50 protein-coding genes and 1 tRNA gene (1 of these 51 cut by a window edge) are annotated in these 56,926 nt (G+C 62.9%); 26 read left to right on the plus strand and 25 right to left on the minus strand.

The window, feature by feature from the left end; translation table 11 throughout:
- Positions 1-119: 119 nt before the first annotated feature.
- Entirely contained in the window at positions 120-1,553 is a 1,434-nt protein-coding gene (locus NKH21_RS26335; RefSeq protein WP_352664045.1) for a glutamine synthetase family protein, read from the minus strand.
- A 167-nt stretch (positions 1,554-1,720) separates the two neighbouring features.
- On the opposite strand from NKH21_RS26335, the gene NKH21_RS26340 reads away from it, so the two are divergent.
- Positions 1,721-2,437 carry an HAD family hydrolase gene (locus NKH21_RS26340; RefSeq protein WP_352664351.1) on the plus strand — a complete coding sequence of 239 codons (717 nt, stop codon included), beginning with the start codon at positions 1,721-1,723 and terminating at the stop codon, positions 2,435-2,437.
- A 32-nt stretch (positions 2,438-2,469) separates the two neighbouring features.
- Here the strand turns inward: NKH21_RS26340 and NKH21_RS26345 are convergent, their stop codons facing one another.
- Complete coding sequence (locus tag NKH21_RS26345; RefSeq protein WP_352664043.1) at positions 2,470-2,859, minus strand: ANTAR domain-containing protein; 390 nt, start codon at positions 2,857-2,859, stop codon at positions 2,470-2,472.
- 430 nt (positions 2,860-3,289) lie between these two features.
- On the opposite strand from NKH21_RS26345, the gene NKH21_RS26350 reads away from it, so the two are divergent.
- A complete protein-coding gene (locus NKH21_RS26350) occupies positions 3,290-3,751 on the plus strand; it encodes a RidA family protein (protein ID WP_352664041.1) in 462 nt (153 codons plus the stop codon).
- A 65-nt stretch (positions 3,752-3,816) separates the two neighbouring features.
- Here NKH21_RS26350 and NKH21_RS26355 read toward each other — a convergent pair whose 3' ends face one another.
- Together NKH21_RS26355 and aceA are read right to left on the minus strand one after the other, a co-directional pair.
- A complete protein-coding gene (locus NKH21_RS26355; protein WP_352664039.1) occupies positions 3,817-4,059 on the minus strand; it encodes an SMc00767 family acetate metabolism repressor in 243 nt (80 codons plus the stop codon).
- Positions 4,060-4,137: 78 nt separating this feature from the next.
- On the minus strand, positions 4,138-5,427 hold the full coding sequence (aceA, locus tag NKH21_RS26360; RefSeq protein WP_352664037.1) for an isocitrate lyase: 1,290 nt from the start codon (positions 5,425-5,427) through the stop codon (positions 4,138-4,140).
- Positions 5,428-5,664: 237 nt separating this feature from the next.
- On the opposite strand from aceA, the gene NKH21_RS26365 reads away from it, so the two are divergent.
- The 7 genes from NKH21_RS26365 to NKH21_RS26395 all read left to right on the plus strand — a co-directional run bounded on the left by NKH21_RS26365 (position 5,665) and on the right by NKH21_RS26395 (position 13,743).
- A complete protein-coding gene (locus NKH21_RS26365) occupies positions 5,665-7,116 on the plus strand; it encodes a helix-turn-helix domain-containing protein (RefSeq protein ID WP_352868510.1) in 1,452 nt (483 codons plus the stop codon).
- Between the two features lie 155 nt (positions 7,117-7,271).
- A complete protein-coding gene (locus NKH21_RS26370) occupies positions 7,272-8,174 on the plus strand; it encodes a DUF2167 domain-containing protein (RefSeq protein WP_352664033.1) in 903 nt (300 codons plus the stop codon).
- Between the two features lie 165 nt (positions 8,175-8,339).
- Positions 8,340-9,287, plus strand: a complete 948-nt coding sequence (locus NKH21_RS26375; RefSeq protein WP_352664031.1) for a DMT family transporter — start codon at positions 8,340-8,342, stop codon at positions 9,285-9,287.
- A gap of 352 nt (positions 9,288-9,639) precedes the next feature.
- Complete coding sequence (locus NKH21_RS26380; RefSeq protein WP_352664029.1) at positions 9,640-10,737, plus strand: polyamine ABC transporter substrate-binding protein; 1,098 nt, start codon at positions 9,640-9,642, stop codon at positions 10,735-10,737.
- Positions 10,738-10,810: 73 nt separating this feature from the next.
- On the plus strand, positions 10,811-11,950 hold the full coding sequence (locus NKH21_RS26385) for an ABC transporter ATP-binding protein (RefSeq protein WP_352664027.1): 1,140 nt from the start codon (positions 10,811-10,813) through the stop codon (positions 11,948-11,950).
- Positions 11,951-11,959: 9 nt separating this feature from the next.
- On the plus strand, positions 11,960-12,928 hold the full coding sequence (locus NKH21_RS26390; protein ID WP_352664025.1) for an ABC transporter permease subunit: 969 nt from the start codon (positions 11,960-11,962) through the stop codon (positions 12,926-12,928).
- Positions 12,925-13,743: an ABC transporter permease gene (locus tag NKH21_RS26395; protein WP_352464986.1), complete on the plus strand. Its 819-nt coding sequence runs from the start codon at positions 12,925-12,927 to the stop codon at positions 13,741-13,743. Before NKH21_RS26390 ends, NKH21_RS26395 begins: the two co-directional genes overlap by 4 nt.
- 7 nt (positions 13,744-13,750) lie before the next feature.
- Here the strand turns inward: NKH21_RS26395 and NKH21_RS26400 are convergent, their stop codons facing one another.
- On the minus strand, positions 13,751-15,601 hold the full coding sequence (locus tag NKH21_RS26400) for an AsmA family protein (protein WP_352664023.1): 1,851 nt from the start codon (positions 15,599-15,601) through the stop codon (positions 13,751-13,753).
- 182 nt (positions 15,602-15,783) lie between these two features.
- Here NKH21_RS26400 and NKH21_RS26405 point away from each other — a divergent pair, with 182 nt between their 5' ends.
- Positions 15,784-17,742, plus strand: coding sequence for an acetoacetate--CoA ligase (locus tag NKH21_RS26405; protein ID WP_352664021.1), 1,959 nt, complete (start codon positions 15,784-15,786; stop codon positions 17,740-17,742).
- Between the two features lie 282 nt (positions 17,743-18,024).
- Here the strand turns inward: NKH21_RS26405 and NKH21_RS26410 are convergent, their stop codons facing one another.
- Positions 18,025-21,768: a PAS domain S-box protein gene (locus NKH21_RS26410; protein WP_352868514.1), complete on the minus strand. Its 3,744-nt coding sequence runs from the start codon at positions 21,766-21,768 to the stop codon at positions 18,025-18,027.
- Between the two features lie 252 nt (positions 21,769-22,020).
- On the opposite strand from NKH21_RS26410, the gene NKH21_RS26415 reads away from it, so the two are divergent.
- Both NKH21_RS26415 and NKH21_RS26420 read left to right on the plus strand, forming a co-directional pair.
- Positions 22,021-22,476: a phasin gene (locus tag NKH21_RS26415; protein ID WP_352664017.1), complete on the plus strand. Its 456-nt coding sequence runs from the start codon at positions 22,021-22,023 to the stop codon at positions 22,474-22,476.
- A gap of 345 nt (positions 22,477-22,821) precedes the next feature.
- Positions 22,822-22,898, plus strand: a tRNA-His gene (locus NKH21_RS26420).
- Positions 22,899-22,943: 45 nt separating this feature from the next.
- Here the strand turns inward: NKH21_RS26420 and NKH21_RS26425 are convergent.
- A complete protein-coding gene (locus NKH21_RS26425) occupies positions 22,944-23,867 on the minus strand; it encodes a LysR family transcriptional regulator (protein WP_352664015.1) in 924 nt (307 codons plus the stop codon).
- 137 nt (positions 23,868-24,004) lie between these two features.
- On the opposite strand from NKH21_RS26425, the gene NKH21_RS26430 reads away from it, so the two are divergent.
- The 4 genes from NKH21_RS26430 to NKH21_RS26445 all read left to right on the plus strand — a co-directional run bounded on the left by NKH21_RS26430 (position 24,005) and on the right by NKH21_RS26445 (position 26,683).
- The gene (locus tag NKH21_RS26430; protein WP_352664013.1) at positions 24,005-24,757 is read left to right on the plus strand and encodes an SDR family NAD(P)-dependent oxidoreductase; all 753 of its coding nucleotides are present in this window, start codon (positions 24,005-24,007) and stop codon (positions 24,755-24,757) included.
- A 96-nt stretch (positions 24,758-24,853) separates the two neighbouring features.
- Positions 24,854-25,576, plus strand: coding sequence for an SDR family oxidoreductase (locus tag NKH21_RS26435; RefSeq protein WP_352664011.1), 723 nt, complete (start codon positions 24,854-24,856; stop codon positions 25,574-25,576).
- Positions 25,576-25,920, plus strand: a complete 345-nt coding sequence (locus NKH21_RS26440) for an Atu4866 domain-containing protein (RefSeq protein ID WP_352664009.1) — start codon at positions 25,576-25,578, stop codon at positions 25,918-25,920. Before NKH21_RS26435 ends, NKH21_RS26440 begins: the two co-directional genes overlap by 1 nt.
- A gap of 508 nt (positions 25,921-26,428) precedes the next feature.
- A complete protein-coding gene (locus tag NKH21_RS26445; protein WP_352465001.1) occupies positions 26,429-26,683 on the plus strand; it encodes a hypothetical protein in 255 nt (84 codons plus the stop codon).
- Between the two features lie 50 nt (positions 26,684-26,733).
- On the opposite strand, the gene NKH21_RS26450 is transcribed toward NKH21_RS26445, so the two are convergent.
- The 3 genes from NKH21_RS26450 to NKH21_RS26460 all read right to left on the minus strand — a co-directional run bounded on the left by NKH21_RS26450 (position 26,734) and on the right by NKH21_RS26460 (position 30,463).
- The gene (locus tag NKH21_RS26450) at positions 26,734-27,861 is read right to left on the minus strand and encodes a DmpA family aminopeptidase (protein ID WP_352868519.1); all 1,128 of its coding nucleotides are present in this window, start codon (positions 27,859-27,861) and stop codon (positions 26,734-26,736) included.
- 7 nt (positions 27,862-27,868) lie between these two features.
- Positions 27,869-29,434, minus strand: coding sequence for an exodeoxyribonuclease VII large subunit (gene xseA, locus NKH21_RS26455; RefSeq protein WP_352664005.1), 1,566 nt, complete (start codon positions 29,432-29,434; stop codon positions 27,869-27,871).
- A gap of 72 nt (positions 29,435-29,506) precedes the next feature.
- Positions 29,507-30,463, minus strand: a complete 957-nt coding sequence (locus NKH21_RS26460) for a LysR substrate-binding domain-containing protein (RefSeq protein ID WP_023716458.1) — start codon at positions 30,461-30,463, stop codon at positions 29,507-29,509.
- 178 nt (positions 30,464-30,641) lie between these two features.
- Here NKH21_RS26460 and NKH21_RS26465 point away from each other — a divergent pair, with 178 nt between their 5' ends.
- On the plus strand, positions 30,642-30,932 hold the full coding sequence (locus NKH21_RS26465; RefSeq protein ID WP_254819306.1) for a DUF1127 domain-containing protein: 291 nt from the start codon (positions 30,642-30,644) through the stop codon (positions 30,930-30,932).
- A gap of 191 nt (positions 30,933-31,123) precedes the next feature.
- On the opposite strand, the gene NKH21_RS26470 is transcribed toward NKH21_RS26465, so the two are convergent.
- From NKH21_RS26470 to NKH21_RS26485, 4 genes are all read right to left on the minus strand, one after another.
- On the minus strand, positions 31,124-32,179 hold the full coding sequence (locus NKH21_RS26470; protein ID WP_352664003.1) for a DUF937 domain-containing protein: 1,056 nt from the start codon (positions 32,177-32,179) through the stop codon (positions 31,124-31,126).
- A gap of 102 nt (positions 32,180-32,281) precedes the next feature.
- Positions 32,282-33,655 carry a glutamate--cysteine ligase gene (locus NKH21_RS26475; protein ID WP_352664001.1) on the minus strand — a complete coding sequence of 458 codons (1,374 nt, stop codon included), beginning with the start codon at positions 33,653-33,655 and terminating at the stop codon, positions 32,282-32,284.
- Positions 33,656-33,840: 185 nt separating this feature from the next.
- Complete coding sequence (locus NKH21_RS26480; RefSeq protein ID WP_352664349.1) at positions 33,841-34,575, minus strand: 16S rRNA (uracil(1498)-N(3))-methyltransferase; 735 nt, start codon at positions 34,573-34,575, stop codon at positions 33,841-33,843.
- A 32-nt stretch (positions 34,576-34,607) separates the two neighbouring features.
- Complete coding sequence (locus tag NKH21_RS26485) at positions 34,608-35,270, minus strand: hypothetical protein (protein ID WP_352663999.1); 663 nt, start codon at positions 35,268-35,270, stop codon at positions 34,608-34,610.
- Between the two features lie 74 nt (positions 35,271-35,344).
- Here NKH21_RS26485 and NKH21_RS26490 point away from each other — a divergent pair, with 74 nt between their 5' ends.
- Positions 35,345-36,043 (plus strand): type 1 glutamine amidotransferase, encoded by a 699-nt coding sequence (locus NKH21_RS26490; protein ID WP_352663997.1) that lies wholly within the window; start codon positions 35,345-35,347, stop codon positions 36,041-36,043.
- Between the two features lie 287 nt (positions 36,044-36,330).
- Positions 36,331-36,471 (plus strand): hypothetical protein, encoded by a 141-nt coding sequence (locus NKH21_RS26495; RefSeq protein ID WP_292664785.1) that lies wholly within the window; start codon positions 36,331-36,333, stop codon positions 36,469-36,471.
- Between the two features lie 143 nt (positions 36,472-36,614).
- Here the strand turns inward: NKH21_RS26495 and NKH21_RS26500 are convergent, their stop codons facing one another.
- From NKH21_RS26500 to NKH21_RS26520, 5 genes are all read right to left on the minus strand, one after another.
- Positions 36,615-37,718, minus strand: coding sequence for an ABC transporter ATP-binding protein (locus NKH21_RS26500; RefSeq protein ID WP_502903373.1), 1,104 nt, complete (start codon positions 37,716-37,718; stop codon positions 36,615-36,617).
- Positions 37,718-40,330 carry a GH116 family glycosyl-hydrolase gene (locus NKH21_RS26505; protein WP_352663993.1) on the minus strand — a complete coding sequence of 871 codons (2,613 nt, stop codon included), beginning with the start codon at positions 40,328-40,330 and terminating at the stop codon, positions 37,718-37,720. Before NKH21_RS26505 ends, NKH21_RS26500 begins: the two co-directional genes overlap by 1 nt.
- 28 nt (positions 40,331-40,358) lie before the next feature.
- Positions 40,359-41,216, minus strand: a complete 858-nt coding sequence (locus NKH21_RS26510) for a carbohydrate ABC transporter permease (protein ID WP_352868525.1) — start codon at positions 41,214-41,216, stop codon at positions 40,359-40,361.
- Positions 41,213-42,112 carry a carbohydrate ABC transporter permease gene (locus NKH21_RS26515; RefSeq protein ID WP_352663989.1) on the minus strand — a complete coding sequence of 300 codons (900 nt, stop codon included), beginning with the start codon at positions 42,110-42,112 and terminating at the stop codon, positions 41,213-41,215. The genes NKH21_RS26510 and NKH21_RS26515 overlap by 4 nt, the downstream gene beginning before the upstream one ends.
- A gap of 117 nt (positions 42,113-42,229) precedes the next feature.
- Positions 42,230-43,495: an ABC transporter substrate-binding protein gene (locus NKH21_RS26520; RefSeq protein WP_352663987.1), complete on the minus strand. Its 1,266-nt coding sequence runs from the start codon at positions 43,493-43,495 to the stop codon at positions 42,230-42,232.
- A 201-nt stretch (positions 43,496-43,696) separates the two neighbouring features.
- On the opposite strand from NKH21_RS26520, the gene NKH21_RS26525 reads away from it, so the two are divergent.
- On the plus strand, positions 43,697-44,704 hold the full coding sequence (locus NKH21_RS26525; protein ID WP_352663985.1) for a LacI family DNA-binding transcriptional regulator: 1,008 nt from the start codon (positions 43,697-43,699) through the stop codon (positions 44,702-44,704).
- A 24-nt stretch (positions 44,705-44,728) separates the two neighbouring features.
- On the opposite strand, the gene NKH21_RS26530 is transcribed toward NKH21_RS26525, so the two are convergent.
- From NKH21_RS26530 to NKH21_RS26540, 3 genes are read right to left on the minus strand one after another with little or no spacing between them, the layout of a single operon-like run.
- Complete coding sequence (locus tag NKH21_RS26530; protein WP_352664347.1) at positions 44,729-45,499, minus strand: metallophosphoesterase family protein; 771 nt, start codon at positions 45,497-45,499, stop codon at positions 44,729-44,731.
- Between the two features lie 38 nt (positions 45,500-45,537).
- Positions 45,538-46,674: an alpha-hydroxy acid oxidase gene (locus tag NKH21_RS26535; RefSeq protein WP_352663983.1), complete on the minus strand. Its 1,137-nt coding sequence runs from the start codon at positions 46,672-46,674 to the stop codon at positions 45,538-45,540.
- Positions 46,675-46,728: 54 nt separating this feature from the next.
- A complete protein-coding gene (locus NKH21_RS26540) occupies positions 46,729-47,532 on the minus strand; it encodes a FadR/GntR family transcriptional regulator (RefSeq protein WP_352663981.1) in 804 nt (267 codons plus the stop codon).
- A 311-nt stretch (positions 47,533-47,843) separates the two neighbouring features.
- Here NKH21_RS26540 and NKH21_RS26545 point away from each other — a divergent pair, with 311 nt between their 5' ends.
- The 5 genes from NKH21_RS26545 to glcF all read left to right on the plus strand — a co-directional run bounded on the left by NKH21_RS26545 (position 47,844) and on the right by glcF (position 54,068).
- Positions 47,844-49,178, plus strand: coding sequence for a DUF3422 family protein (locus NKH21_RS26545; protein WP_352868530.1), 1,335 nt, complete (start codon positions 47,844-47,846; stop codon positions 49,176-49,178).
- A gap of 138 nt (positions 49,179-49,316) precedes the next feature.
- Positions 49,317-50,813 (plus strand): FAD-linked oxidase C-terminal domain-containing protein, encoded by a 1,497-nt coding sequence (locus NKH21_RS26550; RefSeq protein ID WP_352663977.1) that lies wholly within the window; start codon positions 49,317-49,319, stop codon positions 50,811-50,813.
- A gap of 218 nt (positions 50,814-51,031) precedes the next feature.
- Positions 51,032-52,288 (plus strand): FAD-binding protein, encoded by a 1,257-nt coding sequence (locus NKH21_RS26555; RefSeq protein WP_352663975.1) that lies wholly within the window; start codon positions 51,032-51,034, stop codon positions 52,286-52,288.
- Positions 52,285-52,668 (plus strand): DUF4870 family protein, encoded by a 384-nt coding sequence (locus NKH21_RS26560; protein ID WP_352663973.1) that lies wholly within the window; start codon positions 52,285-52,287, stop codon positions 52,666-52,668. Before NKH21_RS26555 ends, NKH21_RS26560 begins: the two co-directional genes overlap by 4 nt.
- Positions 52,669-52,736: 68 nt before the next feature.
- A complete protein-coding gene (gene glcF / locus NKH21_RS26565) occupies positions 52,737-54,068 on the plus strand; it encodes a glycolate oxidase subunit GlcF (RefSeq protein WP_352663971.1) in 1,332 nt (443 codons plus the stop codon).
- Positions 54,069-54,079: 11 nt separating this feature from the next.
- Here glcF and NKH21_RS26570 read toward each other — a convergent pair whose 3' ends face one another.
- Both NKH21_RS26570 and NKH21_RS26575 read right to left on the minus strand, forming a co-directional pair.
- Entirely contained in the window at positions 54,080-55,000 is a 921-nt protein-coding gene (locus tag NKH21_RS26570; RefSeq protein ID WP_292664484.1) for a bifunctional 5,10-methylenetetrahydrofolate dehydrogenase/5,10-methenyltetrahydrofolate cyclohydrolase, read from the minus strand.
- Positions 55,001-55,281: 281 nt separating this feature from the next.
- Positions 55,282-56,016: a L,D-transpeptidase gene (locus NKH21_RS26575; protein WP_352663969.1), complete on the minus strand. Its 735-nt coding sequence runs from the start codon at positions 56,014-56,016 to the stop codon at positions 55,282-55,284.
- A gap of 222 nt (positions 56,017-56,238) precedes the next feature.
- Between NKH21_RS26575 and NKH21_RS26580 the strand changes: the two genes are divergently transcribed.
- Complete coding sequence (locus tag NKH21_RS26580; protein ID WP_352663967.1) at positions 56,239-56,874, plus strand: DNA-3-methyladenine glycosylase I; 636 nt, start codon at positions 56,239-56,241, stop codon at positions 56,872-56,874.
- 4 nt (positions 56,875-56,878) lie between these two features.
- Here the strand turns inward: NKH21_RS26580 and NKH21_RS26585 are convergent, their stop codons facing one another.
- Positions 56,879-56,926 carry the 3' portion of a hypothetical protein gene (locus NKH21_RS26585; RefSeq protein ID WP_352663965.1) on the minus strand. It continues 207 nt past the right edge of the window, so only the last 48 of its 255 coding nucleotides appear in the window; its start codon lies off the right edge, out of view; the stop codon is at positions 56,879-56,881.

Here is a 56,926-nt window from a genome sequence, read left to right on the forward strand (position 1 = left end):
ACTACCACAGGTGAACACGTCTCTATGTCCATACTTTAACACGTTAATACTACTACTCTCTCACTGGAAATCATCCTTTCTCCCCTACTCCCCTACTCCCCTACTCCCCTACTCCCCTACTACACATTCAGCAGCAAATACTCCCTCTCCCACGGGCTGATCACTTCCATGAAGGTCTCGAATTCCGCTCGCTTGATCGCCGCATAGGTGGCGGCAAATGACTTGCCGAGCAGCGCGCAGAGTTCCTCGTCTGCCTCGAACAGGTCGACGGCTTCGAGCAGGCTGCGCGGCAGGTCGATCTGGTCCTCGTTGGCGGTGGTCAGAACAGGCGGCTCGGCCTTGATCTTGTTGGTCATGCCGATCAGCCCGCAGGCGAGCGATGCCGCCATCGCCAGATAGGGATTGGCGTCCGAGGAGGGGATGCGGTTTTCGACGCGCCGCGCTGCCGGGTCGGAGCGGGGCACGCGGAAGGCCGTGGTGCGGTTGTCGTAGCCCCATTTGTTGTTGACCGGCGCCGAGGCCGACTGCGTCAGCCGCCGGTAGGAATTGACGTAGGGCGCAAACATCACCAGCGCGTTCGGCACATGTTTCTGCATGCCACCGATGAAATGGAAGAAGGCCTCGGTCTCCGAGCCGTCCTCCGCCGAAAAGACGTTCTTGCCGGTCTTCTTGTCGATGATCGACTGATGGATATGCATGGCCGAACCGGGCTGCCCCTGGATCGGCTTGGCCATGAACGTGGCGTAGATTTCGTGCTTGAGCGCCGCTTCGCGGATGGTGCGCTTGAACATGAACACCTGGTCGGCGAGTTCGATCGGATCGCCGTGACGCAGATTGATTTCGAGCTGGCCGGCGCCCTCCTCGTGGATCAGCGTGTCGATCTCCAGGCCCTGGCTTTCGGAGAAATGGTAGATGTCGTCGATCAGTTCGTCGAATTCGTTGACCCCGGCGATCGAATAGCCGGCGCCGCCGCCGATCGGCCGTCCCGATCGACCTACTGGCGGGGTCAGCGGATAGTCCGGATCGGGGTTCTTGCGCACCAGGTAGAACTCGATCTCGGGCGCCACGACCGGTCTCAGCCCACGCTTGTCATAGGCGGCAAGCACGCGCTTCAGCACATTGCGGGGCGTGAACTCGACCGAGCGCCCGTCCTGGTGGACGAGGTCGCAGATCACTGCCGCCGTCGGGTCCTCCTCCCACGGCACCACGGTCAGCGTCGAGAGGTCGGGCATCAGCTTGAGGTCGCCATCGTCCTCCGGATAGTGGAAGCCATTGCCGTCCTCCGGATAACCGCCCGAGATCGTCGTCATGAACACCGCCGAAGGCAGCGCCAGCGAGGTGTTGGAGGTGAACTTCTTCGATGGCATCATCTTGCCGCGCGCAACCCCGGCCTGGTCGGGTGTGATGCATTCGATGTCTTCGATGCCGCGCCATTCCAGCCAGGCGCTGACTTCCTTCCAGTTCTTGACGCCACGTTGGTTTTTCACGAAGGCAGGCGTGCGGGCGCGTCCTCCGCGGCTCGACGGACGGACTTCCTTTTTTGCAGGCGGCATCAATCACCAGATTTGTTGCAGATTGTGGAGTATAGCCGTTGCCGACGACGAAAGGGAAGGGGAGCCAGCTGGCGTGCGCCTCGATAACCGGGGGAACACAACGACTTCCGGATAAAAGCCTCCTGGTCTAGGGTCGGCCTCCCGCAACGCTGCAATTAATGGGCCGCATGCAACACAGCCGCAAACTGACGACGATCGGCTTCGACGCCGATGACACACTGTGGCAGAACGAACAGTTCTTCCGCGTGACCGAGAAGCGCTTTGCCGCACTGCTCGCCGACCACGCCGAGGCGGACCGGATCTCGGCAAGATTGCTGGAGGCCGAGAAGCGCAACCTCGCGGTCTACGGCTTCGGCATCAAGGGATTCACGCTGTCGATGATCGAGACGGCGATCGAGGTCACGGAGGGCCAGGTGCCGGCCTCAACCGTTGCCGAAATTCTCGCCGCGGGCCGCGAGATGCTCAGCCATCCGATCGAGCCGCTTCCGCATGCGCGCGAAACCGTGGAAAAGCTGGCCGGCGCCTACCGCCTGGTGCTGATCACCAAGGGCGACCTGTTCGACCAGGAACGCAAGCTGGCGCAATCCGGCCTGGGCGAGCTGTTTGATGCCGTCGAGATCGTCAGCGACAAGAGCGCGGCCACCTATAGCCGCATCTTCAGCCGCCACGGCGACGGCCCGGAAAAGGGCATGATGGTCGGCAACTCGCTCAAATCGGACGTCGTGCCGGCCATCGAAGCCGGCAGTTGGGGCATCCACGTTCCGCACGAGCTGACCTGGGTGCTGGAACATGTTGAGCCGCCGGTCTCGGCGCCACGCTTTCGCCAGATAGCCAATCTCGGCGAACTGCCGGGATTGATCGAGCATATCGGCGAGATTGATTGATCAGGTCTTCAGCCGAGGCATCGCGGTAGGCGTCAATTGCGGCTAATTGCGATCAGCCGGTCGATCACCGGCTGCAGCCGTTCGGTGGTGATCGGCTTGACGACCACTGCATCGATGACGCTGGACAGGCCCAGGCTCTCCGGAGTGCCGGTCTTGACCGAAAGCAGGATCACCGACGGAAGCGATCTGCCTGACGCTCTTCGCAGTGCATCGATACCCGACAGCAAGGCGTCGCAGTCCCCGTTCTCCGCTCCGCCGTCGAGAACGACAGCCCCGGGAATCAGCGCGCGCAAGGCCTTTGCCGCGGTTTCGGGAGTTTCCGAGATCGGTTTGAGGCCGGACCGCTCCACGATCTTTGAAACCACGACGCGGTTGATCGGTGATTTTCCGACCACCAGCACCCGCGAGAAATCCGGGAGCATCCGCGTCTCCATGTCCCGGCTAACGAAAGGCAGCTGTTTTGCAGTCTCGATATCGCGATTCGCTGGGCACATGGCGGGGCAGGCCGTTGTTCAATGTTTCAATGCAGGGTTGAAACTCGAGAGGTAATTGGCGTGAGATCACTGCTCATGTCAAGCTCAAATGGCATATCAGGAGAATATCGCAAGAAACAATAAAATTAAAATTAAGTGCTTTTCTTTACCGCCGCCCGAAGGAGAAGTTGCCACCACAACCGGGCAGGCTTCAGCGAAGCTTGGCTTTGCAGCGCGACACGTCAACTCGCAGCTGTAGCCGGTTTGACGTAAGGTTGAACGAAGGCGAGGCAGGTCTGTCGCGAGCTTGTCGTATCGCCTCGCCGGACTACCCTTCCTCGTTGGCTAGGCACGTCTCTTTTATCGACGGGAGATGACAATGGAACTCGTGACTCACAGGAAATTCAAAAACGGCCGGTTGATGCCATGGGGAAAGGGTACGGTCGTTACCGGCGCAAAGGGATTCGTCTACCTTTCCGGAAACACCGCGACCGCCGAGGACTACGATCCGATCGGCAAAAGCGGCGGCGCCGCCATTGGCGATGCAGCGGCACAGTGGCGCGCAATTCTCACCAACATCAAGTCAGATCTGGAAGAGCTTGGCAGCGCGCTCGAGCATCTCATCAGGCTGACCTTCTTTGTTAAGGGGCCATTTCCCGATGGCGGCGTGCTGAGTTCGCCCAATTTTCGCCTGGACGTCTTGGACGAATTCTTTGCCGAACACTGCCCGAAGCATTGCAGCTACAACAACCCGCCGCCATCGGAAGTTATTGGCGTTGCAGCGCTTGCGCAGCCTGATCTTGTCATTGAAATCGTTGCATTAGCGGCTCTGCCGGACTAGGCAGAGCCGCGGCGTGCGAGGTGCGATGACATGCGCTCAAAATAGGCGCGGTGCGGTAGAATTCATCAGTCGTGGTTCCGTTGCGTGACGATGACCGGGATCAGCAGATCGCCCCAGTTGCCGTCGCCGCCATGGTGCCGTGCCGAGCGCACCAGCTCGACCGAGACGCCGGCCTCGACCGCCTTCATCACCGACTGATTGAGCCTGTGCAGATCGTTTGCCAGCATTCGGATGGTCGCCTGCTGGTCGACATTCATGCTGGTGGCCTGCTCTTCGGCCCGTTCCTTGACGCGGCTTATCGACGCCATTGGTCTTCTCCCTGTGTTGCCCTGTCTGTTGTGTTGCCATGCCCGTTTGGGCGTTCCCTCTGTTTGTCTGCTATTCCGCTATTCCGCCGCCGGCCTGAATTGGGCGTGCTCGGTCGATCCATGCATGGCCGTGGTCGAAGACTGGCCACCGGTGATCGCCATCGAGACGGCGTCGAAATAGCCGGTGCCGACCTCGCGTTGATGCTTGGTGGCGGTGTAGCCATTGGCTTCCGCGGCGAATTCCGCCTCCTGCAGTTCCGAATAGGCGGCCATCTGCCGCTCCTTGTAGCCGCGGGCGAGCTCGAACATGCCGAAGTTGAGCTGGTGGAAACCGGCCAGCGTAATGAACTGGAACTTGTAGCCCATCGCGCCGAGTTCCTTCTGGAACTTCGCAATCGTCGCGTCGTCGAGATTCTTCTTCCAGTTGAAAGACGGCGAGCAATTATAGGCAAGCAGCTTGCCTGGATGATGCTTGCGCACACCCTCGGCAAACGTCCTGGCCTGCCCCAGATCGGGCTTGGAGGTCTCGCACCAGATCAGGTCCGCATAGGGCGCGTAGGCGACGGCGCGGGCAATGCAGGGCTCGATGCCGTTGCTGACATGGTAGAAGCCCTCCGCAGTGCGGCCGGCGCCATAATCGACGAAGGGCCGGTCGCGTTCGTCGATGTCGGAGGTCAGGAGCTTTGCCGCTTCCGCGTCGGTGCGCGCCACGACCAGCGTCGGCGTACCCATGACGTCGGCGGCAAGGCGCGCCGCGTTGAGGTTGCGGATGTGTGCGGCGGTCGGGATCAGCACCTTGCCGCCGAGATGGCCGCATTTCTTCTCCGAAGCCAGCTGGTCCTCGTAATGGACGCCGGCCGCACCCGCCTCGATGAACGCCTTCATGATCTCGAAAGCGTTGAGCGGCCCGCCGAAGCCGGCTTCCGCGTCGGCGACAACAGGCGCGAACCAGGTGTCGACCGACAGCCCCTTCCCTTCCGAAGTCTCGATCTGGTCGGCGCGCTGCAGGGTGCGGTTGATGCGCTTGACCAGTTCGGGCGCCGCATTGGCGGGATAGAGCGACTGGTCCGGGTACATCGCGGAAGCGGTGTTGGCATCGGCGGCGACCTGCCATCCCGACAGATAGATCGCCTTCAGCCCGGCCCGCACCTGCTGCATCGCCTGGTTGCCCGACATTGCACCCAGCGCGTTGACGAAATCCTCCTCGTGGATGAGCTGCCACAGCCGGTTTGCGCCCATTTCGGCGAGGCTCTGCCGGATCTGCACCGAGCCGCGCAGCCGCTTCACGTCGTCCGGCGAATAGGGCCTTTCGATGCCATCAAAGCGGCCTTGCGGCGCCGACGGGACAAGGTTGTAAAAGTCGGTCATTGGTCACTCCAGGCGGTTTTGATGCCGGTTTCGGAAGGCGCCGCGGGGGAAAATATGTGCGCCATATGTGTGACATCATTTACATGCCGGCTCGACGCGAGCGAGCTAAACCTCCAGATTAGCCAAAAAATAAGAGAAAACCTGTGTTGTGTTTGACTGATGAGAGTTGTAAATCTGTCATGATTGTAAAGACCGCCATGCCATTGGCGGATGTAAATTTCTGTCAAGGGCAGTCGATTGGCCGACCACAAAATCTTTGCCGGGCCGCGCATTCGTCGCATCCGCAACGCCAAAGGGCTGACCCAGACGGCGATGGCCGAAGGGCTCGGCATCTCGCCGTCCTATCTCAATCTCATCGAGCGCAACCAGCGGCCGCTGACGGTGCAACTGATCCTGAGGCTGGCATCCGTCTACAAGGTCGACCCGCATGAATTGCAGGGCGAGGCGAGGGGGTCGGTTGCCGACTTGAAGGAAGTGTTTTCAGATCCGTTGCTCGCCGGCGAACTGCCGGGCGACCAGGAACTCATCGAGCTTGCCGAGGCGGCGCCGAACGCTTCCGCCGCTGTCATAAAGCTGTTTCGCGCCTATCGCGAGCAGGCCGAGCGATTGTCGGATATCAACGAGCTGCTCGCGCGTGAGGGCAAGGCCACCGCCCTCTCGGGTGCCAGGCTGCCGATCGACGAGGTGCATGAGATTTTCGAACGCCGGCCGAACCATTTTGCTGCGCTCGAAGAAGAAGCCGAGGCATTCACGTCGGTGCTCGATCCAGGCGACGATCTGTTCAGTGCGTTGAAGGCCTGGCTGCGGCGTGAATTCGGCATCGTCGTCAAGGTACTGCCGGTCGCCACCATGCCCAACTGGCGCCGTCGCTATGACCGTCACTCGCAGCGCCTGTTTCTGTCCGAGCGCCTGTCGCCATTCGATCAGCTGCGTGAGGTGGCTATGGAGGCCTGCCTGATCCGCATGAGCGTCGCTGTCGCCGCCGAGATCCAGGCGCTGAAGCTGGCCACGGACGAAGCCCGCCGGCTGGCGCGTTTCGAGCTCGGTCGCTATGCCGCGCACGCTCTGATGATGCCCTATCAGCCTTTTCACGCCGCCGCGGTCCGTGCCCGCTATGACATCGACATGTTGCGGTCGCGTTTCGGCGTCTCCTTCGAGCAGGCGGCGAACCGGCTGACCACGCTGCAGCGGCCGGGTGCGTCGGGCGTGCCGTTCTTCATGCTCGAGGTCGACAGTGCCGGCAATCGGTTCCGCAAGGCGGGCAGCCACGGCTTTCCGCAAAGCCGCTTCGGCGGCGGCTGTCCGAAGCTGCCGGTCCATGCCGCCTTCGCCCAGCCCGGCCAGATCCTGGTCGATGCAGTGGAAATGCCCGACGGCGCAGCGTTTCTCTGCATGGCCCGCACGCTCGAGGGGCCGCAGGGCTCGTTTGCCGAGCGACCGCGGCGCACGGCGCTGCTGCTCGGCTGCGACATCGGCTTTCGCGACGAGGTCGTCTATGGAGCGGCATTGCCGGGGCCAGCCGCCATCGGCAAGACCGGACAGAGCGCCGCCGCGCCGGCGGCGCCGATAGGCCCTGCCTGTCGGCTGTGCGAACGCATCGGCTGCCTCGCCCGCGCCGAGCCACCCGTGACACGTCCGCTCGGCCTCGACGAGATGGTGACTGGGCTGTCGGCTTTCGATTTCCAGTGACGGCCGTGGCAGATTGCTGGCCAGAGAAGATCATACGCGGTTTCACGGCAGGAAAATAACAAGCTGTCCCTTGGGACATTGATCGTCGAAGTATTGATTCAGCATCGGCCGTGAGATATCAAAAGACGAATTGGGCGACGATCGGGGGATCAGGGATGGGCAGGACGTTTTTTTTTTGGCTTGGCTTGGTGCTTGCCTTTTCGATCTGCCCCGCATTTGCGGAAAAGTCCGCGGACTTCTTCAAATCCTATCAAAAGTATAATGACGCCGGCAAAGCGTTCCTGGACAAGATCGATCCGAAGACTGGCGCGATAGACCTAGCCGAAGGCGTGCACCTGGACCTCAAGGACAAATTCTATTTTCTGAACAAGAAAGATACTGCCTCCGTCCTGACGGAAGCCTGGGGCAATCCACCCGACGCCGCTTCCGAATCGCTCGGCATGATCTTTCCAGTCAGCAATGACCCCATTGCCGAGAACAATTGGGGAATAGAGCTGAGATGGGAGAAGATAGGTTACGTCGACGACAGCGAGGCGGGATCCATCGACTACAATGAACTGCTGCGCAACATGCGGGCGGATACCTTGTCGGGCAACGATCAAAGGGTAAAGGACGGCTATTCGCCCATCACTCTGATCGGCTGGGCATCACCGCCCGTGTACGACGCAGTCAACAAGCGCCTGCACTGGGCCAAGGAACTGCAGTTCGGAAACGATGCAGTCCACACGCTTAACTACGACGTTCGCTTTCTCGGCAGGGAGGGCGTTTTCGTGATGAGCTACATCGCAACTGTGGACCAGTTGCCGGAAATCAAGCAGAGTCTCGATGAAGTGCTTGATCTTGCTGTCTTCAAGCCCGGCAAGACATATTTGGACTTCAGACCGGGCGTCGATACGGTTGCGGCGATTGGCATCGGTGGCCTCATTGCCGGCAAACTGGCGGCAAAGGCAGGATTTCTGGTGGTAGCGCTCATCGCGCTGAAAAAATTCGGTCTTATCCTGCTGATTCCCTTGGCAGGTCTCTGGCGCTTCATTCGCGGCAACAAGACAACCTCCTAGATCGATTTCATCGGCTCAACTCTCAGGCCTGCTGATTGCTGGGTGCCCCAAACGGAACACGATGCTGGATCACCCCCGATCCCCGCCTTTGCGTTACGCGATTAAGGCACGTTTCTGTCGTCCGCTGTGCATCGTGCTGCCCCGAAATCGCCGACAGTCGTAGTCATGACCGACATATCATCACCGCAGATCGCCGTTTCGCCTCCGCGAAATGAGGAGCGTATCGGTTTCCTGCTGGTGTTCCTGTCGGCGCTGATGTGGAGCCTCGGCGGTACCATCGCCCGTTTCATCGATGCCGGCGACAGCTGGACGGTGGTGTTCTGGCGCTCGGTCTGGGCCGCCGCCTTCCTGCTCTGCTTCATGGTCTGGCGCGACGGCTGGCGTGGCACGCTGAAGCTGTTTCGCGGCATGGGCCTGGCCGGTCTTGCGGTGGCGTTCTGCTTCGCCACGGCCTCGACCTCTTTCGTCGTGGCGCTTGCTTATACCACCGTCGCCAACATCCTCCTGATGCAGGCCGGCGTGCCGCTTCTGGCAGCGCTGTTTGCCTGGGCGCTGTTTCGCGAACGGGTGGCCGTGGCGACCTGGGTGGCGATTGCTGCCGTCATTGCCGGCGTCGCCATCATGGTGTCGGAATCGCTCGATGGCGCGGTGTCGCCGATCGGCGACGGGCTGGCACTCCTTATCGCTGTCATGTTCTCGATCGCCACCGTCATCACGCGCCGCTTTGCCCATGTGCGCATGACCCCGGCGACCTGCCTCGGCACGATGCTGGCGGCCGCCTTTGCGGCATCGCAGGCGTCGACGCTGGGCGTTTCCAGCCACGATATGGGCTTCCTCTTTGCCTTTGGCGTGATCAATCTGGGACTCGGCCTCGCCTTCTTCGCCACCGGAGCCCGGCTTGTGCCGGCCGCCGTCGCGGCGCTACTCGGCACGTTCGAACCGATCCTTGGCCCGATCTGGGTCTGGCTCATCCATTCCGAGGTGCCGTCGGCGCGCACCATCGTCGGCGGTGCGGTCGTCGTCACCGCGCTGCTCGTCCACATCGGGCTCGAGTTCAAGCGTCAGACGCGGCCCGCGCGAGCGGGCGTCACCGGTGTGCCGTCGCCTAATTGATGCAGCGCACGCGTCAAAGCGAGATGAACCATTGACAATGTCGCAGCCGCGCGGGCAGGCTGCGATCACGGCAACAACAAGACAGGCTTATCTTGCCAAGTCTCCATGCCGGCCGCATCGAGGCCGGACAACATCGTCGTCTTCCTGCCCGCGCCGTAGCGAAAGCTTCCGACGGCGCCGGAACACCACCAACGCCACGCCAAGTTTTCACTGTCGGCTCGTCGACGGACTATAATGGCGCCGGCAATTCCCGCTTGTCGCCTGCCTGCAAGCCCAATACCCTTAAGCAAATGCCCAGCCGCGCGAACGCCGCGACGAGCTGGCGACGGAACACTCATCAAAGGAGAATAGCATGATCCGCAAAGCGCTCTGGCTTTCGGCGACTTCGGCGTTTTTGGCAGCTTTTACCTTGGGCGCACATGCCGAGGATCGCGTCGTCAACGTCTTCAACTGGTCGGATTATATCGACAGTTCGATCATCGACGACTTCACCAAGGAAACCGGCATCAAGGTCGTCTACGACACTTTCGATTCCAACGAGATCCTGGAAACGAAACTGCTCGCCGGCGGCAGCGGCTACGATGTCGTCGTGCCCAGCGGCAATTTCCTTGCACGCCAGATCCAGGCGGGCGTGTTCCAGAAGCTCGACAAGTCGAAACTGCCGAACATTTCAAATATGTGGGACACGGTCATGGAACGGACCGCCAAATATGATCCCGGCAACGAATATTCGATCAACTACATGTGGGGTACGGTTGGCATCGGCTACAACATCAAGAAGGTGCAGGCAGCACTCGGCACCGACAAGATCGACAGCTGGGACGTGTTCTTCAATCCCGAAAGCCTGGCCAAATTGAAAGACTGCGGCGTCTATGTGCTGGATTCGCCGGCCGACATCATACCGGCGGCACTGAAATATCTAGGCCTCGATCCAAACAGCACGTCGCCCGATGAGATTGCCAAGGCCGAAGAAACCTTGCTGAAGGTCCGGCCCTATATCCGCAAGTTCCACTCTTCCGAATACATCAACGCCCTGGCCAATGGCGACATCTGCCTGGCTGTCGGCTGGTCGGGTGACGTCTTCCAGGCCCGCAACCGCGCCGACGAAGCCAAGCAGGGCGTCGAGATCGGCTATTCCGTGCCGAAGGAAGGTGCCCAGATGTGGTTTGACCAGATGGCGATCCCGGCCGATGCGCCGCATGTCGCCGAAGCGCATGAGTTCCTGAACTACATGATGAAGCCCGAAGTGATCGCCAAATCGTCGAACTATGTGCTTTACGCGAACGGCAACAAGGCTTCGCAGCAGTTCATCGACAAGGCGATCCTGGAAGATCCGGCGATCTATCCGGACGCCGCCACCTTGCAGAAACTCTACACCGTCTCGCCCTACGATCCCAAGACCCAGCGCATCATCACCCGCACCTGGACCAAGATCGTCACCGGCCAATAACAATCTGACCATGCCCCGGCAGCTGGCTGCCGGGGCGCTTTCTCATGGGGCAAGCAGCAGGACGGAGTGGGACATGAAATCGCTTGGCAGCATCCGCAGGGATTTCGCGCCATGGAACGATCCGAACGCCAAGCCATACATCCAGTTCGACAACGTCACCAAGAAATTCGGTGAGTTCACAGCGGTCAACAATCTGTCGCTGACCATTTTCGAACGCGAATTCTTTGCCTTGCTCGGGGCCTCAGGCTGCGGGAAATCGACGCTGCTCAGGATGCTCGCCGGCTTCGAGGAGCCGACCGCCGGCCGCATCTTGCTCGATGGCCAGGATCTGCGCGGCATTCCGCCTTACCGGCGGCCGGTCAACATGATGTTCCAGTCCTACGCCTTGTTTCCGCATATGACGGTCGAGAACAACATCGCCTTCGGCCTCAAGCAGGAAGGCATGGCCAAGGCCGACATCGACAAGCGCGTCGCCGAGATGCTGAAGCTGGTCAAGCTCGAGCAGTTCGCCAAGCGCAAACCGCACCAATTGTCGGGTGGCCAGCGCCAGCGCGTCGCGCTCGCCCGCTCCGCCGCCAAGCGGCCGAAAGTCCTGCTGCTCGACGAGCCGCTTGGTGCGCTGGACAAGAAGTTGCGCGAGGAAACCCAGTTCGAGCTGATGGACCTGCAGCAGAACCTCGGCCTCACCTTCGTCGTCGTCACTCATGATCAGGAAGAGGCGATGACGATGGCTGACCGCATCGCTATCATCGACAAGGGCGAGGTGATGCAGGTGGCGACGCCGGCCGAGGTCTACGAGGCGCCGGGTTCCCGCTTCGTCGCCGGCTTCGTCGGCAATGTGAATATGTTCGACGGCAAGATCGCGGCTGGCGAGGCCGGCAGTGCGAGCATCGATGCCGGCAACGGCATCACCATCCGCACCGAAAATGCCGGCAGTGCGGCCGCCGGAACATCCGTCACCTTCGCCATCAGGCCGGAGAAGATCAAGGTGTCCTCCACGAAACCGGCCGGTGCCGTCAACGCCATCGAGGGCGAGGTCTACGACATAGCCTATCTCGGCGACATGACCGTCTATCACGTCAGGCTGGATGACGGTCAGGTCGTGCGGGCGAGCACCATGAATGCGGCACGCCTCACCGAGGACCCGCTGACCTGGAACGACCGCGCCTGGGTTTCTTTCCGCCCCGACGCCGGCGTCGTCCTGACACGGTAGGGACTGATCATGTCCGCTGTCACCGCCGCAACAAGCTTTCCGGCAAGCGCTGCCGGCAAATCCGCCTTGGTCAGGCTGGGAGCAGCCTTCGTTAGCCGGCTCGTCATCATCGTCCCCTATCTCTGGCTGCTGTTCTTCTTTCTCGTCCCTTTCATCATCGTCTTCAAGATTTCGCTGTCGCAGACGGCGATCGCCATGCCGCCCTACACGCCGGTGCTTGATTTCCGCAGCGGCATTTCCGGGTTTATTTCGGAATTCGGCGCACTCAATTTCGACAACTATACCTGGCTGACGCAGGACGCGCTGTATTTCAATGCCTATGTGACGAGCGTCATCGTCGCCGCCATCTCGACCGTCCTGACATTGCTGATCGGCTATCCCATCGCCTATGGCATGGCACGCGCTCCGGCGACGATCCGCCCGACCTTGCTGATGCTGGTGATCCTGCCGTTCTGGACCTCGTTCCTGATCCGTGTCTACGCCTGGATTGGCATCCTCAAGCCCGAGGGCCTGCTCAACCAGCTGCTGCTCGCAACCGGCATCATCAGCCAGCCGCTGATCATCCTCAACACCTATACGGCGATCTTCATCGGCATCGTTTACTCCTATCTGCCGTTCATGGTGCTGCCGCTCTATTCGTCCTTGGAGAAGATGGACTATTCACTGATCGAAGCGGCCAAGGATCTCGGCTGCCCGCCGACCAGCGCCTTCTGGAAGATCACCTTTCCGCTGTCGCTGCCCGGCGTCGTCGCCGGCTGCCTTCTGGTGTTCATTCCCGCCGTTGGCGAGTTCGTCATTCCCGACCTGCTCGGCGGCTCGCAGACGCTGATGATCGGCAGGACGCTGTGGAACGAGTTCTTCGCCAACCGCGACTGGCCGGTGTCGTCCGCCGTCGCCGTCATCTTGCTGCTGCTGCTGATCGTGCCGATCATGCTCTTCCAGCGAGCCCAGGCGCGTGCCCAGGAGCAGGACCAATGAACGCGACCTGGAGCCGCTTCAACATCACATCGATCGTGCTCGGCTTTGCCTTTCTTTACCTGCCGATCGTCCTGCTCGTCGTGTTCTCTTTCAACGAGTCGAAGCTGGTCACCGTCTGGGGCGGCTTCTCGACGAAATGGTACGTGTCGCTGTTCCACAACCGGGGTCTGATGGACGCGACCTGGGTGACGGCCCGCGTCGGCGTCATCTCGGCGACGGTGGCAACTGTGCTCGGCACGCTGGCGGCGCTCACCTTGACACGCTACACGCGCTTTCGCGGCCGGCTGCTGTTTTCCGGCATGGTGTTTGCGCCGCTGGTCATGCCGGAAGTCATCACCGGCCTGTCGCTGCTGCTGCTCTTCGTCGCCGTCGGCCTCGACCGCGGCTTTCTCACGGTGACGCTTGCCCACACCACGCTAACCATGTGCTTCGTCGCGGTGGTGGTTCAGTCGCGCCTGATCACTTTCGACCGTTCGCTGGAAGAGGCCGCAATGGACCTCGGCGCGCCACCGGTGAAGACCTTCTTCCAGATCACGCTGCCGGTAATCATGCCGGCTATCGTCTCCGGCTGGATGCTGGCTTTCACGCTGTCGCTCGACGATTTGGTTATTGCCAGCTTCACCTCGGGGCCTGGCGCCACGACGCTGCCGATGAAGATCTACAGCCAGGTTCGCCTTGGCGTGACGCCGGAAATCAATGCGGCCTGCACCATCTTGATCGCGGTCGTCGCAGTTGGCGTGATCATCGCTTCACTCGCAAACAAACGCCGCGAGGTGCAGCGCCAGCGCGACGAGCGGGCCGCGCAGCGAGGTTGAAGGCTCGCTACTCTCCCGAGACGCCGCGGCTTATCGGCGAGATGAACGGCGTGCTCCACGTGCCGCCGACGAAGAACGACGACTGCTTGGGCGCCTGGCCGTTCGTCTGCGTGGCAGCCTGGCTCGGCTGGGCAATGCCGCCGGACAGTGCCAGCCCGCGTCCGGCATAGGATGCGATGCCGGAAAGCCAGATCTTGTATTGCGCGGAATTCACCTCGGCCTTGTCGATGCGCGCCACGCCGTTCGAAATGCTCGCCTTGAGCTCGGCCCCGTCGATCGGCAGCGTTCCGTCCGAGACGTCGTCCAGCGCGAAGAATCCGCCCTGTTCGGTGTGCTTGAGGAACGCCGGCAGGTTAAGCCGGCTCAGCGCACCCGCGCCGAACGTCGCGGACAGCGAGCCATTGGCGTTTTCGAAAATCGAATCCCAGGTTCTGCCAGGCCCCTTGAGGATGACCGAAACGGTTCCAGTGCCGATCGGTACCAGCCGCGTCATTCCGGCCGCGGTGCCGAAAGCGCCGCCGTCGATATCGGAAGCAAGCAGCCGGATCTCGACTTCCGTGCCGGCGGGCTTGCGGTCGAAACGGACGCTGCTCTGGACGTTGCCGCCAAAGGCGGATGCATCCGAGATGTCGAAGACGGCAAGGCCATTTTTGACCTGGGCGGTGGCAGCGACGTCGGCAAGCTGGATGGCGCCGGCCGTGGCATGCGCCGCCGACAGCCTGAGATCGAGATTGATCCGGTCGGCGAAGCTTGTGTCGATCTCGCCCGGACCGGTGCCGCCGGCGGATGGCACCGGCGTAAAGGCGGAGAGAAACGATCTGAGGTCGAGCGTATCGAAGGCAAGTGTGCCGGAGATCACCGGCAGTGCCTCACCATAGGTGAAGTCCAGCGCACCCATTCCCGGGTTGTTGTCGAGGGTCAGGGCCGTGTTTTCGAATTTGACCCGCCCGGCTGTCGCCGTGATCTTGCTTGAAACCGAGATCGAGCCGATTGCGGCACCGGGCGCGATGCCGGCCTGCGACCATTCGAGCACGCGTCGGAGCGAAGGTGCGGCGAATTTTGCCTGGCCGTCGAAATAGCCGTTCTCCGACATGCTGGCGCGGCCGTCGAACGAAAAACTGGCCGGTGCCGCCTTGAAGGAAAATGTGGCCGGTGCCGTGCCGCCGCCAAACAGCACGAGCGGGTTCGGCGATGCGGCGTCGATGGCAACGCTTTCGCCGCGCCATATCCCGGTCGCCGACAGCGTCGCATTGCTGTTCATCGCGGCCCAGTTCGCCTGGCCGCTCAGGCTGCTCAATATCTCCTGGTCCTTGCCGCCGATGGCAGTCACCACGCGGCCGTCCCTGAACTCGACTGTGCCGAACGGATCTGTCGGCAGCTTGCCGAGATCCGGCTTGGCGGGATTTGTGTTGATCACCGCGCGGGCAGCATCGATCGAACGCGTAATGCGCCCGCCGCTGGGAATCGCAGGCAGGAAAAACCCGCTCGCGGTACGCTGAACCCGGATCGTCGGTCGCACCAGCCGCGCCGTCGAAAACACGACATCGCCACGCAGCGCCGCCATGGCCGAGAGGTCGACCTCGACTCGTTCGGCCTCGACCACGGGCGGCGCATCCGTCTCCGTCCATTGCGACAGCGTCACGTCGCTCAGGATCGCCCGGAAATTCGGCCAGACCTCGATGCGCGGCGCGCCGTCGATGGTTACCCGAAAACCGCTCCAGGCGCTCATTTCCCACGCGATACGGTCGCGTACGATGCGGGTCGAGGCGATCAACGGCAAGGCTGCGACGACCAGCGCGATGACGATGACGGCCGCGCCGATCGCCCATATTCCGCGTCGGATCAAAGGTGATGGCATATCGCCCCGTATGCTTCCATTCCGACAAAATCGCCCGACGGGTGTAACCGACGGCTGACGCATTTCAAGTCTTTATGGCCCGGCGATGGCATTTGCGCACACCCTGACCGGCGCGGTCCAACAAAATCTTGCTCTGCTGCATCGCGATATGCATAAGCGATGCAGCCTGCGGAGAAACAATGATGGCTGACGACGCACCGCTCTGGATCCCGACGCAAGAGCAGATCGACGCGGCGCCGATGACTGCCTTCATGAACGCCGCGGCGAGCGTGGCCGGCAAGGCTTTCTCCTCCTATACCGACCTGCATCGCTGGTCGATCGATGACCGCGAGACCTTCTGGAGCCTGGTCTGGGACTTTTGTGGCATCGTCGGCGACAAGGGCGAACGCGTGCTGGTCGATGGCGACAAGATGCCCGGCGCGACCTTCTTCCCTGATGCGAAGCTGAACTTCGCCGAGAATCTCCTCAAGAAAACCGGCCTTGGCGACGCAATCGTCTTTCGCGGCGAGGACAAGGTCGAGCGGCGGCTGTCCTGGAACGAGCTGCAAGCGCTGACCTCGCGCTTGCAGCAGCTTTTCCTGTCGCTCAAGGTGAAGAAGGGCGACCGCATCGCAGCTATGATGCCCAACATGCCGGAGACTGTTGCTGCGATGCTGGCGGCCGCCTCGATCGGCGCGGTCTGGTCGTCCTGCTCTCCAGATTTCGGCGAGCAGGGGGTTCTCGACCGGTTCGGCCAGATCGAGCCGGTCATATTCATCGCGCCGGACGGCTACTGGTACAATGGCAAGGCGATCGAAGTCGCCGACAAGATCGCGGCCGTGGCGGGCAAGCTCGCCACCGTCCGCAAAGTCCTCATTGTCGACTATCTCGGCACCTCGACCGACGTCGCGGCGACCATCGGCAAGGCGGCTGCGCTGGAAGAGGCGCTGTCACCCTTTGCCGCCAGGCCTATCAGCTACGAGAGGCTGCCGTTTTCGCATCCGCTGTACATCCTGTTTTCATCGGGCACGACCGGCATTCCCAAATGCATTGTCCATTCGGCCGGCGGAACGCTGATCCAGCACGTCAAGGAAGAACGGCTGCATGCCGGCCTGCTCGACGGCGACCGCTTCTTCTACTTCACCACCTGCGGCTGGATGATGTGGAACTGGCTGGTGTCGGGCCTGGCATCGGGCGCCACCTTGCTGCTCTACGACGGCTCGCCGTTCTACCCGGACGGCAATGCGCTGTTCGACTTCGCCGATGCCGAAAAGATGACCTATTTCGGCACCTCGGCCAAATTCATCGATTCCGTGCGCAAGGCCGGCCTCAAGCCGATCCGCACGCATGATCTTTCCAGCGTGCGCACCATCTCCTCGACCGGCTCGCCGCTATCGCCGGAAGATTTCCGCTTCGTCTATGAAGGCATCAAGAAGGACGTGCATCTGGCTTCGATTTCCGGCGGCACCGATATCGTCTCCTGCTTCGTGCTCGGCGTGCCGATCGAACCGGTATGGACCGGCGAGATCCAGGGGCCCGGGCTCGGTCTTGCCGTCGATGTCTGGGACGATGACGGCCGGCCGCTCCGCCAGGAGAAGGGCGAGCTCGTCTGCACCAAGGCGTTTCCGGCGATGCCGATCGGATTCTGGAACGACCCTGACGGCAGGAAATACAAAGCCGCCTATTTCGAACGTTTCGACAATGTCTGGTGCCACGGCGATTTCGCCGAATGGACCGCCCACGGCGGCCTGATCATCCATGGCCGTTCCGACGCCACGCTCAATCCGGGCGGTGTCAGGATCGGCACGGCGGAGATCTACAATCAGGTCGAGCAAATGCCGGAAATCCTCGAAGCGCTGTGCATCGGCCAGGATTTCGACAATGACGTTCGCGTCGTGCTGTTCGTGCGGCTGGCGGCCGGCGTCGAGCTCGATGGCGAGCTGGAAAAACGCATCCGCGCGAAAATCCGCACCGGGGCGAGCCCGCGCCACGTGCCGGCCAAGATCATCGCCGTCAGCGATATTCCGCGAACCAAATCCGGCAAGATCACCGAGCTCGCGGTACGCGACATGGTGCATGGCCGCGCCATCAAGAACAAGGAAGCGCTCGCCAATCCCGAAGCGCTCGAGCTGTTCCGCAACCTGCCGCAGCTCGCCGACTGATCCCGGGGTCCAAGGTCGGAGCCGTTTTGAGGTCTCCGGTATCGTTAACAAATTATCTCTTCGGAATTTACCTAGATTTCATGAGTGGTACACATTGGTAAACTTTCCGGCGTGGCGGTAAGGTTTTGTTAAGGCCCGGCATCGATAGTCGTGCGTAACTTGAGGGAGAAATCCCGTTCCTCTTAGCCCCGAGAGGATCTGATTCGCTCAAGCCCCGTTGTGACAGCAATTCTATCATTCAAGGCGTCCTGTTGGACGCCTTTTTTCTTTGCACCGCTATAGCTAACCGGCGAGCACGCGGGTCGAGGGAAAGGCGACTTCGACCAGGGTTCCCTCGCCGGGCGTCGAATTGATGGTGAACCGGGCACGGTTCGCTTCGACCATCGCCTTGGTCAACGGCAGCCCGAGACCGGTGCCATCGCCGCGGCCGCGCTTCAGCGCATTGATCTGCTTGAACGGCTTCAGTGCCTGCTCGATCTCGGACTGGCTCATGCCTATGCCGGTATCGCGCACGCGCATGACGACATCGCCGGAGATCTCGTAGGCCGTCGACACGATCACCTGGCCGCCGGCCTGCGTGTAGCGGACGGCGTTCGACAGGATGTTGAGCGCGATCTGCCGCACACTGCGCAGATCGGCCACCACTTCCGGCAGCCGCGAGGCGAAGCTGGAGCGGATGATGACGCGCTCCCGGTTGGCTTGCGGCTGCATCATCGCCACGGTCTCGGCCAGTGTGTCGTTGAGCGACACCGCCTCATAGGCCATCTCCTGCTGGCCGGCCTCGATTTTCGAAATGTCGAGCAGGTCGTTGACCAGATCGAGCACGTGGTTGCCCGAACGGTTGATGTCGCGCAGATAATCGCGATAGCGGTCATTGGCCACCGGCCCGAATTTCTCGTCGACCATCAGCTCGGAAAAGCCGATGATGGCGTTGAGCGGCGTGCGGATCTCGTGGCTGATGCGGGCCAGAAAATCGGTCTTCTGCGACGAGGCGCGCTCGGCGACCGCGCGCGCCTGGGTCAGGTCCTCTTCGGCCCGCTTCCACTGGGTGATGTCCCGCACCACCGCGCAGAAGCCGCTGTCGTTGGGCAGCCTGCCGATGGTCATGAACAGCGGAATGAAGCGCCCCTGCGCCTCGCGTCCGATCACCTCGCGGCCATCGTTCATCACACTCGCAACGCCGGGCTCCGACAACCCCTCGAGATAGTCACGCGCCGCGCGCTGGCTTTCGATCGCAAACAGCGAGACGAACTGTTTGCCGGTCACCTCGTCGCTGTCGAAGCCGAACAGCGCCTCCGCCGGACGGCTAATTGAACGGATCGTTCCGTTACGGCCGATCAGCACGACGCCGTCGGTGGCGGTGTCGATGATGGTGCGCATCTCGGCAATGCGTGCCTTGAGCTCGGAAACATCCGGCTGCGTTTGGTCGTCGGCGGCGCCACGTGGAATGGCTGCTGCCTCGTCGTCGCCGGAACGGCGTACGACCAGCATCAGTGCCTTGCCGTTTCCCCAGGGGACGGAGCGTAAAATCGCGTCGATCGGAAACTCCTGACCGTCGCGCGTCTTCAGCCGTAATGAGCGGTCGCCGCCGTCCGAACTGCCGTCGTCGGCATAAGGGTCGGCAAACAGCGCGCCGAGCCCGCCGGCCTCGTCCAGGGCATTGAGCGTCGCATAGCCGGTCAAGCCGAGGAATTCGTCGTTCGCGTAATGCAGCTGGTCGCCGGAATGGATAAGCACCGGCACTGGCAGCTTGCCGAGGATCGAGGTATCCGGCCCCTTGTTGTCCTCTCCGGCAAACGCCGACGGCACGAAGCCGTCGAGTTTGAGCGGTGGTGCCTGCGGCCGCTCGCTGGGCGGCACCTGGCCGGCAACGTCGGCTGCGCTGTCTTCGGACCAATCCTCGCTGTCCTCGGCGTCACGGAAATCTTCGGCTGTCATGCTGTCGTCGTTGCCATCCTGCGGCGCTTCGGCGACGATCGTTCGACGGTTCGTGCTGGGCTCAACGCCTTCCTGCGCTTCATCGCTTGGTTCGCGGTCGGCATAGTCGAGCAGCGATCCGGAAACAGGGCGTGTGACGGGTTCGCTGGCTTGCGCCTCGGCTACCGCCTCATCAGGCTGCTCGCCGTCGAGCCGGGCAAGATCCTTCTGGTCTTCGGCATCGGCCTCGGGCGGTTCGGCGGCAGCCGCCCCGCTTTCCGGACCTTGCGCCGGCATCTCACCCTTGTCCGTCGGGCCGGCTTCTTTCAGCTTTGGCTCGTCGGCCTTGCCGGCTGCCTCGACTTTGGTCGCAACCGGCTTCGGCCTTCCGGCGCTGGGCTGTTCTTCGGCCGGGGTGCTGTCCTTCTTGAGACGCTCGCCAATCTCTCGAAACGCGCTGCGTTCCAGCGTCGACAGGCCCTTGTCGTTGGCCGGCTGCCGGTGCTCGGCCAGCCGGATCACCTTGTCGGCAAAGCGCCGCTCGGGCTTTGGCACGATGGTCAATGCCGGCACTTCGCCCCTGAACGGATCGGCGGGTTTCGGTGTCTCGGGGAGAGGTTCGACGGCTTCCGGCCCGATGGTCTCGGCAGGTATCTCCTCGGCGACAAGGGCCATGCCGGCCGCGTCCGGATCGACCACCGCATCGCCGCTGCGGGCAACGCCGAAACCGCGAAAACCTTCGAAAACGCGGCTGCGGCTGTAAACCGGGAGGGCCGCCAGATCGACGGGTATCTTCCGATCGGTGCCGGCGACCGGCCACAGCACGGAGCGGCCGGACCAGGTGTCGCGCCGTTCGAGCAGGCCGGCAATCTCGCCAGAAGCATCGAGGCCATAGGCGGCCGAAACATCCTCGAAGCGGCGGCCGATGACGTCGGCGGCCGGCTTGCCGACGAGCTCGGCAAATTCCGGCGACAGGGCGCTGAACCGGCCCTCCGCGTCGGTACGCCAGACGAAACGCATGGGTGCCGCCGTGCGATCGATCGCCGAACCGCGGTGTTCGGCCGGGGAGGCGGCTTTGGTGGCTTTTGCGGCGCTTTCCGGCGAACTATCCGCGCCGGCCTGCGAAGCGTCCGGGCTGGTCTCGACTTTGCCGGACGCAGCTGTCCCGGGCAGGCCCTGCGCGTCGTCGCCGGCATTGAAGTACCAATGGTCATGCAGCGTCGGCGCTTCGCCAACCGTGCGGTGATTGTCGGCCGCGTCGACAGGTTCGTGCTCCGCCGATGCGGAGGTGCCTTCGATCGCTGCAGGGTCGATTTCCGCCGCGCCGGTGCTGCCGATTGGCTGCTCGTTGTCCTGATCCGTTGGCTGGGGAAGATCGCCACCGCTCGGTGCCGCTGCTGGCTCGGTTTCCGCGCCGGCACGCTCGCCAGCAGGGGCCTCGCCGTCAAGCCGGTCCTCGTCGATCACCACCAGCAGGTGCCGCTCGTCCGTCAGCCGGGCAAGGCCCGCCGGATAGGAACGGGATCCCCCCGGAACCAGGCGCTTGACGATGCGGTCGCTCTCGTTCGCCACGTCGGCGACAAGCGCGGCCAGCGTCTCGGGCCGGATACCGAGCGCCGAAAAGCCGTCCGAGGCGGCGTCGATATTGCCCTTGGCGTCGACAAAGGCGATGTAGTGGCCGTCTTCGGTAAAGCCACCGATGGCGCGATCGGCGATCTCGGCCGCGCTGCGCGAGCCGGTCTGCGCCGCCGGTAGCGCCAGCACGATGGCTTCCTCGCCATCGGGCATGGTCACCGCGCTGGCCAGGAAGCCGACCGCGCGGCTGGTCAGGCCGGTCGCCAGCCGGACCGTGATGGCACGGTCGAGGCCGATCTGCGGAAAACCGCTGGTCGCCATGATCTGGCGCCTGGCGATCAGCGGCAAACCTGCCGAGGCGCCGATGATCGCGCCGATGTCGGGATAGCCGAATACCGCCGCGCCGGGGCCGTTGGCCCAGATCACCTGCTCGAGATCTGCCGACAAAATGGCGATCGCGTCGCCGGCGGCGAAGCGCAGGCGGACCGCGTCGAGCACGGCGACATCGAGGAAGGAGTAGTTTTCAGCCGGCATGCGCTTGGGGACCCTCACAGAGCGGGCAATTTGCGGTTAACGCTTTGTTAATAAAAGCCGACGGCGCGAAGGTCCACAAGTCATAGCGTGCAACCAATGGAATCTCTAGGCGCGTGGTTAACGCCGCGAGACAAATAATTTATGGTGCGATGCAACAAACATGTTGCAATGCACAAAATTTGCCTTTATGTTGCCATGATAGATGAACGAGACGGCTTTCTGTCAAAGCCGCTGCGCTGAAAAGGATGGAAAATGTCAAGGACCAAGACTGACACGATCGAAAACGTTGAATTCCCGAGCTTCGACGCTTCCAAGGCCACCGACCAGATGCGCGCCTTCGCCGAAAAGGGCGTCGAGCAGTCGAAAGAGGCCTATGCCAAGCTGAAGACCGGCGCCGAGGAGACCCAGAAGGCTCTGGAATCGACCTACGAGACCGCCAAGACCGTGTCCAGCGACCTGTCGCTCAAGACCATTGCCGCCCTGCGCGCCAATGCCGAAGCTGGCTTCTCGCATTTCGAAGCGCTGATCGGCGCCAAGTCGCTGTCGGAAGTCGTTGAGTTGCAGACTGCTTTCCTGCGCAAGCGCGTCGAAATGACCGTCGAGCAGGCCAAGGACTTCCAGGCGGTTGCTGCCAAGGCGGCCGAGGACGTATCCAAGCCGATCAAGACCGCCTTCGAGAAGGCCGTGAAAGAAATTAAGATCGCCTAATATTTGCACACAGTTTGACGATGCATCAAAAGGTCGCATTTCGTCAGACAAATAGGTGTGCGATATAGTGGTTTAAGCGAATACCCGGCGGGTGGAACCTCCTCCCTCTGCTCACCGGGATAACCAGCCAGCACCTCCTCCCGCTGGCTCGTAACAGGAAAAGGCCGGCACCTCCTCCCGCCGGCCTTTTCTTTGTCCGGCGAAAAATGACGCGATGCCGGAGCGATCCTTTGCTTTGCCAAAAGCCTTGAATTAAACTCCGATAGCCCGTATGGACGCATCGCCGAACGACAGAGCGGGTCCCGGAGAATGAACGTTCCGTCTGGATCTCGCTCGGGCAAGCGTGCCGTTGTAGCTCAGATGGTTAGAGCGCCGGATTGTGGATCCGGAGGTCGCTGGTTCGATCCCAGCCAACGGTACCATTCAGCTTTCAGCCAGGGTTTCTGACCAATAGCGCCAAGCGATCTTTACGATCCTGGCGCGGTCACCTGCGATCCCGCCTGACGCGCACCGCGCAGGTGATCCACGAGGGCTCTCAGCTTCGGCGCGATATTCCGTCGGCTGGGAAAATAAAGATAGAAGCCGGCAAACGGCGGAAAATAGCCGTCGAGGATTGGCACGAGCTCGCCGCGGTCGATCCAGGGGCGGAATGTGTCCGCCATGCCAAACGTGATCCCGGCGCCAGCAACGGCCAGCCGGATCATCAGCCACATGTCGTTGGTGGTGATCTCGGGCGCAACCGCCACGTCGAACTCGCGCCCGTCCTCGCCAAACTCCCACCGATAGGGCGAAACTCCCGGCGCCGGCCGCCAGCCGATACAGCGATGAGCCACAAGCTCGCGCGGATGGGCGGGTGCTCCGAACTTTTCGAGATAGCGCGGGGCGCAGACGGCCATCTGTCGCTGATCGCCCGACACCGGCACGGCAATCATATCCTGCTCGATCACTTCGCCGAGCCTTACTCCCGCATCATAGCCTTCGGCAACGATGTCGAATTCCTCGTCGGTGACCACAATATCCAGATGCACCTCGGGAAACTTTTCTGCAAAGGACGCCAGCAACGGTCCTGACAGAAAGGCCTCGGCGATCGACGAAACCGCGATCCGCAGGCGGCCGCGCGGGCGGTCCAGAAACTCCGTGATGGCTTCGACTGCCGCGTTCACATCGGCTATCGCCGGTGCGACGCTCGCCAGCAGGCGCTCGCCCGCTTCGGTCAGGTTAACGCTGCGTGTCGTGCGCTGCAGTAATGCGATGCCAAGGCGCTGTTCAAGCCTGAGGATGCTCTGGCTGACCGCTGAGCGCGTCACGCCCAGCCGGTCTGCCGCAGCGCGAAAATTGCGTTCCTCGGCCACCGCGACGAAGACGGCAATTGCATTGAGATCGATGTCCATTGGTTAGTAAAACTTACCATCGAGGTTAACGGCGGGCGGGTTATCGCGACAATGCCATGGCTCTATCTCTGTCGCAACGGCAAGAAGGCTTGATCCTCCCGATCCAAGCCGAAGCCGGTCGACAAAGGAGATATCCCATGACATCACTCCCTTCTTCTTGGGACCTGGATGGAAAAGTCGCCCTCGTGACGGGCGCGGCACGCGGCATCGGCCGCTGCGCGGCGGAACTGCTGCGGGCGCGGGGCGCCCGGATCGTGGCAAGCGATCTCAGCGACAGCGTACGCGAGTTGGAAGCCGAGGACGTGGCAACCCTGGTCGGCGATGTCGCCGACGAGGATCTGGCCAGACGCTCGGTCGAACTCGCGGCGAAGCGCTTCGGACGACTGGACATCGTCGTGAACAATGCCGGTCGCACGCTCAACAAACGTCTGACGGAGACCTCGGTCGACGACTATGACCGCATTCTGCAGATCAATGCGCGCGGCAGCTTTGTCACCGCCCGGGCCGCAGTGGAATTGATGGTCGCCGGCGGTGGCGGCTCGATCGTCAATGTCTCGTCGATCTCGGCCGTCGCGGCCTTCGAGACGCAGGCGGCCTATGCCTCCTCCAAGGCGGCTGTCGCACAGCTGACCAAGGTGATCGCGATCGAATATGGGCGCATGCGCATTCGCTGCAACGCCGTTGCCCCTGGCGTGATCGAAACCGACATCATGGAAGGCGTGGTGGAAAATGGCCGGGAGATGCTGCGCAGCTTCGGCGATGCGCATCCGATCGGCCGGATCGGCCAGCCGCAAGAAGTTGCCGAGGCCATCGCCTTTCTTGCCTCGCCGGCGTCCAGCTTCATCACCGGGGCCTTGCTTCTGGTCGATGGCGGCTACACCGCCCAGTGAGTCCCAATAGGGTCGGCGCACTGCGGGAGCTCACCCATGCGCCACCCTTCACGTCGTGAAAATAATCACAGAACCAAAAGGATCATCTCGAGGACCATGAACAAAGTTGTTCTGATCACCGGTGCCTCCAGCGGCATCGGCGCTGGCATTGCCCGCGAACTTGGCGTGGCAGGTGCGAAGCTGATGCTCGGCGCACGCCGCACCGACCGCCTTGAAGCGCTTGCGGCCGAAATCGAGGCAGCTGGTGGAACAGTTCGCGTGCGAGCGCTGGACGTCACCAGAAGGGAGGATGTCGCAGCATTCGCCGATGCCGCCCGGGCCGAATGGGGCCAGGTCGATGTCATCGTCAACAATGCGAGCGTCATGCCGCTGTCGGCCATGGCAGCCATGAAGGTCGACGAGTGGGAGCTGATGGTGGACGTCAACATCAAGGGTGTTCTGTACGGCATCGCGGCGGTCCTGCCCGAGATGACGGCACGTGGTTCCGGGCATATCATCAATATCGGTTCCATCGGCGCGCTGGCCGTCTCGCCCACGGCTGCCGTTTATTGCGCAACGAAATACGCTGTCCGCGCGATTTCCGATGGGCTCCGCCAGGAGAGTGACGATATCCGCGTAACCTGCATTCATCCTGGCGTGGTGGAAAGCGAGCTGGCGAAGACGATCTCCGACGAAGCCGCTGCCGCCGCCATGAAAACCTGGCGTGCTATTGCGCTGCAACCCGATGCCATCGCCAGGGCAGTGCGCTACGCAATCGAACAGCCCGACGATGTCGACGTCAACGAGATCGTCGTGCGCCCGACGAAGGCGGCGCATTGATGCGATCCACTTTGGCCGCAGTGCTTACGGGTATTGCCGTCGCAGTAGCTCCAACCGGCCTGACCCTTCCTTCAACTCCAATTCTTGCGGAGCAACCAATGACGCACCAAGATCACCCCTATGTCGGAATGTGGGTCACCGAGGATCGCCATATCAGGCACGAACTCCTGCCGAACGGCCGTCATGACGAAGCGCGCGGTGACCGCGAGAGCGCCTATCGGGGACGCTATGAAGTGCAGGGCAATCACATAGAATACTGGGACGATACGGGCTTCACCGCGGATGGTGAGTTCGTCGAAGGCGTCCTCTATCATGCCGGCATGATCCTTTATCGCCAGCGGTAGAGAGCCGCCCTGAGACAAGCACTTCAGGGTTCCACAAGACGCTGTTGCATGCCTTGCATGAGGCGCTCGGCAGCTTGCACTGCAAGGCCCGTCACACCACATATCTCCCAGCAAGCGCGGCGGAAAGAAGCAGGACCGCGAGCAGAGTCGACATTGCAAATGCTTGTCACTATATAGCGGCGGCTTTGACGGCTCGCCTTTTATGTCGTGCCAGCGAGAGCGCGGTAAATGTGCTAGCTATTGTGACATCTATTGTGATCTAAAACGGCTTGAAAACCGAAAAAAAGCAAATAGAAACAATAGCGCGGGTCGAAAGTTTCCTCGAGAGAATCAGTCCTCAAGAACTAGAACGTGCTCCTTGAACCCTCCATTCCCTTCGGCTCTGTGGACCTCGGACAAGTTCGGCTTGCCGGGCGAAGCCGACTCGGCTCGAATGGCAGCACGCATCTTTTCGAAGATGCCGACGTTTATGATTACCAACCGGCATAGCCGCTAGGGAAACAGCAGTATGAGTGAACACGCGATCGAGTTCTTGCGCGGGTGGATTGGCGAAAAAGTCCACTGCCAGCCCTCGCCAGCCAGAATCGAGAAGCAGGCCGAGACCCTCGCCAGGGAATGTGCGGCCAAGGCCGCCGAAGCCGGCATACCCCTGGAGGATATCCAGGAAGAGGTCGGCGACATTCAGGAGCTCATTGCTTCAAGGCTCGAAGAAGCGGCCGAGGCCGAGCAGGACGAGCGGCATTCGAATAAGCCCGCCGGCTGACGGCAAAACCTGCCGGGCGAACATTGCCTGTCTGATGCAGTTGCGCGGTCTTATCGCCGCGCAGCTTTGACAAATCTCTCTTGGAGCCATGTTTTAGGCAACGCCGGCACGAAATTGCCGTCGCGCCCGGTCATGTCTTCATTGGCGACCAGCGCGTTGAGGATTGCTTCCTCCACGCTCTGAACGACGGCGTCGAAGAACGGATTGATGTCGGCATCCGGTATGTAACCGGCGCTGGCCAATTTGCCGGCCGCGCCGCGCGCCGCATCGGCATTGGCCGTGCTGAAGGCCAGAAAAATATCGCCGGATGAATTATATCCATAGCCGCCGGTCAGCGCGACGCCGAGCGGCACGCGTTTCGCCAGCCGTTTCAACTGATGCGGCATGAATGGCGCGTCGGTGGCGACGATCGCGATGATCGAGCTCTTTTCCGCTCGCGGCGTGTTGTCCCGGATCGCCGGTTCGGCGAGTTCCGCTCCAGCCCTGATGCCACGGATCACGAGGTTTCGCCGCGCACCGAAATTCGACTGGACGAAGCAGCCGATCGTAAAACGCTCTCCGTTCCAGTCGACGCTGCGCGAGGATGTGCCCGATCCCGCCTTGAAGCCGAAGGTAATCATGCCGGTGCCGCCGCCGACGCTACCCTCTTCGAGCGGCCCGGTTTCAGCCGTTTCGAGCGCGGAAAACACGTGCTCGAAGCTCACATGATGGCCGTTGATATCGTTGAGGAAGCCATCATAGGTCTCGCCCGCCACCGGCAGCGCCCAGGCGCTGTCGAGCGCTCGCGGCAGCACCGTCTGCATCCAGCGCAGCGTTGCGTCGCGGCTGACGCCGCAGGAATGCGTGTTGGTGATGGTGATGGGAAGATTGAACCCTCCGAGCTCCTCTATCAGATGCGAGCCGGTCAGTTCGCCATTGCCATTGGCGCTGAACACGCCCGCAAACGCAGGGACGGCCAACTCGTCTCTGGGCCGTGGCAGGATCGCGGTCACGCCGGTGCGTACCGGACCCTTGCCGACGACGAGCGGCCCATCCCCCGAGATCAGCGTGGTATAGCCGACCGTCACGCCAGGCACATCGGTGATGGCATTGAAGCGGCCTGGCGTGCCCTCGAATGGGATGGCGAAGGCACGGGCGCGCAGTTTGCCCGAGGGCGTCGCAAGATGCGGGTCGGTCATTTCTTCCTCAGAAAAGCGAACCTTGGCCGCCCGGCGCCTTGAGCTTGGCCGCGGGCTTGGCAACCGTCTTCGGCCGCGCCGTGCCACTGATGGCGACTGCATCGGCGGTGCCGTCGGCGAACTCCAGCGAAAGCGCCATTCCCGACGCGACTTCCGCCGCATGCTTGATCACCGCGCCGTCCGCATCCTTGACCAGCGCGAAGCCTCGCGCCAGCACGGCCTTGTGCGAGAGCGTCGCCAGCAGCCGGTCGGCCTGCGTCAGCTTTCCACGCAGCCGGTCCAGCCGCCGCGAAATCGCCTGGTCCTGCCGCCGTGTCAGTGCCAGCAGGGCATCGCCTTGCAGTTTCTGCCGTCTGGCGATCGGCGCCGGTGACAGTCTCGTCGCCGTGCGTGAAAACCGCGCCCGACGCTCGCGCACGATGGCGAAGAACGCCGCTTGCGCACGGGCAAGGTCGCGGCGGGTCAGCGTGCGCGCTTCGTTCATGCGTCGCGACAAAGTCGCCGGCGTCAGCCGCTGCCCCAGAAGCCTGCCCCGCTTGCGCTCGACGCTGACCGACAGCGCCCGGCCGAGCCGGCTCGTCGCCTCGTCGAAGCGCCGCCGCGGCAGCGCCAGCAACTGGTCGGGCGAGGGCAGCGCCCGGGCGGCTGCGCGCGCCGCCTGCCGCTTTCGTTCGAAATTGCGCGACAGTGCGGTCTTCAACCGCGCGCCAAGGCCGGCAAGCGTCGCTTCGAGGTCGACCTTGACCGGCACGGCGATCTCGGCGGCGCCTGTCGGCGTCGGCGCCCGCACATCCGCCGCCAGATCGACCAGCGTCCAGTCGGTCTCGTGGCCGACGGCGGAAATCACCGGAATGCCCGATGCGGCGACGGCCCGGGCGAGCGCTTCGTCGTTGAAGCCCCACAGATCCTCCAGGCTGCCGCCGCCGCGCGCCACGATCAACAGGTCGGGCCGTGCGATGGCGCCGTCCCATGGCAGTGCGTTGAAGCCGTTGACGGCAGCGGTCACTTCCGCACCAGCCGTCTCGCCCTGCACCCGCACCGGCCAGACCAGCACGTGCAGCGGAAACCGGTCCTTGATGCGGTGGATGATGTCGCGGATGACGGCGCCTGTCGGCGAGGTGACGACGCCGATGACGCGCGGCATGAATGGCAGACGCCGCTTGCGCGCCGCGTCGAACAGGCCTTCGGCCTGCAGCCGGCGCTTGCGCTCGTCAAGCAGCGCCATCAGCGCACCGGCACCGGCCGGCTCGAGATTGTCGATGACGATCTGGTAGGTGGACTTTCCGGGATAGGTGGTCAGCCGGCCGGTGGCGATCACCTCCATGCCTTCCTCGGGACGGAATTTCAGCCGGCTCATCGCGGTCTTCCACACCACGGCGTCGAGCCGCGCGCGATCGTCCTTCAGGCAGAAATAGGCATGGCCGGAGGAATGCGGTCCGCGATAGCCGGAAATCTCGCCGCGCACCCGCACATTGCCGAAGACGTCCTCGACCGTGCGCTTCAGCGCGCCGGAAATCTCGCTCACCGTGTATTCGGTGGCGTTGGTGCGTGATTCGGATGCTGCGTCGCTCATCGGCAGATTGGGGGACGGTTGTTGGCCGCCGTCAAGGCGGCCGTGTTCGATGTCTGCCCCAATTGCAATCCCTCACCAGCCCGGCAGGATCTGGTTCGGCTTGGTCCGCTTCATCTTGGCGAAGGCTAGCGCGGCGAAATCGAACGTCCCGGTCTCTTCGCCAAGCGGCACGGAAATGTTGTCCAGGCTTTCCGAAATGTGGCGCGCGAGCGCATCGACGATCTCCGGCCGCGAGGTCTGGCCGCGCATGATGCCGATGCGGCAATCGGGCAGGGCGCCGAAACCGTCGGCCTCGCCCAGCACCCGCATGCCGGGCCTGAGCGCGCATTCCGGCAGCACCGAGATCGCCAGGCCGGAAAGCACCGCCGCGGCGATGACTGTAGCCGAGAAGCTGGTGAACAGGATGCGGTAGTCGCGGTTCTGCTGGTCGAGCACGTCGGCGGCGGCGCGCCGCCAGATGCAGTTCGGCCGGCCGAAGGCCATCGGCAGGATCGGCTGCTCATGCGTCGCGTGGTTGGCCGAGGTGACCCACAACAGCGGTTCGCGCCGCACCACTTCCGACTGGCCGCGCGCGTCGTTGTGCGTCACCAGTGCCAGGTCGAGATTGCCGCGCTTGATGTGTTCGACCAGTCCCGGCGTCGGCTCGCAGATAACGGTCAGTTCGACATGCGGGTTGGAACGGGCAAACCGCGCCATGATCTCGGGCAGGAAGCGATCGGCATAGTCATCCGGCGTGCCGATGCGGATGGTGCCTTCGAGCCGGCGGTCGTCGAATGCGGCCAGTGTTTCCTTGTTGAGATAAAGCAGCCGCCTTGCGTAGGAGAGCAGCCGGTCGCCCTCCTCGGTCAGCCTGTTGGTGCGGCCGTCTTTTTCGAACAGCGGCTTGCCGATCCGTTCCTCCAGCCGCCGCATCTGCATCGACACCGCAGACTGGGTCCGATGCACCGCTTCCGCCGCGCGGGTAAAGCTGCCGGTGTCGACAATCGAGATGAAGGTCTGCAACTGATCGAGATCGAGCGGCGCTTTCATTGGCCTAATCCATCATTGACGCTGATGCTAAAGATTAGAAACATTCGTTGGATTAATCAATCGCGCCATGGCAAATTCCGATTGTCCACATGAAGGCATGTGAATCGAAGCCGGAACGGCCGCTGTCGCCAGCGCCCGATCGACCGGTTTCGCCCGTTCGAATGTGAAGGAGACCGACATGGCTACGTTTGATTTCGCTACCGAGACCTCGCGCATCACTTCGCGTCCGGCCGTTGCGACGCGCGTGGCCAATGCCGCTGCCAATGTTTACCGCGCCTGGAAAAACCGCCGCGCCTTTTATCGCCTCGGCGAGATGTCGGATGCCGAGCTCGCCGACATCGGCCTGACCCGCGCCGACCTGCACGTCGCTGTCGGTGTGCCCTTTGGCCGCGATCCTACCGAACGGCTTCGCGTCATCGCGGTCGAGCGCGCCGAAACGATCGAGGATCTTGCCCGCAAGGTGGTGTGATCGCGTGATTTCGTCGTTCGGGCGCGTTGAACCTTTTTGAGGCACGACGCCACCAAGTTACGCAGGCTCCCCACTCCCTGCCGGATCCCCCCGGCCAGCCTGCGCGCTGCCCGGTCCTCCCAGGACCGGGCTTTCTTTTTGGGCGGCACTGACAGAGCCCCATCGCGATTTTTATCGGGATGGAACAGGTTCTACCGCCGGCCCATGCCCTGCTTGAACTGGTCGAAGATCGACTCCATGCCTTTCTGGTAGTCGTCGCGCTGCTGGGCGCCCGTCTCGAACATCTTGCCGAACAGGTCGTCGAACGGATTTCTCGGCCTGCCGCTCGGATTGGCCTGCGGCTGCGGCGCCTGGGGCTGCTGCGGCGCCTGACGCGGCTGAGACTGCGGTGCGCCACCGCCGAACATGTCCTGCAGTACTTTGCCGAGCGGATTGTCACCATAAGGGTTCTGTGTTTGCTGGGGCTGGTTCTGCGGCTGCTGCGGCTGTGGTACGCCGCCGCCGAACATATCCTGCAGTACTTTGCCGAGCGGATTGTCACCATAAGGGCTCTGTGTCTGCTGCGGCTGGCTTTGCGGCTGCTGCCCGCCGCCGAACATGTCCTGCAGCACTTTGCCGAGCGGGTTGTCGCCGTAAGGGCTCTGCGTCTGTTGCGGCTGCTGCCCGCCGAACATGTCCTGCAGCATCTTGCCGAGCGGGTTATCCGTGGGGCCTGCAGGCTGAGGGGCCGGCGCCTGGGCGCCGCCCGCCTGCCGCATCATCTGCTCGATGAGCTCGCCAAGCGGATTGCCGCCACTGCCTGCCGCATGCATCTGTCCGCCCAGCTGGTTGGTGGTCTGCTTGAACAGCCCGCCCATCATCATCGAGGCGATTGCCGGCAGCATCTGCTGCAGGACCTGCTGGCTGACGCCGCTCGCCTGGGCGGCCTGGCTGGCGACGGCCCGCGACAGGTCCTTCGAGCCGAACAAATGGCCGAGAATGCCGTTGCCTTCATCGAGGCCCTGCGGCGAGAAGGCCCGGCTTGCATCCTCGAAATATTTGGCGTGCTGGCCGCTGGCCATCGCCGTCATGAAGGAGCCGAGTCCATAAGGATCGGACGTATTGCGCTTCAGGCCCTGCGAAAAGGCCGGCAGCAGCGCCGCGACCGCCGCCTGCGTCTGCTGCTGCGACAGCCCGAACTGCTGGGCCAGCGCCTGCATGCCGTTGCCGTTCTGGGCCTGTGCCAGAATATCGAACAAGGAAGGCATTGTTTTCTCCTCCGGGAAAATCCTCGTTGGAGAAGCCTAGTTCGTTTCCATCACTGATTGAAGCGAATTTGCCGGACCATCGGCCAAGCCGATAGCGAAGCGTTAATACGCGTATTCCATGAACACCGGCTCGATCGAGCCGCCCCAGCGTGTGTGGTAGGCCGAGAGCATCTCTTCGGCGCTGGTCGTGCCGCGCGCGACGACCTCGTCCAGCGTGTTGAGGAACGAGGTCTCGTCATAGCCGTCGCGGTTCTTGCGGCCGCGGTTCTTCAGTCCCATGCGCGAGATGACGAGCACGTCGCGGGCGATCTCGCGCAACGTCGTGTTGCGGAAGGGCGCCGAAATGCCCTGTTCCGGCACCGCGTTGCGCATTGCCAGCACTTCGTCGTAGCTCCAGCTCGAGGTCAGTGCCTTGGCGGCGTCGAGCGCCGCCGCATCGTAGAGCAGCCCGACCCAGAAGGCCGGCAGCGCGCAGATGCGCCGCCACGGCCCGCCATCGGCGCCGCGCATTTCGAGAAAGCGCTTCAGCCGCACGTCCGGGAACAGCGTCGACAGATGGTTCGCCCAATCGCCCATCGTCGGCAGCCCGTCCGGCAATTCGTTGCGGGCGGCGCCCGTCATGAACTGGCGGAAGGTGATGTGCGTCATGTCATGGTATTGGCCGTCGCGGATGACGAAATACATAGGCACGTCGAGCGCCCATTCGACATAGTCGGCAAAGCCGAAATCGGGCGAGAAGCAGAATTCGAGCAGGCCGGAGCGCTGATTGTCGGTGTCGCGCCAGATCTCGCCGCGCCAGCTCTGCAAGCCGTTCGGCCGGCTTTCGGTGAAGGGCGAGTTGGCAAACAGCGCCGTCGACAGCGGCTGCAGCTTCAGCGACACCTGCATCTTGCGGCGCATGTCGGCTTCGCTCTCGAAGTCGAGGTTCACCTGGATCGTGCAGGTCCGGTACATCATGTCGAGACCTTTGGTGCCGACCTTGGGCATATAGCGGGTCATGATCTCGTAGCGCGACTTCGGCATCTTCGGCGTCTCGGCCAGTGACCATTTCGGGCTGCCGCCAAGGCCGAGGAAGCGGATGCCCATCGGTTCGGCGATCTCGCGCACCTGCGCCAGATGCGCATTGCCTTCGCGGCAGGTCTGGTGGATCGTCTCCAGCGGCGCGCCGGAAAGTTCGAACTGGCCGCCGGGTTCCAGCGAAATCGCGCCCTGGCCGGTCGGCTCGACCAGGCCGATGATGCGGCCGGCATCCATGATCGGGTCCCAGCCGAGTTTGTCCTGCATGCCTTCGAGGATGGCGCGAATGCCGCGCTCGCCGCCATAGGGCACCGGCGCATTGCCGTCGACATAGAACGGGAATTTCTCGTGCTCGGTGCCGATGCGCCATTTGTCGCGCGGCTTGTTGCCTTCGGCCAGGTGCTCGACGAGTTCGTCGACGCCTTCGATCGGCCGGAAATCGGTAGTATCGCGCGCCATAATAGCCCTCCGCACATGACCCCGAAAATCGGCTTCGATTTTCGGAAGGGATCAGGTGCCCAATCAAATGCTACAGCGTCCTTTGCGCGCCCGAAAGGACACGCGGCCACTGCCGGCGCTAGATGGACGAAATGTCAGTAGCCGATCAAGCGAAAAATCCTGAGCCAGAGGGTAACGGGAATTGATCACCAATCCCCGATTGTCGCCTGGATCAGCGCCAAAGCTGCCACCGCCGCCGTATCCGCTCGCAGGATGCGCGGCCCGAGCGGAATGGCGGTAACGAAGGGCAGCGCTCTCAGCATCCTGCGTTCATCGTCGGAAAAGCCGCCCTCCGGTCCGACCAGCAGACCGAGCTTTCCCTCCCGCACCGCCTGCAATGCGGGCAGGGGATTGTTGGTCGATGCGTCCTCGTCGCAGAAGATCAGCCGCCGCTCTCGGTCCCAGTTGCTGAGCAGGCGCTCGAATTTTTCCGCTTCGCGCAGCTCCGGCACCGCCAATATGCCGCATTGTTCGGCCGCCTCGACGACATTGGCGCGCAGGCGCTCGATGCCTGGTTTTGCCACTTGCGTATGCTGGGTGATGACCGGCTGCAGGATGCCGGCGCCCATCTCCACCGCCTTTTGCACGAGGTAGTCGAGCCGCCCCTGCTTCAGCGGCGCGAAGCAATAGACGAGATCGGGCAGCGGCGGCTGCGGCCGCTGCAGTTCCATCATCTTCAGGCGCACCGCCTTCTTCGATTTCGCGGCGATTGCCGCCGACCATTCGCCGTCGCGGCCATTGAAGACCAGAATTTCGGCGCCTTCGCCGAGCCGCAGCACATGCGAGAGATAATGGCTCTGCTGCGGGCCGACGTCGAACTCGATGTCCGGTCCAAGCTCGTCCGGCACGAACAGCCGCTGCATCTTGTAATTGGCGCGCATCGCCGAGGAATGCGGCAACGTCACCCTCGTCGTCAAGCCTCGGCGGAAGGATGCCAGACAGGCTCGTAGCCCTGCCTTAGCACCGAAACAGTTGTCGCCGGCGTGAGCACGCGGATTGGACTGTCGGTAAAACCGCCGAACCCCACCGGTTCGCCATAGCCGCCGAAACTCCAGGGCAGCGCGGCGCCGTCAAACAGGGCGTACGTCCTGTTTCCCGACGAGATCATCGTGCCGTCAGGCAAGTCCGCAAGCGCCTCCGGTTTCAGTCTCGGCGCCTGTCCGCCCGATGCCAGCCGCTCCTTGTGCAGGCGCTTGTCGAGCTGCGGCGCGCGTGGCTCGGCAATGCCGAAGGCGTCGCCGAAACGCCGGACAAAATCCCTGGCTCGCTCGCGCCGGCAGAAGAAGCAGGGGCGGTGCCCGGCGGCAAGTGCCGTCACCTCGTCGAGGAAAAACAGCTCGGTCCAGCCGGCCTTGCCGCCCAATTGGTCGTCGCTTTGCCGGTTGCGCCCCATCGGCTCGCGCCGCACGTCGCCGTATTCGCAGGCGCAGATGATCCAGGCTTGCAGCGCCCAGCGCTTCTTCAACAGCGTTCTCGTCTCGGGGTCGTGAATAATGCCGCGATTGCCCATGAACAGGCCGCGCTCCGGTACGGCATGGATGGCGCCGAATGGATCGACCCGGTTTTGCAGTGGCATAGGCGTTCCCTGTTGGCTGCAATGCTGGCGCCATGATATCGCTCGTTGCATCAATTTAATGTCAGCAGGTTTCGATGCGGGTCTTGGTGGTCCAGAACTTCGACAATGAGGGCCTTGGCCAGATCGGCGCGGCGCTGGTCGAGGCGGGCGCCGATATCGACCTGCGCCGGCCCTATCGCGGCGACGCGCTGCCGCAAGCTAGCGGCGAGCATGACGCTATGGTGGTGCTCGGCGGCGCCCAGAATGCGCTGGACGACGAGCTCTGTCCTTATTTCGCGGGTCTGCTCGATCTGACGCGCGACTTTGGCGAGAGGGATCGCGCGGTGCTCGGCATCTGCCTTGGCAGCCAGTTGGTAGCGCGCGCCTTTGGCGGCGAGAACCAGATAGGCGGTGCCTCGGAATTCGGCTGGCAGGAGGTCGCGCTTACCGCGGCGGCGCAGGCCGATCCGGTGCTCGCCGCCTTGCCCGAAAAATTCCCGATCTTCCAATGGCACGACGACACCTTTGTCTTGCCCGAGAGGGCCGTGCGACTGGCTGGCAACGCCGTCGCCGAGAACCAGGCGTTCCGCATCGGCCGCGCCGTCTACGGCTTCCAGTTCCATTTCGAGGCCGACCGGCCGATGGTTCGCGACTGGAGCACGTCCTTCGCACCGCTGATCGCCGAACGCAATCCGGAATGGGCCGTCCGGCTCGACGATGAAATGGCCCGCAACGGACCGCAAGCCGATGCCGCCGGCCTGGCCATCGCCCGCGCCTGGGTGGCGACGATCTGACGGCTCATACAGTCAGCGTAGTTGGCGACGTTGCATATTTGGCACGCGGGGGCAAATCCTCCGGGGATAACGCGTTTCATCCTTGGCCTGTGTCTGTCGGCCAGCCTAAAAGGCGCCCGCTCTGCATCTTGCGTGCAACCGCGATGAACCTTTCCTGTGACCCGCGCGACACACCGCCGATACAGAACATACCTAGAAGCGCGAAACCGTCAGACATTTGCGACGTGTTTTGCGTTTCAACGCATTGGTAACCCGCTCGTGCATAGATGCAGGAAGCTCAACAAGAGATGACGTCCGTGAAAGCAGCCTTTTTGTCCTTTGTCATGTTGTCGGCTATCGTGTTGTGCGGCCTCGGTATTTATTCCGCCGACGCGGCCAACGACCACAATGCCGTCGACGGCTACGGCGTCACCGCCGCGCTTCGCTAGAGCTTTTGCAGCCAAGCGGACTCACTTGGCGTCCCAGAAATGCGGCAACTGCGTAGGATCCCGATTCAATTTGGATGGATCCCGCTCCGGACGTCACCCACTTTGGACGTCAGTCGACGAATGACTTCGAGCTCTGATCGACGTCACCTCACATAGTCGCTGCGCCAGTCCGACGTTGCGCCGACCGCCATGCCCTTGTCGTCGAACAGGTGAACAAAGGCGGCGGGCAGCGCAAGCGACAAATCCTCGCCGGCTTTGGCGCCGGATATTCCCCGTCGCGTCACGGTGAAGCCCAGCCCCGAGTCAAGTCGTGCATGGATTACGGTTTCCGAACCGAGGATTTCTGTCGTCTCGATCCGGGCCTTGAGCGGCCCGCTGCCTATCTCGACATGTTCGGGGCGGACGCCGATCGTTATAGGTGTGCCGTCCGGCAACTCGACACTGCGGCCGGGCAGCGCAACGGTCACGCCCTCGCCAAGTGTCAGGCCCAAGGAGCCGTTCAGCCTGCCAATCTTGCCTTGGACAAAGTTCATTTGCGGTGCGCCGAGGAAGCCGGCGACGAACTGATTGGCGGGGCGGGCATAAAGGTCGATGGGCGATCCCACTTGCTCGACCGCCCCGTCTCGCAGGACCACTATCTGGTCGGCCATGGTCATGGCTTCGACCTGGTCATGCGTGACATAGATCATCGTCGAGCCGAGCCGGCGGTGCAATGACACAAGCTCACCACGCATCTTTACCCTCAGCTCGGCATCGAGGTTGGACAGCGGCTCGTCGAACAGAAACGCCTTCGGTTCCTTGACAATCGCACGACCAATGGCGACGCGCTGGCTCTGCCCGCCGGACAGCTGGCTTGGCCGCCGCTTCATCAGATGCGCAATCTCCAGGATACCCGCCGCCTTGGCCACCCGCGCGTCGATCTCCGGTTTCGGCAGCTTGAGGTTCTCCAGGCCGAAACGCAGGTTTTGCGCGACGTTCATGTGGGGGTAAAGCGCATACGACTGGAAAACCATGGCCATGCCGCGCGCCGACGGCAGCAGGTGGTCGCAGCGCTTGCCGTCGATGCGGATCTCTCCTGAACTTATCTCTTCAAGGCCGGCGATCATCCTGAGCAGAGTGGACTTGCCGCAGCCCGAGGGGCCAACGAACACCGTGAACGCGCCTTCGTCGACCGCCAGGTTGATGCCGTGAATCACCTCGAGCGCCTGGAAGCTTTTCCTGACATCCCTGAGTTCAATCGCAGCCATCATGCCACCGCCGGGGTTCCGGACCCAAATTGCAGGACCAGGCGCGCTCCCGTGCCGATTGCCCGGCGCTCCGGAAGCCGATGCACGCCAAGACCGGCAACGGCAATTTCAGAGATGTCGAGGCTGCCGCCAAGCACCGCGAGCGTCAGCTCTCCAGCCTTGCGGCTCAGTTCGCCGAAGGCGTTGCCGGCCGACCAGAACGCCGTGTAGTCGCCCCGGTCCTTGGGCGCAAAGCTGATGCGCCCTGCGACGAGGTCGGCGCTGAGGCCCGCCCAGGCGTTGACCAACTGCCATGCGGACATGGAGCGGGCATAATAGGAACCGCATTCGATGTCGTTCCAGGGATTGCGGCGCGAGCCGTCGTGCCGGTCGCGAGCGGCGCGAACGATGCTCAGGCCCTCGTCAATCAGCCCGCGCATGATCATGTGGGAGGCCGCCATATATTCAATGCCGGTCCATACCTCCTCGGCATAAGGTGCTGCAACCATCGGCTGGCGCACACCTTCGGGATAGGTCGCCACCAGCAATCCACCCTCGTCCTCATACGCATAGTTTCGGCCTGGGTTGAAGTGGTTCTCGAGGCTCGGGCGAAAATTGTTGGCGTGCACCGCCTTGAGCGCCGCCTCGACCTTGCGGTCATCGAGGAAGCCGCCCAGCCCCGCCACCTCGGCGTGCCATTGCCCGAGGATCTGGTCGGTGACGCAGCCTTCGCCCATCTGGTATTTCAGCTCGGAATACTCGTCCGACCAATAGGTCTCCATGAAACCGTCGGCGAGTACGCCGGCCTTGCGGCCGACGTCGAACGGCGCCAGCACGCTTTTGTCGGAAAGATCGATGTCCTGGACGAACCAACGGCTGTTGAACAGCTTCTCGTCGATGTAGCTTGCGCCGTTCCGACCGAGATTGCCGCATCTATCGGCGAAATCCGCCTCGCCCAGCGCCGTCGCCATTTCAGATGCCGCAAGCAGCGCCGCCACATACATCGAGCCAAGCCAGGAGTTCGGATTGAAAAGTTCCATGTCGAGGGTCTGGTGCTGACGGCCGGAAAGAACGCCTGATTCATCCGGATCCCAGCGGTCCGGATTATCCTCGCTCCACGCATATTCGACCGCACGCCGGATATTCGGCCAGTAGCGTCTCAACCATTCTGTATCGCCCGACAGCTTCCAGTCGCGATAGGTCTTGATCACCGCGCCGAAATGCCCGTCGGCGCAGGGGCCGATGATGTCAAAACCGGCGCCGAGCGGTAGCTTCTGGCGAAAAGTAAGGCCGCCGGTGGGCAGCTGGTTGTAGGTGAATTCGGTCTCGCGCAGCGTGCGCTCCAGCTTTGGGAACAGATGCGCCAGCGCCTGCTGGTAGTTCCAGACATGCGTGCAGGTTCCCTCGCAGGAGCCGTCCTGGGTGTGCTGGCCTTCCCACGCCCAGATCTCACCGCCCTCCAGCCGGATCACCGTCGCGGTGCGCAGGAGCGCAAGCGTCGCGGTTGCGGCATCCTTGATCTCGGCCGGCAATGTCGAGCCGAAGATACTGTCCCGGAAGGCCATGGTCTCACCGGCGAGCGCATCCCAGCGACGCAGCGCATCGCGTGCGCTCGCTTCTGAGCCTGCCCAGTGGTTGGCATAGTAGTTGCGCCAGGTCGGCGTTTCGCGATCCGGGATCGGCGCATCGGGCGAGGTGCGGAATGCCCAATAGATGTCGCCGATCGGAAAATTCCAGGATATGACAAAGCGCACCTTCTTTCGCCCGCCGGCCGGAACCGTGACGCGCGCCGCCAAGGTGCCGTGTTCGGGCTGCAGGCTCATATGCCTGGACGTTCGAGGCTGGTCGTAGCGCCGCTCGGGCAGCCGCCCGGGACGCGCGAATTCTTTCCAGAATACGGCCAAATTGTCGAACCATTGGCCGCGATAATGATAATCGGTGTGGTCGACATCGGCCGCGTCGGTGGCGATGGTCAGGTCGCCGCGATCCGCCGGCTTCAGCGTCTGGTCGGACGATGTGAGGCGCAGCGTGCTCAGGCCGTCCTGCCGCTCGAATGTATGGATGCCGCTGTTGGAGCCATAGTTCCCCAGCGTCCCGGCCAGCGTGTAGGTCAGTTCGTCCTTGGTGTCGTTGACGAGTTCGAACTCGAACATGGCAACCGGCATCGAACTGTCGTGATCGTTGTGAGGGATGAACGGCGACAGCGCCGTCAGGCGGACGGCGCCGGGGAAGCGCTCGTCATTGAACACCAGATCGGCGGTGGGAAAGCGGCCGTAGAAATCGACCTCCTTGAAATGCGGCACACCGACCAGCGTCTGCCGGTTGGCACCATGGCCAAAACCGTCAAACATCTTGCGCAGGCCGGGTGCGCCGGACGGATTGAGATCATAAGGACCGTTGAGAACGCGCGCGTCGACCAGTTCGCCGCCTCTTTCCGCCTTGATGGCGAAATGCGAATAGCCGTTGTAGCCCTGCAGCGCCGGGCGGTTGCGGATCGACCAGTCGATCAGTCGCCCGCTTCCCGAGATCGAGAAGCCGCCGGAGCCGATTCCACCCAATGGAAACGCAATGTAACGGGTGCGCTCGCCCTTGTAGGCAAAGCGCGGATCGATGGATACAAGGTCGTCCCACATGAGTATTTCCTCGACTGGCATGACAGTTCTAGTTTTTGATCCCGCTCATCGTGATCCCTTCGATCACAAATCTCTGGGCGATGAGAAACAGCAGGACGACCGGCAGGATCGACATGCTCATGGCGGCCATGACCAGCGAGAGATTGCCCGCCGCCAGGTAGCCGCGCAGAACATCCATGGCGACCGGCAGCGTCATCGACTGCTCCTTGCCGAGCAGCACACGGGCCTGGAAATAATAATTCCAGGTCTGCGTGAAGGTGATGATGCCGAGCGCCGACAACGCCGGCCGCAACTGCGGCAGCGAGATGCGCCAGAAAATCTTGAAATAGCCGGCGCCGTCCATCAGCGCGGCCTCTTCGAGCGCCTTGGGTTGGCTCAGCATGAACTGACGCATCAAGAACACGCCGAAGCTCGAGGTGAGGTACATGAGCGCAAGACCGATCGGCCGGTTTATCAGCCCTGTCCGAGCGTAGCCGAGATAGATCGGCAGGATCGTCACCTGGGCCGGAAACATCAGGCCGACGAGCAGGATGAAGAACAGCGCGTCGCGACCCCGGAAGCTGAGGCGGGCAAAGGCGAAGGCGGCAAGCGTGCAGGTGACGAGCTGGCCGATTGTCACCACGACCGCCACCAGCAGCGAATTGGCATAGATCTGCAGGAACGGCACGCGCGATGCCAGCACACGCGCGTAGTTGGCGAAATCGAGGCTGGGCGGCAGGAAGCTCGGCGGCAGCTTGTAGGCTTCGGCCACCGGGCGAAACGACATCGAGAACAACCAGAAGAACGGCAGCAGCATGCCGCCGGCGAGAGCCGCCATCACCGCGATGATCGCCGCATCGATCCAGCGCTTGGCCGCGCGCGTCTGCAGGGCCGAGGCGGCGCTCATTGCTGCACCCATTTGCGCGACAGCAGTTGCTGGATCGCCGTTATGATGAGGATGATCACTGTCATCACCACCGAAATGGCTGCGGCGTAACCGATCTGGAAACTGCCGAAACCTTCTTCGACGATGAGGATCGAAAGCGATCGCGTGCTGTCCCCCGGCCCGCCCTGCGTAAGGATGACGATCGATTCATAGACTTGCAGGGCGCCGATTGAGGCGTAGACGATGGCAAAGAACACGACCGGCGAAATATACGGCAGGATGATGCGGAAGAACGTTCGCCAGGCAGGCGTCCCATCCATCAGTGCCGCATCGGTGATGCTCTTCGGCACACCCTGCAGCGCGGCGATGAAGATGACCATGAAGAACCCGGTATTCTTCCAGACGTCCATGATGATGATGGACATCATGGCGTTGTTGCTGTCGGTCAGCCAATGCACCGGCCGGATGCCGGAGAGACGCAGGAAATAGTTGATGACGCCGAGGTCGTCGGCGAAGAAATAGCTCCATACGATCGAGACGAAGGCGACGGCGATGATAACCGGCATGAAAAAGGCGAGCCGGAAGAAATAGAGCAGCCAGCCTGGCATCGCACGATTGAGGGCCACGGCCAAAAGCAGGCCGATGGATACATTGAAGGTGACCGCGAAGAAGGCGAAGCGCAGGGTGTTCCAGAAGATCCGCAGCGAACGCGGATTGGTGAAGAAGCGGGTGAAGTTATCGAAGCCGACCCAGCGCGAACCGAGCATCGGGTCGTAATAGCTGAAGCTCAAGATGAAAGTGATGATAACCGGCATCAGGACGAAAGTGAGATAGAGCACCGAAGTGGGCAGCACGAACAGATACCCGGTCAGTGCCTGGGCGCGGGCCAGATCGAAACCCTGCCGCTTCGCAATCATTTTTGCCACAAAGTCCTCTGGCATTCAGGTGTTGAGGAGATCGGCGCGCTACGCCCGACGCCGTCCGCGTCGGTGAAGCAGAGCGCCGGGGAGGGCATGGGGTTCTCAGGCCAACCTCTATTTGAGGCGGGCAAAAGACTCGTTGAGTTCGGCATCGGCCTGCTTGCAGCCATCCGCGATCGATACCTCGCCTGCCATCATTGCGGTGTAATTGCGGATGAAGATCTTCTCGACTTCCTGGAAGTTGGCTGGAGACGGCACCGCCTTGGTGTGGGGCAGTGTCTGGTAGTACAGCGCCGCACTGGGCGGGAATGACAGGAACGCAGCCGTCTCCGCCGCGGATTTGCGTCCCGGCACGCCGCCGCCCTTCTCGCCCTCTTCCTTCTGCGTTTCCTCGCTGGTCAGTTCGAGCACCAGCGCCTTGGCCAGATCCGGCTGCTCCGTTGCCTTCGAGATGGCGTAAGCGCCGAAACCGATGACCGTCGTGTCGCTTTCCTTGCTCGGTGGAATGGCGATGTCCATGTTGACCTTGTTGGTCTTGGCGTTCTGCACGATCCAGTGACCACGGCTGATCATCGCCACTTGTCCGGCCATGAACTGATTGTCCATGGTCTCCTTGCCCGGGATGGGCGAAACACGGTCGACATGGATCAGGTCGTGGAGAAACTGCAGGCTTTCGGCAACCTTGCGATCGAGCATGTTCGAGGCCGTCCAGTCGTCGTTGAGCACGCCGGTGCCGTTGCTGAAGAACCAGGGCTGGATAAAGAAGTTCTGGTTCGGCACCTCGTAGCCGAACTCGCTGACATTGCCGGCGCTGTCCTTGACGGTGAGCGCCTTGGCGACCTCGCGAAATTCCTCCCAGGTCCAGCCCTGCTTGGGGTAGGCAATCCCGGCCTTGTCGAAGAGATCGCGATTGTAATTGATCATGATGTTGTTCCAGCCGATGGGGATGTAATGGATTTCCCCCTTGTACGAGGCTTGTGCGAACAGGCTGGGCGCAAAGTCAGAGAAGCCGGAATTGGCGGATACGAAATCGTTGAGGCCGAGCCACAGGCCGCGCGACGAAAAAGCCTGGAAGGTCTCGATGGCGGTGCCGTAAACATCGGCCGCGCTGCCCGCGTTGAATTCGCTTATCACCCGCGTCACGTAATCTCCCCAGCCGTTCGAGATCGGGTCCATCGAGATGTCGACCGTGACGTTGGGATATTTCTTGTTGAAACGAGCAACCGCGTTGGTGACGGCTGAAAGCTCCGCATCGCTGCCGAAGCCCTGAAGCTTCAGGGTCGCGGTCTGGTCGGACTGTGCGAATGCGCCCCTCATTCCCGCTCCGGCGGCAAGTACGGCCGACGACAGCAAAAGCGTACGCCGTGACAATTTGATCATTGAAATCCTCCCTTGCGTTCTCCCGACGCGCTATACATCAATCTGCTGTCGAAACGTTTCGAATACGAACCGCTCCAAATCCTCCCTGACCGGTCGTCGGCAGCTTGATTGTAAGCACGAAACGTTTCGAGTATTACGCAGGCGAGAGTGGTTGGCAAGTGCAATGAGATGAAGGGGCAATCAGATGGGCGGGGCAGTTGCATGGCGACGATCAAGGACGTAGCGCGTGGCGCCGGCGTCGCGATCTCCACCGTGTCGGCGGTTCTCAACCGCTCGGCTCCGGTCAGCGAGCAGGTCATCGAGAAGGTCAACAAGGCGATTGCCGCGGTCGGTTACGTGCCGCACGGCGCTGCCCGCTCGCTCAGGAGCGGGAATTCGCAGCTCATCGGCCTCGTCGTGCCGAACATCGCCAACCCGCATTTCGCGGCGGTTGCCCGGGAAATCGAGAATATCTGCCTTATCGCGGGTTACATGACGGTGGTCTACTCGACCGGACAGGATTCGGAGCGCGAGAGCCAGGTGCTCAAGATGCTGCGCGTCCAGCGCGTGGCCGGGCTTGTCATCATTCCCACGCGCTCCGATGCCGAACACGGCAGCCGCCTCGTCGACCAGATCCAGGTGCCGGCTGTGTTGCTCGACATGTTTGTCGAGGGATTGCCCTACAACGTGATCAAGACCGACAACATCGAGGCAGGGCGGCTCGCCACCGACCATCTCCTTGGCATTGGGCATCGCAGAATCGGCATCATCACCGGCATCGCCGGACTGGCGACCAACGACGATCGTCTTGGCGGCTACCTCCAGGCGCACGCCGAGCATGGAGTGCCGGTTGAACCGGGCCTTCAGCTCGCCGGTAATTTCGATCAAACCCAGGCGCATGACCGGGCGATCGAGCTTCTCCAGCGCCGTGACCGGCCGACGGCGCTGATAGCGATCTCGAACCTGATGACGCTTGGGATCCTGTTCGCGGTGCGCGAACTGAAGATCAAAGTGCCGGCCGACCTTTCGATCGTCGGCATCGACGATCTGGAATTCGCTGCTGTCCTGGACCCGGCGCCAACCGTGGTGGTTACGCCGATCCTGTCCATGGCGCGCCGCGCCGTCGAAATGTTGTTAAGGCAGATCACCCAGAAGGAAGTTGCCACAGGTGCATGGGACATCCATCAGCCTCACCTGGTCGTCCGCGAGTCTACCCGGGCGATAGGCTGAGCCTTGGCCGCATGGCAGCACGGCCTAGGCCCTCTCGCCGGCCACCGTCATGATCCGCTTGTCCGTGCCGTCCACGACGAGCGCGGTGAGGTTTCCCGACTGCCAGGCGAGGGTGTCGACATTGACGCGGTTGCCTGTGATCTCGGGCTTGGGCACCGGCGTATGGCCGTGCACCACGATCTTGGGATGAAGACCGGTGTGATCGTGGAAGACCTCGCGGATCCAGATCAGGTCCTGCGGGCTCTGGCTTTCCAGCGCAATGCCAGGCCGGATGCCGGCATGGCAGAAGAAGAAATCGCCGAACGTCACTGAAAAGGGCAGCGAGCCCAGGAACTCGACATGGTTCTGCGGCACCGCCTCGACCAGTGCGGCGTGCCCTTGCCGCAATGCCGCATCGGCGCGGCCAAACCAGGCGCTGCTCCCACTGAGCGACACGCCATAGGACAGCGCCGTCTGGATGCCGCCATAGCGCATGAACAGGCCGTCCGGGTCGGGGACATCGAGAAAATCGAGGAAGCCGAGATCATGATTTCCGGCCAGCATCAGGTGACGCGGATCGCGTCTTTGCGCGTCGATCAGGAAATCGATGACGCCCCTGGAGTCCGGGCCCCGGTCGACATAGTCGCCGAGATGGATCACGCGCCAATCGGTCGACGGCCTTTGAGTGAGCTCCGCCTCGATCCGCCGGTGCATGGAGGTCAGCAGGTCGAGCCGGCCGTGCACATCGCCGATCGCGTAAAGGCGCATGCCTTGCGGTCCGCGCGCCTCGTAGAAACTGATGCCGGGCTCCGTCAATGCCTGCGTCGCCTCCGTGGTCATGCCGTCACGGGACTTTAGCGCCGAAGCTGATCCTTGCCCATGTCGGTGACCAGACGCTTTCCACACAGTGCCAGCGTTATGTCCATCTCCTTGCGGATGATTTCCAACGTCTTGGTAACCCCTTCCTTGCCGAGTGCGCCGAGTCCGTACAGGAAAGGCCGGCCGATATAGGTGCCCTTGGCGCCGAGGCACAGTGCCTTGAGCACGTCCTGGCCGGAACGGATGCCGCCGTCCATATGCACCTCGATCGTGTCGCCGACGGCATCGGCGATCTCTTCGAGTACCATGATCGATGACGAGGCGCCGTCGAGCTGGCGGCCGCCATGGTTGGAAACGATGATGGCGTCGGCGCCCGTTCTGGCGGCCATCAGCGCATCTTCCTTGTCGAGTATGCCTTTCAGGATCAGCTTGCCGCCCCAGCGCTCCTTGATCCAGGCGACGTCCTTCCACGACAGATGCGGATCGAACTGCTCCTTCGTCCACGACGATAGCGAGGCGAGGTCGCCGACGCCCTTGGCATGGCCGACGATGTTGCGGAAGCTTCGGCGCTTTGTCCCGGCCATGCCGACGCACCAGCGCGGCCTTGTCGCCATCTGCCAGAGGTGCTTCGGCGTCATTCGCGGCGGCGCCGAAAGCCCGTTGCGGATATCCTTGTGGCGCTGGCCGAGGATCTGCAGGTCAAGCGTCAGCACCAGCGCCGAACATTTCGCCGCTTTTGCGCGGTCGATCAAATCGAAGACGAAATCCTTGTCGCGCAGCACATAGAGCTGGAACCAGAACGGCTTCCTGGTCACCGATGCGACGTCCTCGATCGAGCAGATGCTCATCGTCGACAGCGTGAACGGCACGCCGAATTCTTCCGCAGCCTGCGCCGCCAGCATCTCGCCGTCCGGATGCTGCATGCCGGTCATGCCGGTCGGCGCCAGCGCCACCGGCATCGTCACCTTCTCGCCGATCATGGTCGATTCCAGAGAGCGGTTGTCCATGTCGACAAGCACGCGCTGGCGGAACTTGATCTTCTGGAAATCCTCTTCGTTGGCGCGGTAGGTGCTTTCGGTCCAGGCGCCGGAATCGGCGTAGTCGAAGAACATCTTCGGCACGCGGCGGCGCGCCAGGTCCTTGAGGTCGGCGATGGTGAGAATGCTGCTCATGGATCTTTTCCGCTGGTTCGTCGCTGGTTCGTCGTTGAATTTTCTGGGCGGTGCCTACGGCTGTTTTCTTGCCGGGTCACCGTCACCGGGCTCGGAGCGCTGCCTGAGCCTCAGCCGCGACACGCGCTGCCAGTCGCCGCTGCGCTCGGCCTCTGCCATCGACCGTTCGACGTAGGAGATGTGGTCCATCGCCGCCTGCCGTGCCGCGGCCGGATCGCCGGCCTTGACTGCGGCGTAGATTGCCCGGTGCTGCGAAAGCAGCGCCTCGCGCGCGCCCGGCACGCTGAACACCAGCCGCCGGTTCTGGAACACGCCTTCCGACAGCAGCCGATAACAGGAGCGCAGCGTGTGCAGCAGGATGATGTTGTGCGCGCATTCGCAGATCGCGTGATGGAACTCGACGTCGATTTCCGCCTCGTCGTCGAAATTGCCGGTCCGGTGCGCCTCGTCCATACGTGCCATGATGCGGTCGAGCAGCGCCAGATCGTCCGATGTGGCGCGCCGCGCCGCATATTCCGCCGCCACCGCCTCGATCTCGCGGCGGTACTCCAGATAGTCGGTCACCGCCTTGCGATGCATCGAGATCAAGTCGGTCACCGGCTTGGTGAACAGCTGGCCGATGACATCTGCGACATGGGTGCCGCCGCCTGGCCGTGTCGTCAACAGCCCGCGCCCTTCCAACGCCTTCAAGGCATCGCGCAGGATCGGCCGCGACACCTCGAACTGGCGCGCCAGCTCGCGCTCGCCCGGCAGCCGGTCGCCGGTGCGCAGGACGCCTTCGAGGATCAGGCTCTCGATCTGCTGCACCACCTCGTCGGCGGTGCGCGAATGCTCGATCCGGGAGAAAATGTCGCTCAAACGGGATGCCTGGGGGTTGAACCGATGTCGCGCAAGATAAAGCCAGCGTCGCCAACTGGTCAAATTATTTATCCAATTTGCCCGCGCCAGGTCGGTTTCACAGCCGCGGCTTCATATCAGCTTGAGCTAAACTGGTGTTTGCGTCCTCTCGAGATTGCCTCTAGAGCAATTCCAGGAAAAGTGTGAAACGGTTTTCCGTCCGGAATTGCACAGAATCAAAGAGATAGAGCGGTTCGGCGTTTCCGTGAAACGATGCACCGCTCTAGAGGGAATCATTGCCAAAGGGCTCAGAGAAGCTCTGGGGACCAGCCGTGCCAGACGCCGACCCTTCCAACCTCGAATTCCAGCTGCGCGCCAAAGCCGTGGGCGGCAGCGTCATGGGTTTTCCGGCGCATGAAGGTCGCCCCGGCGCGCTTGGCGAGGTCCACGCGCGGCCGCAGCCGCTGGTCGAAAAGCCGCGCGTGCTGGTGCAACTATCCTTCATGACCGAAGCTGGATCCGGTGTCGATCAGGCCGTGCTTTCCGAATTGTCGCGACGCCTCGGCATCGCCGCGCCCGACCCTCACGCCCGCCACCACGCGATGAAATGGGGCAAGGGCTCGTTGCGCTGGGAACGCCACACGGAGTTCTCGACCTATCTCTGGGAAGGCCCGCTCGCCGAAAACGGCAGGGGGCAAGAAGACACACCCTTCGGCAACGGGTTTTCGCCGCCGGGCACGGTGATTTCCGGCATCAGGCTGGAAATCCGCAAATGGACGCCGGCGAACGAAAAACTGATCGCCGGTTTCGACCCGACCAGCCTGTGCTATTCGCTGGTCGAGCGCGGCAACGCGGCCATCGTCACCGATTTCCGTCAGGATGGCGACGGCTTGACCCGCATGCTGGTGCTCGACCGCGGCCTGACGCCGGCGCGCACCGGGGCACTGTCGCAGCGGCTGATCGATATCGAAACTTACCGCACGCTGGCCATGCTCGGCCTGCCGCTAGCGCTGACGCTTTCGGGGCGTGCCCGCCGCATCGAGGACAGGCTGGCCCAGACCACGCTGGAAATGAAGGTCGCCGAGACCCGCGACAGCCAGACGCTACTTGCCGACTTGACCGAACTGGCCGCCGAACTGGAGGCCGATGCCGCCTCCAGCCTCTACCGCTTCGGCGCCAGCCGCGCCTATGACGGCATCGTCCGCGAACGGCTGGAGGCGCTCGAGGAAGAGGCGGTGCCCGGCTACGACACCTGGGGCGGGTTCCTGCAGCGGCGCGTCGCGCCGGCGATGCGTACCTGCCGTTCGGTCGAGGAGCGTCAGGCCAACCTGTCGACGAAGCTCACCCGTGCTACCACGCTGCTGCGCACCTGGGTCGACGTCGAGGTCGAGAAGCAGAACCGCGATCTCTTGGCATCGATGAACAATCGCGCCCGCCTGCAATTGCGGCTGCAGCAGACGGTGGAGGGGCTCTCGGTCGCCGCGGTGTCCTACTATGTCGTCGGCCTCATCGGCTACGTCGCTAAGGGCGCCTCGATCTTCGGCCATGCCTTTGCGCCGGAAATGGTCACCGCCGCCTCGGTGCCGCTCGCCGTCCTGCTCGTCTGGTGGGGCGTGCGCCGCGTCCGCCGCATGCACTCCGAACCCGGCAAGCAGCCGGGCGAGTAGTGCGGGGCGCGCAGCGGCAGATTGCCGCTGCGGAAGGCTGTCCCGGCCACAGGCCTCCTATCCCGGCCAAAGCGGCATTTGCAACCGACAGCCGTCGCTGGTAAAAGATTTTTACCAGTCGATCGAAGGAGGCTGTCGATGTCCGGCCTTGCCATGCCGAAACCAGACGACGCCACGATGCGCCGGCGCGACGAGATCGTCGCCGATATGCGCATCATCGTGCCGGGCGAGGGCGTCGTCGACGCCGCCAATGCAATGCGCGCCTTCGAGAGCGACGGGCTCACCGCCTACCGGCAATTGCCGCTGGTCGTGGTGCTGCCGCAAACCGTGGCGCAGGTCTCGCGGGTGCTGAAATATTGCAGCGACCGCAACATCCGCGTCGTGCCGCGCGGCTCCGGCACGTCGCTGTCCGGCGGCGCGCTGCCACTGGAGGACGCGGTGCTGCTGGTGATGAGCCGCTTCAACCGCATCCTCGAGATCGATTTTCAGAACCGCATCGTCGTCGCCCAGCCCGGCGTCACCAATCTCGGCATCACCACCGCCGTCGAGCAGGAGGGCTTCTATTACGCCCCCGATCCATCCTCCCAGATCGCCTGCTCGATCGGCGGCAATGTCGCGGAAAATTCCGGCGGCGTGCACTGCCTGAAATACGGTCTCACCGCCAATAATGTGCTCGGCATCGAGATGGTGCTGATGAATGGCGAGGTGGTGCGCCTCGGCGGCAGCCATCTCGACGCGGAGGGCTACGACCTGCTCGGCGTGATGACCGGCTCCGAAGGACTGCTCGGCGTCGTCACCGAGGTCACCGTGCGCATCCTGAAGAAGCCGGAGACGGCGCGTGCCCTGCTGATCGGCTTCCCGACCAGCGAGCAGGCCGGCCAATGCGTCGCCGACATCATCGGCGCCGGCATCATTCCGGGCGGCATGGAGATGATGGATCGCCCGGCCATCCACGCCGCCGAGGATTTCGTCCAGGCCGGCTATCCCTTGGATGTCGAGGCGCTGCTGATCGTCGAGCTGGACGGGCCGGGTGTCGAGGTCGATCACCTGATCGGCCTGGTCGAAGCCATTGCCTACAGGAACGGCTCGACCACATGCCGCATTTCGCAGTCGGAGCAGGAGCGGCTGAGTTTCTGGGCCGGCCGCAAGGCGGCCTTCCCTGCGGTCGGCCGCATCTCGCCCGACTATTACTGCATGGACGGCACCATCCCGCGTAAGGAACTGCCGCGCGTCCTCGCCGGCATGCGCGAACTGTCGGAGAAATACGGGCTCGGCGTCGCCAATGTCTTCCACGCCGGCGACGGCAATCTGCATCCGCTGATCCTCTATGACGCCAACGTGCCGGGCGAACTCGACAAGGCGGAAAGCTTCGGCGCCGACATATTGCGGCTCTGCGTCAAGGTCGGCGGCGTCCTGACCGGCGAGCACGGGGTCGGCGTCGAGAAGCGCGACCTGATGCCCGAAATGTTCAACCAGATCGACCTCGACCAGCAGATGCGCGTCAAATGCGCCTTCGACCCCAACCATCTGCTCAACCCGGGCAAGGTATTTCCGCAGCTAAGACGATGCGCCGAACTCGGGCGGATGCACGTGCATCGCGGGCAGACCGCGTTTCCGGACATTCCGAGGTTTTGAGGGTTGGCGCTTGAACACCCCCCTCTGTCCTGCCGGACATCTCCCCCGCAAGGGGGGAGATTGGCTGCTTCAACGTCCTGCTCGCCTTCAAGTGTTGGTGGTTGGCGAAAGCCGAAGCGACATCCGATCTCCCCCCTTGCGGGGGAGATGTCCGGCAGGACAGAGGGGGGTGGGAAGGATCGCGGCTTCTCTTCATTTACGATTGGCGCACCCGCCGCATGACCACCTTCACCCCATCAACCGCCGCGGAAACCCTCTCCACCATCGCTTGGGCAGCGGCGGAAGACTCGCCGCTCGAAATCGTCGGCCACGGCTCCAAGCGCGGCATCGGCCGGCCGCAGCAGAGTGAGCATACGCTCGACCTTTCCAAACTCTCCGGCGTCATGCTTTACGAGCCGGCCGAACTGGTGCTGTCGGCAAAAGCCGGCACGCCGCTGGCCGAGATCGAAAGCCTGCTTGCCGAAAACGGCCAGCAACTGGCCTTCGAACCGATGGATTACGGCCCGCTGCTCGGCGGTGAGCCAGGGCGAGGCACGATCGGCGGCGCACTCGCCGCGAACCTTTCCGGGCCGCGCCGGCTGAAGGCCGGTGCTGCACGCGACCACATTCTCGGCATAGCGGCCGTTTCCGGGCGCGGCGAGGCCTTCAAGTCCGGCGGCCGCGTGGTCAAGAACGTCACCGGCTATGATCTGTCCAAGCTGATGGCCAACAGCTGGGGCACACTGGCGATGTTCACAGATGTCACCTTCAAGGTGCTGCCTTCAGCCGAGACCGAAGTCACGCTCGCGATCCGCGGCCTGCTCGACGATCATGCCGTCGCCGCCATGGCGCTGGCGCTCGGCTCGAGCGCCGAAGTGTCAAGCGCTGCCCATCTTCCCGAACGGGTCGCCGCGCGGGTCGCCGGCGGAAGTCTCGGCAGCGATGCTGCGACGCTGCTGCGCATCGAGGGCTTCGGCCCGTCGGTCGCCTACCGCATCGCCGCGCTGAAAGACCTGCTGAAAAACGCCGGGCCGCTGCATGAGATTTCGGGTTCGGTCTCGTATTCGGTCTGGCGCGATATCCGCGATTGCGCGCCGTTCGCCGATGGCAGCGAAAGGCCGGTATGGCGCGTCTCGATGGCGCCGTCGCAGGGCCACCTTATGGTGCTGGCGCTGCGCATGCAGGCCGCGGTCGATGCCTTCTACGATTGGCAGGGCGGGCTGATCTGGCTGCGCATGCAGCAGGACGATCCCGAGGCCGGCCTGTTGCGCGGCCTGATCAGAAGGCACGGCGGCGGCCATGCGACGCTGGTGCGCGCAACCCTTTCGCACCGCGCCGCCGTTCCGGTGTTCGAACCGCAAGCGCCGCAACTGGCAGCACTGTCGGCGCGGCTGAAGGCCGAATTCGACCCGAAGAATATCCTCAATCCCGGCCGGATGGCGCCGGGCGCAGGCTCTGCTACTCTTTCGCCGGCAACCGAGGGAGGAGCCCAATGAGCGATCCAGGTCAAAACGGTACGTCACGCCAGACCGACCGCTGGCTGGAGCCCGGTCCGACCAATGCGCTGGTCATCTACATCCTCTATCTCGCCGGCCTAGCCATCGGCGTCAGCGGCATTGTCGGCATCGTCCTGGCCTATATCAATCGCGGCAAGGCCGGCGGCTTCGTCGAGAGCCATTACACATTCCTGATCCGCACCTTCTGGATCGGCCTGCTCTATGCACTGATCTCGGCGCTGCTGATGGTCGTGGTCGTCGGTGTCGTGCTGATGGTTGCCGTCGCCGTCTGGTTCATCGCCCGCTGTATTCTCGGCCTGCAGGCGCTACAGCGCGGCGAGCCGGTCAAAAACCCGGAAAGCTGGTTTCTGGGATTATGAGCATGATCCCCAAAAGTGGATACCGGTTTTGGGAAAAGATCATGCTCAAACGGTAAGGATTCGTTTACGTGCAGACCAATTTCTCAGCTGCCCAGCTCGCCGATCCGCATGTCGCGGAATCGGAGAAGATCCTGCGCAAATGTGTGCATTGCGGCTTCTGCACCGCCACCTGCCCGACCTATGTGACATTAGGCAACGAACTGGATTCACCGCGCGGGCGGATTTACCTGATCAAGGACATGCTGGAAAACGGCCGTCCGGCAGACAAGCAGATCGTCACCCATATCGACCGCTGCCTGTCCTGCCTCGCCTGCATGACCACCTGCCCGTCGGGCGTCAACTACATGCATCTGGTCGACCATGCCCGCGCCCATATCGAGGAGACCTACAAGCGTCCGCTGGCCGATCGCCTGACGCGCGCCATGCTGGCCTTCGTGCTGCCCTATCCCTCGCGCTTCCGCGCCGCGCTCAAGCTGGCGAAACTCGGCCAGCCATTCGCCGGCCTGTTTGAGAAAATCCAGGCCTTGAGGCCTCTGGGCGCCATGCTGAGGCTCGCACCGGCGTCGGTCCCGGCAGGCTCGCCGATGGCCTTGCCGGGCGTCCATGCGGGGCAGGGGACGAAGAAAAATGGCCGCGTCGCCATCCTCACCGGCTGCGCGCAATCGGTGCTCGATCCCAGCATCAACGACACGACGATCTCGCTGCTGACCCGGCTTGGTGTCGAGGTCGTGGTGCCCGAGGGCGAGGGCTGCTGCGGGGCGCTGGTGCATCACATGGGACGCGAGGACGCTGCCCTGGCCTCCGCCCGTCGGAACGTCGACGCCTGGACGCGCGCCATCGACCAGGGTGGGCTAGATGCCATCGTCATCACCGCGTCGGGTTGCGGCACCACCATCAAGGACTATGGCTTCATGCTGCGCCTCGATCCGGCCTATGCCGACAAAGCGGCGCGCGTCTCGGCGCTGGCCAGGGACATCACCGAATATCTGGCAAGCCTCGACCTGCCGGAACCGGTGCGTAGACCGGGCACCATCGTCGCCTATCACTCGGCCTGCTCGATGCAGCACGGCCAGAAGATCACCCGCCAGCCGAAGGAACTCCTCGCCCGTGCCGGCTTCGTCGTGCGCGAGCCGCGCGAAGGGCATCTCTGCTGCGGTTCGGCCGGCACCTACAACATCCTGCAGCCCGGGATTTCGGCTCAGTTGCGCGACCGCAAGGTCAGGAATATCGAAGCGACCGGTGCCGAAATCGTCGCCACCGGCAATATCGGCTGCATCACCCAGATCGCGTCTGCCGCCAAGCTGCCGGTGGTGCATACGATAAAGCTGCTCGACTGGGCCTACGGTGGGCCGAAGCCCGAAGGCGTTCGCGACGACCGGGCGGTCATCGCGGCCGAGTGATGCGACGGCGCCTACTCCGCCGCCAGCCTGTCCGCCGTGCCGTAGGTTGCCTGGTAGCGGGCGCGCTGGCGGCTGAGCGCCACCATCGTGTTGCGCAGCAGTATCGCCACGGTGATCGGGCCGACGCCGCCCGGCACCGGCGTGATCCACGACGCGACATGCCTGACGCTCTCGGCATCGACGTCGCCGACGATGCGGCTCTCGCCGTCCGGCCCGATTTCCGAATTGATGCCGATATCGATGACGGCGGCGCCCGGCTTGACCATGTCGGCCTTGATCAGCCGCGGCTTGCCGACCGCGACGAACAGCGCGTCGGCGCGGCGTGCGTGTGCCGCCACCGAGCGCGTCATGTGGTGACAGACGGTCACCGTCGCGCCTTCGCTCATAAGCAGGAACGCGATCGGCTTGCCGACGATCTCGGAATGGCCGACGACCACCACTTCGAGCCCCTTGAGGTCGAGCCCGGTTTCCCTGAGCAGTTCGACCGAGGCGGCGGCGGTGCAGGGCGCCAGGTCGAGCTGGTTATAGACGATGTTGCCGATCGAGGCCGGATGCATGCCCTCGACGTCCTTGAGCGGATGCACCGCCGCCTGCAGTGTCTTGATCGGAATGTGCACCGGCACCGGCCGCTGGATGATGATGCCGGTGACGCGCGGATCGGCATTCAGGCCGTGGATTGCCGCTTCGAGTTCACCAGCGGTGATGTCGGCGCGAAAACGCCTTTCCTCGAAGCCGATACCGGCAAGCCCCGCCTTGGCGCGCTGGTTGCGGACATAGACGTCGACCGCCGCGGTATCGCCGACGGTGATCGACACCAGCTTGGGCGGAAAGCCTTCGGCGGTGGCGATCGCCGCGTCCTCGCGCACGCCGGCGATGATGCGTTGGGCAACCGGGCCGCCTCTGAGATAGCGGCTGTCGTCGGAAAGGGACATCGGGATGGGGCCTTTATCTGGATTTTAGCCGCCACATAGCAAAGCAACGGCGAAAAGGCAGTGCGAAAAACGAACCGCCATGCCGGTGGCGCGACGTGCCGGCAAAATCTTCCCGTCAATTCTTGCTGGCGTTGGCGGAAACAAAAAGGGCAGCACGGCTTGCCGCGCTGCCCTTTCGTGACTGGCCGCATCCCCACACGGCCCGTCCCCCGTTATTCATTCATCTGGCCTCAGAAAGCCAAAGCTAATGTCTTTCTAGACCAGATGATTCGCTGCGGCAACTATATCACCACCACCGTTGTTCCGATATTCACGCGTTCGTAAAGATCGACTACGTCCTCGTTGCGCATGCGGATGCAGCCCGACGACACCGCGCCGCCGATCGTCCAGGGCTGGTTGGTGCCGTGGATGCGGTATTCGGTCGAGCCGAGATAGAGCGCGCGTGCGCCGAGCGGGTTTTCCATACCGCCGGCGAGATAGGTCGGCAGATAGCGGCCCTTGGCGGCTTCGCGGGCGATCATTACCGCCGGCGGCCGCCAGTCCGGCCAGACGCGCTTGTTGGTGATCTTGTGGGTGCCGGACCATTCGAAGCCCGGCTTGCCGGTGCCGACGCCGTAGCGCCGCGCCTTGCCGTTCTTCCCGACCAGATAGAGGAAATTCTCTCGCGTATCGATGACGATGGTGCCCGGCTTCTGCGGGCCGTCATAGGCGACTTCCTGCGGCAGATAGATCGGGTCGATCTGCGGCCGCATCACCATGCGCTTGGCCGGCGCCTGCACCGCTGCGGTGCGCAGCTGATCCGGTTCGGCCAGCCGCCGGTAGCGCCGTTGCGGCTGCGTCTCCTGCCGGCTCTGCCGCACGATGCCCGGCGCATGGCCGAGCTGCAGCACCCAGGGCGCCGAAAGGTCGGGGCTGACCACCACCGGCGGCCTTTCGGCATAGCGGTCGTTGGCATTGGCGGCGCCGGCCGCAAGCATGGCCGCGGCGCCGAACAGTGGGAACAAGAATGTCTTCATCGCAACGCACCTTGATCGTCGAACATGCCGGGGTGCAAAGCCTCCCCGATTTCGCCGACATTGGGCGCGAAGCGGCAACCGAAACATGAATCGGAATGCGTAAAATGCCGATCTGTCAGTAAAGCTTTTGGTGTGGTTACCGCCCGGTTCAGGAATCTGGTAAAGCCGCGGTAAAGGCAGCGTCAAAACGCGTTAACGCCAAGACACGAACGGAATTCCGCCATGGATGAAAAGACAGGTCTGCTTGCCGGTCCCGACGGCATCGCCCGCTGCTTCTGGCACGGCAATCTGCCGGATTATCTGCACTACCACGACCACGAATGGGGCCGGCCGGTCGCCGACGATCGCCGGCTGTTCGAAAAGATCTGCCTCGAAGGTTTTCAGTCGGGCCTGTCCTGGCTGACCATATTGCGCAAGCGCGACAATTTCCGCGAGGCGTTTGCCGGCTTCGATGTCGACAAGATCGCCGCCTTCACCGACCAGGATGTCGAGCGCCTGCTTGGCAATGCCGGGATCATCCGCCACCGCGGCAAGATCGTCTCGACCATCAACAACGCCAAACGCGCCCGCGAACTCATCGACGAGGCCGGCTCGCTGGCCGCATGGTTCTGGAAATTCGAGCCCGGCCCCGACGAGCGGCCCGAGATCGTCGATCTCGCCCATCTGCGCGCCAATCCGACGACGGCCGTCTCGGTCCGCATTTCGAAGGAGCTGAAGAAGCGCGGCTGGAGCTTTGTCGGCCCGACCACCGTCTACGCTTTCATGCAGGCGATGGGGCTGGTCAACGACCATCTCGAGGGCTGCGTCTGCCGCGAGCCGGTCGAGGCGGAGCGGAAGGCGTTCAAGCGGCCGAAATAGCGGCTCAGGCACCGCCGGCGCCGGCCAGGAAAAACCCGGCGAGGATGGCCGC

The organism is Mesorhizobium sp. M1329 (assembly GCF_040318035.1).
Taxonomy (GTDB): domain Bacteria; phylum Pseudomonadota; class Alphaproteobacteria; order Rhizobiales; family Rhizobiaceae; genus Mesorhizobium.

Coding starts and splice junctions, on each gene's coding strand:
- NKH21_RS26335 (WP_352664045.1), bottom strand. CDS start 1,553: ATGCCGCCTGCAAAAAAGGAAGTCCGTCCGTCGAGCCGCGGAGGACGC.
- NKH21_RS26340 (WP_352664351.1), top strand. CDS start 1,721: ATGCAACACAGCCGCAAACTGACGACGATCGGCTTCGACGCCGATGAC.
- NKH21_RS26345 (WP_352664043.1), bottom strand. CDS start 2,859: ATGCTCCCGGATTTCTCGCGGGTGCTGGTGGTCGGAAAATCACCGATC.
- NKH21_RS26350 (WP_352664041.1), top strand. CDS start 3,290: ATGGAACTCGTGACTCACAGGAAATTCAAAAACGGCCGGTTGATGCCA.
- NKH21_RS26355 (WP_352664039.1), bottom strand. CDS start 4,059: ATGGCGTCGATAAGCCGCGTCAAGGAACGGGCCGAAGAGCAGGCCACC.
- aceA (WP_352664037.1), bottom strand. CDS start 5,427: ATGACCGACTTTTACAACCTTGTCCCGTCGGCGCCGCAAGGCCGCTTT.
- NKH21_RS26370 (WP_352664033.1), top strand. CDS start 7,272: ATGGGCAGGACGTTTTTTTTTTGGCTTGGCTTGGTGCTTGCCTTTTCG.
- NKH21_RS26375 (WP_352664031.1), top strand. CDS start 8,340: ATGACCGACATATCATCACCGCAGATCGCCGTTTCGCCTCCGCGAAAT.
- NKH21_RS26380 (WP_352664029.1), top strand. CDS start 9,640: ATGATCCGCAAAGCGCTCTGGCTTTCGGCGACTTCGGCGTTTTTGGCA.
- NKH21_RS26385 (WP_352664027.1), top strand. CDS start 10,811: ATGAAATCGCTTGGCAGCATCCGCAGGGATTTCGCGCCATGGAACGAT.
- NKH21_RS26390 (WP_352664025.1), top strand. CDS start 11,960: ATGTCCGCTGTCACCGCCGCAACAAGCTTTCCGGCAAGCGCTGCCGGC.
- NKH21_RS26395 (WP_352464986.1), top strand. CDS start 12,925: ATGAACGCGACCTGGAGCCGCTTCAACATCACATCGATCGTGCTCGGC.
- NKH21_RS26400 (WP_352664023.1), bottom strand. CDS start 15,601: ATGCCATCACCTTTGATCCGACGCGGAATATGGGCGATCGGCGCGGCC.
- NKH21_RS26405 (WP_352664021.1), top strand. CDS start 15,784: ATGGCTGACGACGCACCGCTCTGGATCCCGACGCAAGAGCAGATCGAC.
- NKH21_RS26410 (WP_352868514.1), bottom strand. CDS start 21,768: ATGCCGGCTGAAAACTACTCCTTCCTCGATGTCGCCGTGCTCGACGCG.
- NKH21_RS26415 (WP_352664017.1), top strand. CDS start 22,021: ATGTCAAGGACCAAGACTGACACGATCGAAAACGTTGAATTCCCGAGC.
- NKH21_RS26425 (WP_352664015.1), bottom strand. CDS start 23,867: ATGGACATCGATCTCAATGCAATTGCCGTCTTCGTCGCGGTGGCCGAG.
- NKH21_RS26430 (WP_352664013.1), top strand. CDS start 24,005: ATGACATCACTCCCTTCTTCTTGGGACCTGGATGGAAAAGTCGCCCTC.
- NKH21_RS26435 (WP_352664011.1), top strand. CDS start 24,854: ATGAACAAAGTTGTTCTGATCACCGGTGCCTCCAGCGGCATCGGCGCT.
- NKH21_RS26440 (WP_352664009.1), top strand. CDS start 25,576: ATGCGATCCACTTTGGCCGCAGTGCTTACGGGTATTGCCGTCGCAGTA.
- NKH21_RS26445 (WP_352465001.1), top strand. CDS start 26,429: ATGAGTGAACACGCGATCGAGTTCTTGCGCGGGTGGATTGGCGAAAAA.
- NKH21_RS26450 (WP_352868519.1), bottom strand. CDS start 27,861: ATGACCGACCCGCATCTTGCGACGCCCTCGGGCAAACTGCGCGCCCGT.
- xseA (WP_352664005.1), bottom strand. CDS start 29,434: ATGAGCGACGCAGCATCCGAATCACGCACCAACGCCACCGAATACACG.
- NKH21_RS26460 (WP_023716458.1), bottom strand. CDS start 30,463: ATGAAAGCGCCGCTCGATCTCGATCAGTTGCAGACCTTCATCTCGATT.
- NKH21_RS26465 (WP_254819306.1), top strand. CDS start 30,642: ATGGCTACGTTTGATTTCGCTACCGAGACCTCGCGCATCACTTCGCGT.
- NKH21_RS26470 (WP_352664003.1), bottom strand. CDS start 32,179: ATGCCTTCCTTGTTCGATATTCTGGCACAGGCCCAGAACGGCAACGGC.
- NKH21_RS26475 (WP_352664001.1), bottom strand. CDS start 33,655: ATGGCGCGCGATACTACCGATTTCCGGCCGATCGAAGGCGTCGACGAA.
- NKH21_RS26480 (WP_352664349.1), bottom strand. CDS start 34,575: ATGCGCGCCAATTACAAGATGCAGCGGCTGTTCGTGCCGGACGAGCTT.
- NKH21_RS26485 (WP_352663999.1), bottom strand. CDS start 35,270: ATGCCACTGCAAAACCGGGTCGATCCATTCGGCGCCATCCATGCCGTA.
- NKH21_RS26490 (WP_352663997.1), top strand. CDS start 35,345: ATGCGGGTCTTGGTGGTCCAGAACTTCGACAATGAGGGCCTTGGCCAG.
- NKH21_RS26495 (WP_292664785.1), top strand. CDS start 36,331: ATGACGTCCGTGAAAGCAGCCTTTTTGTCCTTTGTCATGTTGTCGGCT.
- NKH21_RS26500 (WP_502903373.1), bottom strand. CDS start 37,718: ATGGCTGCGATTGAACTCAGGGATGTCAGGAAAAGCTTCCAGGCGCTC.
- NKH21_RS26505 (WP_352663993.1), bottom strand. CDS start 40,330: ATGTGGGACGACCTTGTATCCATCGATCCGCGCTTTGCCTACAAGGGC.
- NKH21_RS26510 (WP_352868525.1), bottom strand. CDS start 41,216: ATGAGCGCCGCCTCGGCCCTGCAGACGCGCGCGGCCAAGCGCTGGATC.
- NKH21_RS26515 (WP_352663989.1), bottom strand. CDS start 42,112: ATGATTGCGAAGCGGCAGGGTTTCGATCTGGCCCGCGCCCAGGCACTG.
- NKH21_RS26520 (WP_352663987.1), bottom strand. CDS start 43,495: ATGATCAAATTGTCACGGCGTACGCTTTTGCTGTCGTCGGCCGTACTT.
- NKH21_RS26525 (WP_352663985.1), top strand. CDS start 43,697: ATGGCGACGATCAAGGACGTAGCGCGTGGCGCCGGCGTCGCGATCTCC.
- NKH21_RS26535 (WP_352663983.1), bottom strand. CDS start 46,674: ATGAGCAGCATTCTCACCATCGCCGACCTCAAGGACCTGGCGCGCCGC.
- NKH21_RS26550 (WP_352663977.1), top strand. CDS start 49,317: ATGTCCGGCCTTGCCATGCCGAAACCAGACGACGCCACGATGCGCCGG.
- NKH21_RS26555 (WP_352663975.1), top strand. CDS start 51,032: ATGACCACCTTCACCCCATCAACCGCCGCGGAAACCCTCTCCACCATC.
- NKH21_RS26560 (WP_352663973.1), top strand. CDS start 52,285: ATGAGCGATCCAGGTCAAAACGGTACGTCACGCCAGACCGACCGCTGG.
- NKH21_RS26570 (WP_292664484.1), bottom strand. CDS start 55,000: ATGTCCCTTTCCGACGACAGCCGCTATCTCAGAGGCGGCCCGGTTGCC.
- NKH21_RS26575 (WP_352663969.1), bottom strand. CDS start 56,016: ATGAAGACATTCTTGTTCCCACTGTTCGGCGCCGCGGCCATGCTTGCG.
- NKH21_RS26580 (WP_352663967.1), top strand. CDS start 56,239: ATGGATGAAAAGACAGGTCTGCTTGCCGGTCCCGACGGCATCGCCCGC.